This window comes from Saccharopolyspora shandongensis (genome assembly GCF_900106995.1).
Taxonomy (GTDB): Bacteria; Actinomycetota; Actinomycetes; order Mycobacteriales; family Pseudonocardiaceae; genus Saccharopolyspora; species Saccharopolyspora shandongensis.
Map to the genome: position 1 here is coordinate 112,148 of NZ_FNOK01000016.1, position 50,401 is coordinate 162,548.

The following is a 50,401-nucleotide window of genomic DNA, read 5'->3' on the forward strand; positions in this document are numbered from 1 at the left end:
CGGATTGCCGAAGGCGTCGTTGCGGCTGTCGTTGCCGATCAGCAGGATGTCGGTGGCGCCGTCCGGGGCGCTCAAGCCCTTGCGGATGACATCGGCGGTGGAGGTACCGCCGGCCCCGGGCCGGAACATGGCCCAGCCGAATCCGGTGGTGCTCAGCACCAGCACGGACAGCAGCGCGAACAGCACCCGGCCGAAGTTCCGCGCGCCCCGGCGGTCTCGCCGCCGCTGCCAGACGTCGCCTTCCGGGGGGACCTCCGCGTTACCCGAACGGGCGGATGAACGGCGTCGGTCATCACTCTGCGCTGCTCTGCGGCCGGGGCCGCCGGGCGGCGGGGCAGCGCCACCGCGCCGCCCGCCCGACGGGGCGCCGCCGGATCCCGGCCGGCCCTGTCCGCCGGGGCCGCGGGGCGGCACGGATCTGCCGGGCTGGCCCTGCGGGCCACCTGGCCACCTCGGCCGGTCCTCCACGCCGAATCCTCCTTGGCCTATCGGCGAGCGTTACACGTTGGCGAAGTGATTTTGCTCGTGTTCCGGTTGCAGGCTAGCGGTGAACCTGGGGCGGATGGGCAGGTCCCAGTAACAGGGGTGATATCCCTCATAGGGGTTAGGCGAGTTTGTGACGCTGAGTAGCGCGGGAACCTGCCTCGTAGCGCGCCGTGTCATGCCAGACTGCGGACGCGGGCCCGCTGCGGGCCGCGGAAAACCCGGCGAGGAAGGGCGCAATGCGGATTCTGGTCACCGGTGGGGCCGGCTTCATCGGCTCGCACTACGTTCGGCAGCTCCTCAGCGGCGCGTATCCCGCGTTCTCCGATGCCGACGTGATCGTGCTCGACAAGCTCACCTACGCGGGCAACGAGGCGAACCTGGCACCGGTCGCGGACAACCCGCGGCTGAAGTTCGTCCGCGGCGACATCTGCGATCGCGAGCTGGTCGGCGGCCTGCTGACCGACGTGGACGTGGTCGTGCACTTCGCCGCCGAAACCCACGTGGACCGGTCGATCACCGGCTCGGACGCCTTCGTGCTCACCAATGTCGTCGGCACGAACGTGCTGCTGCAGGCCGCGCTCGACGCCGGCGTCGGCAAGTTCGTGCACGTGTCCACCGACGAGGTCTACGGCTCCATCGACGAAGGCTCCTGGCCCGAGGACCACGCGCTGGAGCCGAATTCGCCGTACTCGGCGGCGAAGGCGGGCTCGGACCTGCTGGCCCGCGCCTACCACCGCACGCACGGCCTGCCGGTGTGCATCACCCGCTGCTCTAACAACTACGGGCCGTACCAGTTCCCGGAGAAGGTGCTGCCGCTGTTCATCACGAACCTGATGGACGGCACCCAGGTGCCGCTCTACGGCGACGGGCTCAACGTGCGCGACTGGCTGCACGTCGGCGACCACTGCCGGGGAATCCAGCTGGTGGCCGAATCCGGGCGGCCGGGCGAGATCTACAACATCGGCGGCGGCACCGAGCTGACCAACAAGGAGCTGACCGAGCGGCTGCTGGCCGAACTCGACGTGGACTGGTCGATGGTGCGGCCGGTGGCGGACCGCAAGGGCCACGACCGCCGCTACTCGGTGGACCACGGCAAGATCGTCCGCGAACTGGGGTACGAGCCGCAGGTCGACTTCGCGACCGGGCTGCGCGAGACGGTCCGCTGGTACCAGGAGAACCGCGACTGGTGGGAGCCGCTGAAGGCCCGCTCGGAGGCGGCGAAGTGAGCCGCCTCGCAGTGCTGGTCCCGGGCGGCCACGGCCAGCTCGGTTCGGAGCTGGCCCGCATCCTCGGCACGCGGTCCGGCGCGCTGGTGCATGCGCCCGGCTCCAAGGAACTGGACATCACCGACGCCGAGGAGGTCGCCGACGCGGTGGGTTCGTTCGCGGAGGCGGCGAAGGACGCGGAGCTGGAACCGGTGGTGATCAACGCCGCGGCCTACACGGGAGTGGACGCGGCCGAGTCCGACCCGGATCGCGCGGCCCGGATCAACGCCGAAGGCGCCGCCGACCTGGCGAAGGCCTGCCGGACCAGCGGCCTGCCACTGCTGCACGTGTCGACGGATTACGTGTTCCCGGGCGACGGGACCCGGCCGTACGAGCCGGCGGATCCGACCGGGCCGCGCTCGGTGTACGGGCGCACGAAGCTCGAAGGCGAGCAGGCGGTGCTGGAATCCGGCGCGCGGGCCTGGGTGGTGCGCACGGCGTGGGTGTACGGCGCGCGCGGCGGGAACTTCGTGAAGACGATGATCCGCCTGTCCGGCGAGCGGGACTCGCTGTCCGTTGTGGACGATCAGATCGGCTCGCCGACCTGGGCGGCGGACCTGGCTAACGGCCTGCTGGAACTGGCCGAGCAGGTCGCCGAGCGCCGGGACCCGAAGCAGAAGGTGTTGCACTGCACCAATTCGGGCCAGGCGAGCTGGTTCGAGTTCGCCCGGGCGATCTTCGCGGAACTGGGCGCGGACGAGAACCGGGTGAACCCGTGCACGACGGCGGACTTCCCGCTCCCGGCGCCCCGGCCGGCCTACTCGGTCCTGTCCGACGCGGCCTGGCGAGAGGCGGGCCTGACCCCGATGCGCCCCTGGCGAGAAGCCCTGGCGGCGGCCTTCGAAGCGGACGGCGAAGCCCTCAGGGGAAGGTGACGTCACCTGAGCCGGTGAAGCCGACCCCGAAAGGCCGTTCCAGCCCCATAACGGCTGGTGCGAGGCCGGGACGACGTGCATAATAGGCACTGCCGAGCCCCGTGGGGGCGAGGAAGGAAGGCCAGGTGACCCGGGGTATTACTGGGAGCCTGGCCTGACGTCTTTCTAGCTTCAGCAGCCTGTGTCGATTTCTACGTCGTACACGTGATCGGCCAGCATGTCGCGGTACTCGGAGCGACCGAGACGTGCGGCGCGGCAAATGCCTGCGATGGCGTCAGCGGCCCAAAGAAGGGGCTCGACAGCGCCCGAACAATGATCGACGTGAAATCGTGCCCTTGTCGGGAGAAGGCTTTGCCTGGCTGCGGTCACGGTTCGCACGTCGCGTCGGTTGAGGTTCGCAGACCGGGCCTCGAGCAGCAGAGTGTCAACCCCGAATCCGTGTAGCTCGACGACGAGGCTCGTCAGGCACTTGGCGCGAGCCCTTTCCTGCTTCTGGATAGGTACGGGCGAGCCGATGACGACGACATGCATTCCGTCGAGATCGGCCAGCTTCTTGACTATGCGCAATTGCTCGACGGGGCCCATGTCGTACCAATGGAGCTTTCGGTGCTTGCCGCGGAGTGCTAACAACGCTTCACAAGCATCGGCAAGGGTTGAGGGTTCAAAGACGACGCCTGTGAGCACGTAGAAGCCGTGCTCCGGATGTTCCCGGAAGGACTCGTCGCCGTATGCAACAGGCACGAGGGATCACGGTAACGGGCCGGTCGAATTCTCTTTCGAGCGATACGGGATCTTCTGATGATCGCCTGATGCGGTGGTTTTCCCAATTTTAGGCAAAATTGGGAGTTCGGCAGCCTTCGCGGCGGGCATGATGGCGGCGCCTGATCCCGTGGGGTGACGGAAGGAAGGCCAGGTGGCCCGGGGCATTACCGGGAGCCTGGCCTGACGCTTTTCCGGGGCGTGTTCAGGCCATTGCGCGTTGGTAGGCCGTGATCGTGGTTTCCGCGCAGGCTCGCCAGGTGAAGGTTTTGGCTCGGGCGCGGGCGTTTTCCGCGTTCGGCGGGTTGGTCAGGGCTCGGTGCAGGGCTTCGCCGAGGGCCGTCGGGTCGCCGTGGGGCGCGAGGATCGCTTGGCCCGCCGTGACTTCGCGGAGGGCCGGGATGTCCGAGCACACCACCGGGGTTCCGCAGGCCATGGCTTCCAGCGCCGGTAGGCCGAATCCCTCGTCGCGCGAAGGCAATACGAGCGCGGCGGCACCGGCCACCAGGCGGCGCAGGTGCTCGTCGGGGAGGTAGCCGGTGCGGATCACGCCGTCCCGGTCGCCCGGCTCGCCGGGGCCCGCGATGACCAGCGGGGGCAGGTCGGGGCCGTGCGCTTCGAGCAGTGTCGGCAGCCCCTTGCGGGGACCTTCGGCGCCGACGAACAGCAGGTACTCCGACGGCAGTCCATAGTGGACCTTCAGTTCGGGGTCCGCGGGTGCCGCGGAGAACCACTCGGGATCGACGCCGAGCGGAGTCACCACGACCTTCTCCCGCGGCACGTCGAGCCGCGCGCTGACGGCGTCGGCCATCGCCGCCGTCGGTGTGCACACCACCCGCGCCCGCCGCGCGGAACTCCGCACGAGATCGGGCAAGTCGGGTTCGGCCAGCGACGGATCATCCAGGAACGCCAGGTCGTGCACCGTCACCACGCCGCCCGCCCGGATCGACGGCGGCAGCACGAAGTTCGTGCCGTGCACCACCTGCGCCGGCCCGGCGAGCAGCTCGACGGGCGGGAAAGCTCCGCGCTGCCAGAGCTTCCGCAGCACCCGCGCCGGAATCGGCGGCCCGACCGCACGTGTTCCGTCCGGCGCCAGCGAACGCAGCTCCCGCCAGCCCCGGGTGGTGAACCCGATCAGCCGGACGTCCACCAGAGCCGCGAGCTCGCCGACCAGGGACGCGGTGTAGCGCCCGATTCCGGTGCGCCGGCCGAGCAGTGGCGTGCCGTCCAGCAGGACGCGCAGTTCAGCGCCCACGGAACCGCTCGCCGGCGATCCGCCGGAGCCGCCCGGTCGCCCGCTTCGCGACCTCCAGCGGGCCGCCCGCGTCGAGGTACTCGCGCAGCAGCGCGATGTCGCGGCGCGCCGTCTCGACGCGGTTCAGCTGCGGGCTGCGCACGAGCGGCGCGCTCGCCTTGAGCCGGTCGGCGGCCGGGCGCGGGTCGCGGCAGAACTCGGTCAGCGGCGCCAGCACGGATTCCCAGGTGAACCGCTCGCGGACCGGGGCGATGCGGCGGCGGCACTCGGCGGCGAACTCCTCGTCGTAGAGCACCTTCTCCAGCGCCGCGGCCAGCGCGTCCGGATCCTCGGCCGGGACCACGACGCCGATGTCCTCCTCGCGCACCAGGTCGGCGAACGAGTCGCCGTCGGTGGTCACCACCGGCAGCCCGGACCACAGGTAGTCCAGCACGCGGGTGCGGAACGCGAACGTCGTCTCCACGTGCTCGAAGTGCGTGGTGACGCCGCAGTCCGCGTCGAGCAGGTAGTTCTGCCGCTCGCCGTAGGGCACCCACGTCTCGTTGAAGAACACGAACTTGTCGGTCAGCCCGAGCCGGCCGGCCAGGCCGCGGGTCTGCCCGGCCATGCCCATCTCCGGCACGTCCGGGTTCGGGTGCTTCATGCCGAGGAAGAACAGCCGGACGTCGTCGTGCTGGTCGGAAAGCCGGTGCACCGCGTGCAGCAGCGTCAGCGGGTCGAACCAGCTGTAGACGCCGCCGGCCCACAGCACCACCTTGTCCTCGGCGGCGATGCCGGACCGGTTGCCCTTGATCGCCGGGCCGGTGCGGCGCGGCGCCACCGACGGCAGGCCGAACGGCACGACCGACAGCAGCGAGCGGACAGTCGGGTCGTTGTCGTACAGGCCCGGGGTCAGGCGGCCCAGCGAGGCGAGGTGGCCCAGCCAGAAGTGCCGCTGCCGCTCCGAGGCGCAGAGGAAGAAGTCGCCGCGCTGCAGCTGGGCGTTGAGCACCTTGGTGACTCCGGCCAGGTCCTTCGCGCGGCGCTCGTCGTCGGTGTCGCGACCCTGCTCCAGCAGTTCCAGGTGCATCGGGTCGTAGACGTCGCAGACCACGATCTTGGTGGACTCGACCTTCTTGAGCGCCGGCACCATCTCCAGCACGTGGCCCTGCAACACCACGACGTCCGCCCAGTCGACGTGGGCGGAGAGCTCGCGCGGTTTCGCCGCGACCACGGCGAAGCGGGACTCCGGCGGGCTGACGAGTGCGTTGACGCTGACCAGCCGAACCTCGTGCTCCGCGGAGAGCACCTCGGCCATGTGCCACGCGCGGATCGCCGGGCCGGCCATCCGCTCGGTGACCGCGTCGCCGGTGATCACCACGACCTTCCGGGGGCGGCCGAAGACCTCGTCCAACCCGAACGCCTCGACCAGCGCGTCGTGCGCGGCGAGGTAGCGCGGCAGCGGGTAGGCGGGCTCCATCGCCTTGCGCATCAACGGCACCAGGTCGGCGTCGGTGCGCACCCGCGCCCGCTGCTCCTCCTCTCGGGACTCCTTCAGCGACGGCAGCAGCTCGACGAACTGGTCGATCGCCAGCATCCCGGCCAGCGCGGACCGGTCGATCGGAACCGGGCTGTCGTCCTCGCTGTCGCCGCGCCGGGTGATCTCCAGCTGGGTCGGGTCGATCTCGCCGCGCGCGGTGGCCCGCCGCACGGCCAGCGCCATCGCGGCGGGCAGCGCCTTCGCCAGCGTCTCGTCGGAGACGTTCTTGTACAGCGCGGCGAGCGCGTTGCGCTCCAACAGGTAGTGCTCACGGGCGGAGGACACCTCGGCCATCGAGGCGTGGTGGCGGTGGAACGTCAGCGAACCCGGTTCGTAGCGGACCCGCCAGCCGCGCAGGTTCAGCCGCCAGCCGAGGTCGACGTCCTCGTAGAACATGAAGAAGCGCTCGTCGAAGCCGTCGAGCGCGGCGAACAGCTCGGCCCGCACGAACAGCGCCGAACCGGTGCCGAACAGCACGTCCCGGGCCGCGTCGTGCGAGCCGTCGTCGACCTCGCCCGCGTGCCGCTTGTAGCCCATCCCGAACCAGGTCAGCCCGCCGTCGACGAAGTCGATGTGGCGGCCCTCCCAGTCCAGGACCTTGCTGGCGACCGCGCCCACCGTCGGCTCCGACCGCAGCACGGCGACGGCCGCGCGCACCCATGCGCGATCCGGTTTGGCGTCGTTGTTGAGGAAGGCCAGCACCTGGCCGGTGGCGCTGCGGGCGGCGAGGTTGCACCCGCCGGCGAAACCGAGGTTGGTGTCCGACTCGATCAGCCGCACCTCCGGAGCGGCGGCGCGGATCCGCTCGGCGCTGCCATCGCCGGAGGCGTTGTCGACGCAGATCACCTCCAGCCGGTCGGCCGGGTAGTCGAGCTCGTCGCGGAGCGCGCGCAGGCAGGTGATGGTGTCGTCCGCGCCGCGGTAGTTGACCACGATCACCGACACGACGGGCAGGTTGCTGTCGGACAATTCAGCCACGCCCTAAAGCGTGCACCATCCCCAGGCGCAGCCTGCGGGGTGTTCGCGAAAACGCGGCCATCCCGACACCTGGCCGCCCGGGGCGAAGCGAACCCGCCTCGTGAGGTGAACGGACCGTTCGCCTCGCACGGCGACTCGGTGGCGCTCGCACGATGAGTTTGATCAGAGCTGGTCCGGCGTCCGGTGAGATCAGGACATGCCGGGGCGTGTCGGCGCGTGTCGGTGTGTTGTGTGGTGTGAACGGCCTGTTTACTCCGTCTAGCGAGGTGAACGGGCCGTTCGCTCGTCGGCTGGTGACGGTGCCGGGTTCAGGCTCCTGCCCAGGTGTTCCAGACCTCGCGCCGCGGAACCCGCGCCGTACGGCCGATCTGTCGCCGGGCGCGGAACGCCGCCGGTAGACCGGCGGCGACCTCGGCCAGCACGCGGAGCCGCAAGGCGACGCGGAAGTTCGCCGCGTCAGGAACGGAACGAGCCCCGGTCGCCCGGCGCAACGGCAGGGCGAGGGTGATCACCGCGAAGCGGGCGAGCTCCCGCGCCGCGACCGGAGCGGGAGCACAGCGAAGCAGGGTGAGCAGGCGATTCCGCTCGTTCCAGCGGTGGAAAAGCGCCGAACCCGGCAGCGTCGTCGCGCCGTGCAGGTGCGAGGCGGTGGCGTCGGCAGCCGGGACGATCCGGTGCCCCGCGAGGCGCAGCCGCCACGCGGTGTCGGTGTCCTCGTAGTAGCAGAAGAAGTGAGCCGGAACACCCCCGACGGAACGGAGGTGGGCGGTGCGCAGCAGCGCCGCCCCGCCGCAGAAGCCGAACACGCCGCCGGAGGCATCAGGCGCGTCAGCGCCGTGGCCGTCGGCCGTGAGGCGCACGCCGGCGGACTGCACCCGGCCGTCCGGCGTGCGGAGCACGGAGGACGCGGCGGCGGCGGAGCCGTCCGCGTCGAGCGCGGCTTCGAGCGCCGCGAGCCAGCCGGAGGCGGGCGCAGCGTCGTCGTTGAGCCACGCGACGAAAGGAGTGTGGATTCGGTCGAGCGCAGCGGCGATCCCACCGGCGTAGCCGGTGTTGCGGCGTAGCCGCAGGACCTCCGGGGCCGACGGGTGGGCGGCGATCAGGCCGGCCGTGCCGTCGTCGGAGGCGTTGTCGACCACGAGTGTCCGATGTGGACGATCCTGGGCCGCCAGCGCGTCCAGGCACGCCTCGATGTGGTCCCGCCCTCGCCAGGTCACCACGACAACGGTGCTGCGCACCCGTTCCGATGCCGTCACGCCCGAAGACGTTACGCACCAGCGATCCGGTGTCCGCCGCTGGTCGCGCAAAATCGCGACGGTCGAGTCCTCGTGAAAACACCCGATGCTCACGGAGTGGTGGGCAAAAGATACGGAGCGTCGTCGTCCCGGGTCGGTGCGATTGCGCCCCGCCCGAGATAGGACTCCGGCCGTGAGGTGGCGTGGGAAGCTGGGCGGGTGCCCGAGCTAGTCACGATCGCCGAGCAGCTGCTCGCGCCGGTTCCCGGCGGAACCGGCCGCTACACGCGGGAACTGCTGCGCGCGATGGCCGAAACCGCGCCCAGCGGGTGGGAGCTGAGCAGCGTGATCAGCCGCGGCGGCGATCCCGAGGCCGCGCGGGTTCCCGGCGTGCTCGGGCCTCGGGTGCTGCCGCTGCCGCGTCGCGCGCTGATCGCGGCCTGGGAACGCGGCGTCCCGTTCTGGCCGGGCGGTGACTCGGTGCACGCCATGACGCCGCTCGCGCCGCCCGCGAAGCGCGGGCGCGGCCTGGTGGTGACGGTGCACGACACGGTTCCGTGGACGCATCCGGAAACCCTGACGCCGCGCGGGGTTTCCTGGCACCGACGGGCGATCGCCAGGGCCGCGCGGCACGCCGACGCGCTGGTCGTGCCGACCGCCGTCGTGGCCGCCGATCTCGCGAAGCGCGTCCCGGTCAGCGCGCGGCTCGAGGTCATCGGCGAAGGCGTCACGCCGTCGCTGCTGGCCGAACCCGACCCGGCCATCGCCGCACGGCTGGCGCTGCCCGAGAAGTACGTGCTGGCGATAGGCACGATCGAGCCGCGCAAGGGCTACGAGCACCTGGTGCGGGCGATGGCCGAGCCCGCTGCCGCGGATGTGCCGCTGCTGATCGTCGGCCGCCGCGGCTGGGGCGATGTCGACGTGCTGCGGATCGCCGCCGACTGCGGCACAGAGCACGTGCGGGTGCTGGAGTCGGTGTCCGACGCCGAACTCGCGGCGCTGCTGCGGAACGCGACGGCGCTGGCCGCGCCGAGCCTCGCGGAAGGCTTCGGCCTCCCGCTCGTCGAGGCGATGGCGCTCGGCGTGCCGATCGTGCACTCCGACGCACCGGCTCTCGTGGAGGTCGCGGGCGGGGCAGGAGTGACGGTGCCGCGGGCCGACCCGGCCGCGCTCGCCGCCGCCCTGCGCGAGGTCGTCGACGAGCCCGAGCGCCGGGCCGCGCTGATCGCCGCGGGTTCTCGACGGGTCGCGGATTTCACCTGGTCGCAAGCGGCGCGGCAGGTCTGGCGGCAGCACCTCGACATCGCCACCCGATCCGGGGATCCCGGCGGCGCGGATTAGGACCCGCACCGGGCATAGCAGGGCAGAACACATTTTCGCCGACTCGACGCAGGTTCACCCATCCGCACCGTAATCTGCTCTGGTGCACAGAGGCGATCCGCACATCCTCATCGACGCCACCGCAGTACCAGCGGATCGAGGCGGTGTCGGCCGATACGTCGACTCCCTGCTGGCTGCCCTGGACGCGGACGGCGCCCGGCTCACGGTCGCCTGCCAGCTCCGCGACGCGGAGATGTACGCGGCCATCGCCCTGCACACCGACGTGGTGCCCGCCACCGAGGCCGTCGCCACCCGCACGGCCCGGCTGACCTGGGAGCAGACGACCCTGCCGCTGCTGGTGCGCCGGCTCGGGATCGACGTGCTGCACTCGCCGCACTACACGACGCCGCTGGCCAACCCGGCCGCATCGGTGGTCACGCTGCACGACGCGACGTTCTTCACCAACCCCGCGGTGCACTCGCCGGTCAAGGCCAGGTTCTTCCGCGCGTGGACGCGCACCGCGCTGCGCCGCGCGACGCTGTGCATCGTGCCGAGCAAGGCGACCGCGGCCGAGCTGGCCCGCTCCGTCGGCGCCGACCGCGCCCGGATGCCGGTCATGTACCACGGCGTCGACCCGGACCGGTTCCACCCGCCGACCCCGGAGGAGATCCAGGCGGTGCGCGAGCGGCTGAGCCTGCACGACCAGCCTTACGTCGCCTTCCTCGGCGCGCTGGAGCCGCGCAAGAACGTGCCCGCGCTGATCCGCGGCTTCACGATCGCCTGCCAGGGTCGCGCCGACTCGCCCGCGCTGGTGCTGGCCGGTCAGCCGGGCTGGGACACCCGCGTGGAACGGGCGCTGGAGGCCGTGCCGCACCGGATCCGGGTGATCCGGGCCGGCTACCTGCCGTTCGAGCAGCTGGCCGGGTTCCTCGGCGGCGCGCACCTGGTCGCCTACCCGAGCATCGGCGAGGGCTTCGGCTTACCCGTGCTGGAGGCGATGGCCTGCGGCGCCGCGGTGCTCACCACGCGGCGGCTGAGCCTCCCGGAGGTCGGCGGCGACGCCGTCGCCTACTGCGGGGTGGGAGCGGGCGAGATCGCCAACGGCCTGACCGAACTGCTGGACGACCCGGCCCGCCGCGCCGCGCTCGCCGCGGCGGCCCAGCGCCGGGCGAAGGAGTTCACCTGGGCGGCCTGCGCGACCCAGCACCGCGAGGCCTTCGCCAGGGCCCACCACATCCACCTCCGAACCCGCTGACCAGGAACCTGTCTCCGGACTCGTTCTGCGGGGCGGTGCGGATCCGCGGCACGCACATGTCCAATACGTCGTGGAGGGCTTTCCTGGGAGACCTCCGGAGGAGCGGGCACCGTGAATCGGCGACGGTGCCGGTTGCGCAGGTGGGCTGAGCGGCTACGCCGCTTCAAGATCGAAGTCCGCGGCGGCTGAGCCGGCGTCATCCGTACCCGCGGGCGCTGAGCAGCGGAAACGGGCCGTCCGCCGGCTCGGTGGCGGTGTTCTCCGCCGGAAATCCGATCGGGTGCCTGTCCGGTCGGCGCCGTTCGGCAGAATTGTCGGCGTGACCGACGCGCGCACCTACGGCGATGAAGTCGCCGTTGTCACCGTGACCTACTCCCCGGGCGAGACCCTGGAGCAGTTCCTCGACACCTTGACCAAGGCGACGGAGCGCCCGGTCCGGGTGATCCTCGCCGACAACACCTCCACCGACGGCGTGCCCGAACGGGCAGCCGCGGAGCGCGCGAATGTCGACTTCGTGCCCACCGGTGGCAACCTCGGCTACGGTGGCGCGGCCAACCGCGGCGTCGCCGAGCTCGGCGACGAATTCGGCTGGGTCGTCGTCGCCAACCCGGACCTGGAGTGGCAGCCGGGCTCGCTCGACGAACTGCTGGATGCGGCCAAGCGCTGGCCGCGCGGCGGATCGTTCGGCCCGCTGATCAAGGAGCCCACCGGCGAGGTCTACCCGTCGGCGCGGCTGCTGCCGTCGATCGGCCGCGGCGCCGGGCACGCGGTGTTCGCCAAGATCTGGCCGAAGAACCCGTGGTCCCGCGCGTACCACCAGTCCGAGACGACGATCACCGAGCGGCCCGCCGGTTGGCTGTCCGGCTCCTGCCTGCTGCTGCGCCGCGAGGCCTTCGACTCCATCGACGGCTTCGACCCGCGCTACTTCATGTACTTCGAAGACGTCGACCTCGGCGACCGGCTCGGGAAGAAGGGCTGGCTGAACGTCTACGTGCCGAGCGCGGAGATCATGCACATCGGCGGGCACTCCACGGCGGGCGCCTCCAAGCGGATGCTCGTCGAGCACCACCGCAGCGCCTACCGCTACCTCGCGGACCGCTACCCGGGGCCGGCCTGGGCACCGCTGCGCCTCGCCCTGCGCGCAGCGCTGACCGCCCGCGCCCGCATCGCTACCCGCTGACGACTGCCTCCGGAGTGGCTGGCGTGGCGGTGCGGGCTTGCAAACCGGTCCTAGTGCTGGGGGTAGTGCTGGCCGGCCTGCGAACCGAGCGGCCCGAACTCGTGCGGGGCGCGGTGCGCCTGGTACGGGTTCGGCGGCAGATTCTGCTGGCCCTGCTCGTAATCCTCGGTCGGCCAGCCACCGTGCTGCGGCTCCTGCCGCTGCGGCTGCTGCCGGGGGTGACCGCCGGGCAGCACCTGCGTGGTGTCCGCCGGGTCGGCCTGGCTGACGACATCGCGCGGGATGCGCACGGTGCTCGCGGCATCCATCGGCGAGGTGGCATTGTCGGGGGTGACGACGAACGCGCCGCGTGCCCGCGCGCGAGCAAGTGCTTCGTCGGCTCGGAGGCGCGGGTCCATGGGGATGCCCTCTCAGTCGTTCGCAGTCGGTGGTCCGCGTTGGCGGGCGTCGGACTGGGCACGGCCGCTGCGGGCGGGCCCAGTGCTCATTATGCCGTTGGCCCTGCCAGAGTATTCCCCCCAATGGGTTTTCGTCACTGAAGTGCATCAGGTAGAGGAGGATCAACGCCGATGTCCGCGGATGCGCAGGACCCGGCCGCGTCGCCGACGGCGGAAGCGGTCGTGCTGGTAGGTGGTCGGGGCGTGCGGCTGCGGCCGTTGACCTTGTCGGCGCCCAAGCCGATGCTGCCGACCGCCGGGGTCCCGTTCCTGAGCCACCTGCTGTCCCGGATCCGGGCTGCCGGCATCGAGCACGTGGTGCTCGGCACGTCCTACAAGGCGGAGGTGTTCGCCGAGCACTTCGGCGACGGATCCGAACTCGGCCTGCGGCTGGAGTACGTCGTCGAGCCGGAACCGCTGGACACCGCCGGCGCGATCCGCAACGTCGCGGACCGGCTCAGCGCCGACGACGTGCTGGTGTTCAACGGCGACATCCTCTCCGGGGTGGATCTCACGGATCTGCTCGAAACGCACCGCAGCGCCGCGGCGGACGTGACGCTGCACCTGGTGAAGGTCGCCGATCCGCGCCGCTTCGGCTGCGTGCCCACCGACGCGGACGGGCGGGTCACGGCGTTCCTGGAGAAGACCGAGAACCCACCGGTCGACCAGATCAACGCGGGCTGCTACGTGTTCCGGCGCGAGGTGATCGACACGATCCCGGCGGGCCGTCCGGTGTCGGTGGAGCGCGAGACGTTCCCGGAACTGCTCGCCTCCGGCGCGCGGGTGCAGGGCCACGTCGACACCTCGTACTGGCTGGACATGGGAACCCCGGAGGCGTTCATCCGGGCGTCCGCGGACCTGGTCCTCGGCGTGGCGCCGTCGAACGCGCTGCCCGGCGAGCGCGGCGAAGCGCTGGTGCTGGACGGCGCGGAGGTCGCCGCGGACGCGGAGGTCTGCGGGGGCAGTGCGATCGGCGCGGGCAGCACGGTGGAATCCGGTGCGCGCGTAGCGGAATCGGTGCTCTTCGAAGGCGTGCGCATCGAGCGGAACGCGGTGGTCGAGCGGTGCGTGATCGGCAACGACGCGACGATCGGCGCGGGCGCCGTGCTGCGTGACGCGATCATCGGTGACGGCGCGCGGATCGGCGCCGACTGCGAGCTGCTGGGCGGGGTGCGGGTGTGGCCCGGCGTCGAGCTGCCGGCCGGCGGCGTCCGCTTCTCCGCGGACTGAGCGGGCGTACCGTCGGGGGGACATGAGCGATGCCCTGACCCGAACCTGGCGCCCGTCGCATCCGCTGGACCTGCCGCGAGTGCTGGCCCCGCTGCGCCGGGGGAGCGGTGATCCGGCCACGCGCGTGGACGCGTCGGGTGAGGTGTGGTGGGCCACCACGACACCGGTCGGCCCGACGACGCTGCGGTTGCAGAAGGACCATGCCGGAACGGTGACCGCAACGGCGTGGGGGCAGGGCGCGAGCTTCGTGCTGGACAACGTGCCGGACCTGCTCGGCGCTTCCGACGACGACAGCGGTTTCGTCGCGGTGCACGACGTCGTGGAGCGCGGTCGGCGCGCATCGCGGGGCGTGCGGTTGTGCGCATCGGGCCGGGTCTGGGACGTCCTGGTCGCCGCGGTGCTGGAGCAGAAGGTCACCAACCGGGAGGCGTGGCGGTCCTGGCGGGAGCTCTGCCGGCGCTTCGGCAGCCGCGCCCCGGGACCGGTCGAGGGGCTCTGGGCGGCACCGGATCCGTTGCAGCTGCGTCAGATCCGGGACTGGGAGTGGCATCGGGCGGGCATCGACGGAGCCCGGCGCCGCACGCTGCTCGCCGCCGCATCCGTGGCCGGGCGGCTGGAACGGGCCGTCGAGCTGCGCGGTGTCGCGGGGCGGGAGCTGCTGCAGAAGGTGCCCGGCATCGGCCCGTGGACGGCGGCCGAGGTCGCGCAGCGAGCCTGGGGCGACCCGGACGCGGTCAGCGTCGGCGACTTCCACCTGCCGACGATCGTCGGCACGGCGCTGGTCGGCCGCCCCCTGGACGACGAGGGAATGCTCGAAGCCCTGGCCCCGTACGAGGGCCACCGCCACCGCGCGGTCCGCTACCTCGGCGCGGCGGGCGTCCAACGCCCCCGGTTCGCCCCGAGAATGCCGGTCCGCAACTACCGCACCATGTGACGGCTTCCGTTCACGCCTCGCCGGGTTCGATCCGGTTGGTGGGTCGCCGATAGCGAGGAAATCGTCGAGGAGTGCGGATCAGCCGATTGCTCTCGACCTCTTCGAGTGAAAGTCGATCAAGTCGTGCCACAAGAACGCATTGCGATGCAATGCGTCGTGTTCTACTCTGGCGGTGCGTGAAATTGTCTGGACGGAGCAATCCGAGGAGCACATAGCCCGGCACTGCGTAGGGCCGAGCGAAGTGGAGGAGGTCGTGTACAGCCGGCCGCAGTGGGTGGTTCCCCGGCCCGACGAGGTGGAGCTGCTGTTCGGCCGCACCCACGCTGGTCGCTATCTGCTAGTCGTACTGTCCGACGGGATGGACGGACGTTGGTATGTGGTGACGGCACGCGAAATGACCCACAGAGAGCGCCGCACCTTCCGGCGTAAGGGAAGGTAAGAGACATGGCGAAGTTGGACGAGCTCGCTCAGTACTACGACACCCACGACATGAGTGCCGAAATGGATTCCGGCCATTGGGAAACCGAGCCGGCCCCGCCGGATCCGATGATCACTACCTCGCTGCGGTTGCCGAAGTCCCTGCTGGATCGAGTGCGGGCGCGGGCCGCCGAGGAGGACATGAAGACTACGGCGTGGATCCGCGTGCTGATCGAGTCGGCGTTGTCCGAAGCTGGCCGGAACAACATCGAAGAGCGCGTGCGGCGGCTGGAAGCCGCAGTTTTCAGGGAATCCGCTTAATCACCTGCGGGCGCGGGCGGCGGCCATCAGGGGTCCGATGTCGGAGCCTTCGGGGAGGGCGTCCAGCGGCCACCAGCGCAGGTCCAGGGACTCGTCGCTGCGGGCCGGCTCGGCCCCTTCCGGGGCCCGCACGATGAACCGCACGTCGAAGTGGCGGGTCGGCTTGCCCAGCGAGCAGGTGATCGGGTGCACGTCCAGGTGCACCGGCTCCGGCTCCACGACCAGACCGTCCACACCGGACTCCTCGGTCGCCTCGCGCAGCGCGGCCCCCGCCAGCGACGTGTCGGCCGGCTCGCAGTGGCCGCCGAGCTGCAACCACATCCCCACCCGGGGGTGCAGCGTGAGCAGCACGTTCTCGCCCGCCGCGTCGAGCAGCACGGCCGACGCGGTCACGTGGCCCGGTTCGCACGCCCGCAGGCAGGCGTCCGCGCGGGCGTCCAGCAAGGTCAGGAAGGCGTGGCGCAAGGCGTCCTGCTGCGGATCGGCCGGTCGCCAATCGCCGAGGACGCGCAGCGCGTCCGCGTGCGGCCCGCTCACAGCTCCACCAATCCGCCGTCGAGCTCCCGCGGTTCCCGCGGCCCGCCGACCGCCTCCGCGGGATGGCCGACCGCCACCGCGCCCAGCGGCTCCCACGAGTCGGGCAGGTCCAGCGCCGCCCGGACGACCTCCGGGCAGAACAGCGTCGAGGACACCCAGCACGAGCCGAGCTCCTCGGCCGCCAACGCCACCAGCAGGCCCTGCACCGCCGCGCCGCCCGCGACGGTGAACATCTGCCGCTCCGCGTCGGCGCGAAGCTCGTCGGGGTAGGCGTGCGCGCCCTCGCGGGCCAGGAACGGCAGCACCAGCTCCGGCGCGGCGTAGAGCAGGTCACCGCGGCCGACCCGGCGCTGCGCGGCCTCCTCGGAGAGCCCGTCGGCGCGCAGGTCGGTCAGCCAGGCGGAGCGCATCGCGTCCAGCAGCTTCGTCCGAAGTGGACGATCGCGCAGCCAGACGAACCGGACCGGCCGGGTGTGGTGCGGCGCGGGAGCGGTCAGCGCGGCGCCGACCGCGCGGCGCACCGCGTCGGCGTCGACCGGGCCGTCCGCGAACGCCCGCACCGAGCGGCGCATCAGCACCGCCTCGCGGCGGCCCTGCGCCAGCGCCTCGGCGGTGCCCAGCCGGAACAGGTCTTCCTCGACGGGCCGCGTCAGGTCGCGGGCGGTCGACCCGTCGTCGGCGGTCGTCAGCCCGCGCACCACGGCGACCGGGACCGAGCCCAGCTTGCCCTTGACCAGGTCGGCCGCCCCGGCGATCTCGTCGGCCACCGCGACCTCGGTCACCGCCAGCTCGTTGCCCTGCGAATCGGTGGTGCCCGCGTAGCGGTGCAGCACCCGCAGGCCCGCGGAGCCGATCGCCACGTCGGTCTGGCCGACCCGCCAGGCGCGGCCCATCGTGTCGGTCACCACCACGGCGACCTGCACGCCGAGCCGCTCGGCGAGCCCGGCCCGCAGCTTGCGCGCGGACGCGTCCGGGTCGTCCGGCAGCAGCGCGATCTGGTCCAGCGCCACGTTCGAGGCGTCGACGCCCGAGGCCGCCTGCACGATGCCCAGCTTGTTCTGGGTGATCATGAACCGCTCGCGGCGCGCCAGCACGTGGGTGGCCTCGGCCAGCACCAGTTCGCGGCGAAGCTTCTCGCGCAGCTCCGGGTCGCGCGGCGTGGTCACCATGCGGCCCTCGACCTTCGACACCACCTTGCTGGTGACGACCACGACGTCGCCGTCGCTGAGCCAGGGCGCGGCGGCCGCGATCGACGCGGCCAGGTCGTCGCCCGGGCCGAACTCGGGCAGCCCACCCACCGCGAACAGCTGCAACCCGCCCGCGGCCGCGTGATCCTTCATCGCCCCTCCCGGGCCAGGTCGAAGGCCGCCTGCGCCATCGCGGCGGTGGCGTCCACATCGGACATCAGCAGCGGCACGGCGCGAACCCGCACCCCGGGCACGTCGGCGCTGTCGCCGGTGTGCACCAGCCAGCCGTCCAGGATGCCCTCGGCGTCCTGCCGGGAGCCGTAGTGCCGGCCGACCGCCTCGGCGGTGCTGTCCACCCCGATCGCGGTCAGGCAGGCGTCCGCCATGCCGCGCAGCGGCCGGCCGCCGATGATCGGCGACAGCCCCACCACGGGCGCGGACGTCTTCCGCAGCGCGGCGCGGAAGCCCGGCACCGCGAGCAGGGTCCCGATGCTGACCACCGGGTTCGACGGCGCCAGCAGCACCACGTCGGCCTGCTCGATCGCGTCCAGCACGGCCGGCGTCGGCTTCGCCTCGTCCGCGCCCACCGGCACGATCGCGTGCGCCTTCGGCTCCGCGCGGTACCGCACCCACCACTCCTGGAAGTGCACCGCCCGCTGGTCGCCCTGCTCCGGATCGTCGATCGCGACGTGCGTCTCGACCCGGTCGTCGGTGACCGGCAGCAGCCGCACGCCCGGGCGCCACCGGTCGCACAGCGCCTCGGTCACCGCCGACAGCGAGTAGCCCGCGCGCAGCATCCGGGACCGCACCAGGTGGGTGGCGATGTCGCGGTCGCCGAGCCCGAACCAGGTCGGTTCGGCGCCGTAGGCCGCCAGCTCCTCCTTGACCGACCAGGTCTCGTCGACCCGGCCCCACCCCTTCTCGGTGTCGATGCCGTCGCCGAGCGTGTACATGCAGGTGTCGAGGTCCGGGCAGACCCGCAACCCGTGCATCCACACGTCGTCGCCCACGTTGACCACCGCGGTGATCTCGTGCTCGGACTGCTGCTGCGGTTCGCCGATCGCGGGCAGTCCCAACGCCGCTTTGACCCCGAGCAGGAAACGCGCGCCGCCGACCCCGCCGACCAGAACTACGACCTTCACGGCCCCGATCCTCGCACGCCCGCCCACGAGCCCGGGCGTGAACCTGATGACGGTCCAGCAGGCGGACGCATCACAGGAAACCGAAGATGCTGCGGAACATGCCCTGCCCCAGGTAGCTGTGCAGCGTGTCGCCGCCGACGAGGTCGAAGACGAAGTAGGCGAGCCCGAAGAACGCCTGGCCGACGTACGGCACCCCGATCAGCAGCAGGAACAGCACCAGCGGCGCCCACGGCCGCGCCTTCTCGCCGAACCGCCGGGCCGGGGCGGACAGCCACGGCTCGATCGCACCGTACCCGTCCAGGCCGGGGATCGGCAGGATGTTCAGCACGAACGCGATCACCTGCAGGAAGGCCAGGTAGGACAGCCCGGCCGCCAGCCCAGTCGGCATCGGCACGATCGCGACGGCGGTGCTGATCAGCAGGCCCAGCACCAGGTTCATCAGCGGCCCGGCCAGCGACACCATCGACTCGGTGCGCCGGGACCGCAGCGCGTGGTGGTTGATCCACACCGCGCCGCCCGGCAGCGGGATGCCGCCGAGTGCCACGAAGATCAGCGGCAGCACGATACTCAGGACGGGATCGGTGTAGCGCCGGGGATCCAGCGTCAGGTAGCCCTTGGCGCGCACCGACCAGTCGCCGCCGCGGAACGCGGTGATCGCGTGTCCGAACTCGTGCAGGCACAACGAAGTCGCCCAGCCGCCGAGCACGATCAGCACCACGCCCCCGACCCGGGCGGCGTTGTTCTCGAGCGTGGCGAGCACGCCGCCCAGCACGGTCAGCCCGACCAGGCCGAGGAACAGGGGACTCACTCGAACCGCGGAGTTGCTCACGCTCCCAGTGTCCACGAAAGACTCACGGGCCGTCCCCGGCACGGCCGGTCGCGCGGTGGTATCCATGATCATGGGGGCCTGCCGGTGCTGCATGCGGAGTACCCGGCGATGCGCCGAACGCGCTCATCAGGCGGCTTGCGCGGGTTGTCCCCCTACGGAAGGTCTCCGCTTGACCGCAAGGAGCTACACGGGTGTAATCACAGCAGTGTCATTCGTCGCTGAAATGATCGTTCCTCGGGTGGAAGCCGGTTGGATGGTCGCAGGCGGCGGCCGATCAGGTACGGGAGACCTGGTCGGGCACGGGTCGATCGAAGCGCCGCCGGCGGTGAGAGGCGGGTGGTGCGGTCGATCGGCGACGGCGCCGCCGCCGTCGAAGCGCGGGGCTCCCGGCCAACGGGGGCCGGGCGACCTGCGATCCGGAGTGCGTCCTGTTCCGGCCCTGGGGAGGGCCGGCGGGAACGGGAGAAATCGGGGGAAACCAAACGATGTGGGAATCAGGAGATAGCCGCCTCGCGGAGCGTGGGGACGCCACCGCGGCGGAACTCGACGTCCTGGCCGAGCTGTTCGAGATGGGCGACGACGAACAGGAATGGCAGGAGCGCGCGCTGTGCGCCCAGACCGACCCGGAGGCGTTCTTCCCGGAGAAGGGCGGCTCGACACGGGAGGCGAAGCGCATCTGCGCGGGCTGCGAGGTGCGCTCCGAATGCCTGGAGTACGCGTTGCAGCACGACGAGCGCTTCGGCATCTGGGGCGGTCTGTCCGAACGGGAGCGCCGCAAGCTCAAGCGCCGCGTGGTCTGATCGGCCGGAGTTCGTTTCGAGGGGTTTTCTTCCGCTCCTGGTGCATTACCGTTCAGCGGTAGTGGATCAGGTTAGCGGGAGGGCACTTTGGTCGCGCCGGTGCTGGCGGTGTTGGTCTGTCACGACGGCGAATCGTGGCTGCCGGAGGTTCTCGCAGCGCTGGGCGACCTGACGGAGAAGCCGCGGCACGTGGTGGCCGTCGACACCGGCTCGACCGATCGCACCGCGGAACTCCTGGCGCGGGCGCGCGGGAATCGAGTCGTCGACGACGTGCTCACGATGCCGCGTGACACCCGGTTCGGCGCCGCCGTCGCGGAAGCCCTGGCGCACGCGACCAAGCAGCGAGCCGATCCGGGCCGCTGGTTGTGGCTGCTGCACGACGATTCCGCACCTGAGCCGGAATGCCTGGAACGCTTGCTGCGCGCCGCCGAGGAGGATTCGGCTGCGGCGCTGCTCGGCCCGCTCGGGTTGGACTGGGCGGATCCCCGGCTGGTGGTGGACGCGGGCCTGAGCACCGATGCCGCCGGGAACCGGCAGACCGGCATCGGACCGTCCGAACTGGACCCGGAACTCGTCGGCGAAACGCCCCCGGCGTCCGGTGTGCTGGCGGTGACCACGGCCGGTGCGTTGGTGCGGCGCGATGTCTTCGAGCAGCTCGGCGGTTTCGACGCGGATCTCGGCGGCAGCGCGGACGTCGACCTGGGCTGGCGGATCAACCTGGACGGGCACGGCGTCCGGTGGGTTCCCGGGGCGCGGATGCGGCATGCGGCCGCGAAGCGCGGCCCCCAGGCGGGGGAGCGGGCCGATCAGGTTCGCACGTTCTTGGTGAACGCGCCGGTGTGGGCGTTCCTGCTCGGCCTGCCGCGGCTGTTCTGCCTGGCTTTGCTGCGGATGTGCGGCTTTGCGGCGACGCGGCGGTGGAGCGAGGCGGGCGCCGAGTTCTCGGTGCTGCGCGGTTTGCTCGGCGGGCGGTTGAAACTGCTGGCCGGCCGGGCTTCGCGCGCTGCGACGATCCCGGTCCGGCACGGCGTCCGAGGACTGTTCACGAGCCGGTCGGCGCGGTTGCGGAACTGGGCGCGCACCTCGTTCGAGGGCCTGGTCCGAGAACGGGTGCGGCGCGATCTGGCCTTGGGCCGGGAGCGAACGGGCTGGCTCATCAAGGCCGATGCCGAAGCGCCGCGGCCCGATAAGCCGGGCCGGTCGGGGCTGGTCGTGGTGCCGGTGCCGGACATCGGCGCGCCGAAGCCGTCGCCGTCGAAGCGGGACGAGATCCGGCGGGACCTGCTGCTCGTGCCGGTCGACCGCTGGCGGGTGCTGCGCGAACTGGTGCTGACGCCGCCCGTGGTGCTGACGGCGTTGCTGGTGCTGTTCGCCCTCGTCACCAACGGATTGATCGCCGACCGCTTCGGGGCCGGTCTGCAAGGCGGCCGGATGCTGCCGGTGGCCGACCTGGCGACGACATGGCGCGACTACCTGGCGGCCTGGCACCCGGTCAACGGCGGCACCGGTGCACCGGCTTCCCCGTCGCTGCTGGTGCTGGCGCTGCTCGGCACTGTCCTAGGTGGACCGTCGGTGGTGGCGTCGGTGCTGCTGCTGTTCGGCGCTCCACTGGCGGGCATCAGCGGTTACCTCGCGACGCGCGCGCTCCCGGTGTCGCGTCTGCGGCGAGCCGTCGCGGCCGGGGCCTACGCCTTGTTGCCAGCGGCTTCGCTTTCGGCCGGGCAGGGCCGGTTGGACGTCGTGGTCGCGCACATCCTGGTTCCGCTGCTGCTCGCCGGGATCGTTTCGGTGCTCGGGCAGTCCGGCGGGAAGTGGTTGGGAACGGCGTGCCTGACGGCGCTGGGCCTCGCGGTGCTGGGCGCCTTCGCGCCGCTGCTGCACATCGCGTTCATCGTGCTGACGCTGATCGCCTTCGTCGTGCTGCCGAGCGCGGGTTCGCGCGATCGGCGCCGGGTGGCCGGGCTGGTGGCGGTGGCGTTGCTGTCTGTCGCGTGCCTGCTGCCGTGGCCCACGGTGCTCCTGCACCACCCGCAGATGTTGTTGCACGGGCTTGGCGCGCGGATCACCGAGGTCCCGGCGGGTGCCTGGCTGCTGGCGTTGAGCCCCGATGGGTCGCCGGCGAGCCTGGTCGGCGCGTTGTTCGCGCTCGCTGCGGTCGCCGCGCTGGTCACCGCTTGGTCGCCGCGGATGCTGCCGGGCGCGGCCGTCGCGATCTTCGGCTGGGCGCTGGCCGCGATGGTGGACGACCTCGCCGCCGAACCGATCACCGGCGGTCCGAGCACGACCGGCTGGACCGGCGGACCGCTGGTGATCGCCGCGGCCGGGTGCGGGTGGATCGTGCTGGTGGCGCGGAAACCGCGGGTGCCCGGCAAGATCCTGCTGCCGGTGCTGGTGGTCGGCCTGCTGGGGCTGACGACCGGGGCAGCCTTCGCCACGGTCGGCGGGCCGCTGCGCGCTCAGCAGATCACCGCGGCGGATCTGCCCGGTTCGCTGCTGGTCCTCGACCCCGGGCCGCAACCCGCGCGACTAATGGACGGCACCGCACCCCGCTTCGGCGACGACGACGTCGCACCGGTCGACACGGCCATCGACTGGCTCCGCCGGGTCGACGACGACCTGCAGTCCGGCGATCCTGCGCGGACGCGCGCCGCGCTCGCGGCGTCGGCGGCTCGCGGCGTCGGTTTCATCGCGGTACTGGACGATTCCCGGCTGCCGGAAGTCGCTGCGGGGCTGGTCGCCGAGCACGAGCGACTGCCCGACGGGCACCGTGTCCTGCGGCTGCTGCTGCCGAGCAGTCCGGTGGAGCTGCTCGGACCGGACCTCGCGCGGCAGGCGCGCACCGAGCCCGCGCCGACACCGGAGGCGAGACCGTTGCAGGTGACCGCCGGGCTGCCCCTGTTCACGGTCCGGATGTCCGAGGGCGGTGCCGGCCGGGCGCTGGTCCTCGGCGCCGAGAACGAGCCCGGCTGGTACGCCCGGATCGACGGCCGGACGTTCCCGCTGGCCACGGCCTGGGGCCACCAGGTGGCGATCCCGCTGCCGGAGAACGCCGCCGAGGTCCAGGTCGGCTACACGGAGGTGCCGCGCACCGCATTCCTCGGCGTGCAGCTGGCGTTCGTCCTGTTCGCCCTCGTCGCGGCCTTCCCCGAACGTCGTCGTGCGAAGCCGAGGGCCGACTGAGCAGGCGGGTTTTTCCCAATTTCGCCTGAAATTGGGAAAATCCGGTCCGGTGCGTCGCTTCGAATCGTCAGGCGGCGGTGCGCTCGTCGGTGTCCGGGACCTTCGCCGTGCTGAGCGCGATGCGGTTCCAGGTGTTGATGGTGAAGATCAGCGCGAGCAGCCGGGCCAGCTCCGGCTCCGCGAAGTGCTCCGCGGCGCGGGCGTAGACGTCGGCAGGCACGCCGCCGTGGGACACCAGCGTGACGGCCTCGGTCAGCTCCAGCGCGGCCCGCTCGGCCTCGGTGAAGAAGCCGGAGGCTTCCCGCCACACCTGCACCATGTGCAGCCGCTCTTCGCTCTCCCCGGCCTTGCGGGCGTCAGTGGTGTGCATGTGCAGGCAGTACGCGCAGCCGTTGAGCTGGGACGCGCGGATCTGGACGAGCTCGACCAGCACGGGGTCGAGGCCTTCCCGCGCCGCGGTGTCGAACCCGATCAGGGCCTTGAACGCCTTCGGCGCGGACTTCGCGAAGTTGAGTCGCTTGGTTTCGCTGTTCGTCATGCGCTTCACGCTATGGCGAGAATCGACCGGCCGTAGAGTGCATTCACGTGTCAGATTCTTGGGTCAATTCGGCCGAGCGGGCGGGCAGCGACCTGCACCTGGACCTGTCGGGCCCGGGCAGTCGCCGGTCGGTGCTCATGGGTGCCCTGCGGGACGCGATCCGATCCGGGCGGCTGGCGCCGGGCACCCGGCTGCCGCCGTACCGCTCGCTGGCCGCGGATCTGGGCCTCGCCCGCAACACGGTCGCCGCCGCCTACGCCGAGCTCATCGCGGAGGGCTGGCTGACCGCCCGCCAAGGCTCCGGCACCCGCGTCGCGCAGCGCGCCGAACCGCGCAAACCAACCCGTGCGCCGAAAGAAGCGCGAAGCGTCCCGGCGCCGGTGCACAACCTGCGGCAAGGCCAGCCGGACGCTGCATCGTTCCCGCGCACCGCCTGGCTGGCCGCGGCCCGGCGAGCCATCAACGCCGCGCCGAACGAGGCCTTCGGCCCCGGCGACCCGCAAGGCAGGCCCGAGTTGCGGCGCGCGCTCGCCGACTACCTCTCGCGGGTCCGCGGCGTGCGGGCGCGGCCGGACCAGATCGTGATCTGCTCCGGCTTCGCGCACGCGCTGCGCCTGCTGTTCCCCGGCGTCCTGCGCGGGCCGCTCGCCGTGGAGTCCTACGGCCTTGCCTTCCACCGCGAACTGCTGCACCAGGCGTCGATCAGGACGGTCCCGCTCGAACTCGACGAGCACGGGCCCCGCGTCGACGAACTGCCGTCCCGCAAAGGAGTGCGCGCGGTGCTGCTGACGCCCGCGCACCAGTTCCCGACCGGCGGCCCGCTGCACCCGGCCCGGCGAGCCGCCGTCGTCGACTGGGCCAGGGCCCGCGACGGGCTGGTCCTGGAGGACGACTACGACGGTGAGTTCCGCTACGACCGCGAACCGGTGGGCGCGGTGCAGGGCCTGGACCCGGACCGCGTGCTGTACATCGGTTCGGTCAGCAAGAGCCTGTCGCCTGCGGTTCGGCTCGGCTGGATGGTCCTGCCCGAGCACCTGGTCGACGACGTGCTGGCGGTCAAGGGTGAGCGCGAGGCCTGGGCCAGCGTCCTCGACCAGCTCACCCTCGCCGACTTCGTCGACTCCGGGCACTACGACCGCCACGTCCGCCGCATGCGGCAGCGCTACCGCCGCCGCCGCGACCAGCTCGTCGCGAGGCTCCTCGAACGTGCTCCGCAGGTCACCGCGACCGGCGTCGCCGCAGGCTTGCACGCCGTGCTCCGCCTGCCCCCGGGCTCCGAGCGCTCCGCTGTCGCGGCCGCGGCCCGGCGGGGTCTCGCCCTCGACGGGCTCGCCGGCTTCCGCCACCCGGACGCCACGATGCCCGCGATGGACGGGCTGGTCGTCGGCTACGCCACGCCGCCCGAACACGCGTACGCCTCGGCACTGGATGTGCTGGTGGATGCGTTGGCGGAGCTCACTGGCCTTCGATGACGTCGGGGTCCAGGCCGAGATAGGTCGCGACCTGCTCGACGAGCACGTCGTGCAGCAGGTCCGCCATGTCCGTGCCGTCGCGGGCCCGCGCTTCCAGCGGCCGCCGGTACAGCACGATGCGCGCCCGGGTGGGCAGGCCGCGCCGGTCCACGCCCGCCGGGACGAGCCGGGCCAGCGGCACGTTGGCGTCCACCACCACGTCGTCGTCCCAGACCAGCTTCTCCGGGGTGGTGCTGGTGATCTCGGGCACCTCGTCGACGGCCACGTCGAGCTGGGTCAGCTCCGCGTGCCAGCGCTGTTCGATCGGTTCGAGCGCCTCCAGCACCAGCGCGTCGAACCGCTGCGAGCGGCTGCGCGATACCGGAACCGAGGACGGGTACAGCGGTCCGCGCAGGCCACGGCCCCGCCGGTCCCGGCGGAAGCGGCTTCGACGCCGAGATCCACGTGCGGTCACCACGGGCCGAGGGTACGCCTTCGGCGGTCAAGGTCGGGACAAGCGTCGGGAGGATTCGCGTTGCGCCACCCGCCACGCCCCGGACCGCGCGCGACCTCGATCGTCGCCGGGCTCCGGAGACGGGACAACCCGCGCAAATCGATCACCGCGCCGCTGGCTGTTCGCGCAGAGCTGACTGCCGGAAACCGGTGCTCGGGCGGGCTGTCGCGAGCGGTTTCCGCGTGCCTGCGCCGCGCGCCGGAGTGAGGGCGCTATCGTGCGTGTCGTGCGGAGCGTGAGGCGTTGCTCGCGGACCGGGTGTACCAACCCGGCCGTCGCCACGCTCACTTATGCCTACGCGGACTCCACCGCGGTCGTCGGCCCGCTCGCCACCTACGCCGAACCGCACAGCTACGACCTGTGCGAAGCGCACGCGCTGCGGCTCACCGTGCCGAAGGGCTGGGAGGTCGTGCGGCACGAAGGCGAATTCGCGCCACCGGAACCGTCCGACGACGACCTGACCGCGTTAGCGGAGGCCGTGCGGGAGGCCGGCAGACCGGACCGGCCGGTGGAGGCCCAGGGCCTTGCCCCGGGCGGCAGCCGGCGCGGACACCTGCGGGCGCTGCCCGATCCGATCGACGAGTGAATAGATCGTGACGAACAGCTCGCGTGTGCCGAGCTGGCGCCACCGCGCCCTCGATCGCCGGTAGGCTTCGAGCCACGTCGTCGGAGGCGGAACAGGGAGGGTGCAGCGTGCGGGACCTGTCGGGGATCGTCAAGGCCTACGACATCCGCGGGGTGGTCGGTGACGGCCTGGACGCCGACGTGGTGCGGGAGATCGGCGCAGCCTTCACCCGGCTCGTGGGCGGCCCGGCGGTGGTCATCGGGCACGACATGCGGGAATCCTCGCCGGGACTCGCCGCGGCGTTCGCCGAAGGTGTCACCGGCCAGGGTGTCGATGTGATCAACATCGGCCTGGCCAGCACCGACATGCTGTACTTCGCCTCGGGGCGGCTCGACCTGCCCGGCGCGATGTTCACCGCCAGCCACAACCCGGCCCGCTACAACGGCATCAAGCTGTGCCGCGCCGGGGCCGCCCCGGTCGGCCAGGACAGCGGCCTGTCCGAGATCAAGGAGCTGGTCGCGCACGGCGTGCCGGAGTTCCTGGGCGCCAAGGGCGCTACCACCCAGCGCGACCTCGTCGACGAGTACGCCGCCTTCCTGCGCGAACTGGTCGACATCAGCGGCATCCGCCCGCTGAAGGTCGTGGTCGACGCGGGCAACGGGATGGGCGGGCACACGGTGCCGACCGTCTTCGACGGCCTGCCGATCGAGCTGGTGCCGATGTACTTCGAGCTGGACGGCACCTTCCCCAACCACGAGGCAAACCCGCTCGACCCGGCGAACCTGGTCGACCTGCAGGCGAAGGTCCGCGAGGTCGGAGCCGACGCCGGGCTGGCCTTCGACGGCGACGCCGACCGCTGCTTCGTGGTCGACGAGCGCGCCGAGCCGGTCTCGCCGAGCGCGATCACCGCGCTGGTCGCGGTGCGCGAGCTGGCCAAGGAGCCCGGCGGGACGGTCATCTACAACCTGATCACCTCCAAGGCCGTGCCCGAGATCGTCGCCGGGCACGGCGGCAAGCCGGTGCGCACCCGGGTCGGGCATTCGTTCATCAAGCAGACGATGGCCGAGACCGGGGCGATCTTCGGCGGCGAGCACTCCGCGCACTACTACTTCCGCGACTTCTGGCGCGCCGACTCCGGCATGCTCGCCGCGCTGCACGTGCTCGCCGCTCTCGGCGGCCAGGACCAGCCGCTGTCGGAACTGATGGCCGACTACTCGCGGTACGCCGCCTCCGGCGAGATCAACTCCACCGTCGACGACCAGCAGGCCCGGATGCGCGCCGTCGCCGAGGCCTTCGGTGACCGCAATGGCGCTCGTGTGGACGAGCTCGACGGGCTTACCGTGGAGCTGGCGGACGGCTCTTGGTTCAACCTGCGCCCGTCCAACACCGAACCGCTGCTCCGGCTCAACGTGGAGGCAAGGGACACTGACGCCATGGCCGCGCTGCGCGATGAGGTGCTGGCAGTCGTCCGAGGATGACGACCCGGCGTCGCCGCGATGGCCGTCGGTGCGTGCCCGCGAGGTCGGCGCGGGTGAGTTTGGGAGGAAAAGTGGCCGTTGACCTGCAACCACAGCTGTTGGAGATCCTGGCATGCCCGTGCCCGGAGCACGCGCCGTTGCGGCCGGGGCTCGGCGATGACGCGCAGGCCGACTACCTGACCTGCACCTCCTGCGGCCGTGGTTTCCCGGTCCGGGACGGAATTCCGGTGCTCTTGCTGGACGAGGCGGTCGGGGGGCCGGCCCCCGGCGCGGCCGGGGAGGGGTGACTTTCGTGCTGGACGACAGTCTCTTCGACGACCCGGCCAGGCTGGCCGATGTGGATTCCGGCGGCCTGCTGAGGCTCGCCGCGCTCTCCGGGGCGCAGGTCCGAGCCGCGGTGGAGAGCGCGGGCGAAGCGGACCTGGCCGAGCTCGCCGACGGGCGCCCGCGCGCCGTGGTGCTGCTGGTGCGGCCCGGCGTCGGCCCGGCGGTCTGCAGCCTGCTGGCGGCCCTGGCCGGGCCGCGATGCCCGGTCCCGCTGGTGATCGCCGAATCGGTCCCGGCGTGGGTCGGCGCGCTGGACGTCGTCTTCGCGCACACCGACGACGTCGGCGACGTGCTGCTGGCCGAGTCGGTCTCGGTGGCCTGCCGCCGCGGGGCGTCGGTTGTTCTCGCCGCCCCGGCCGACGGCCCGGTCGCGGCCGCCGGTGCGGGCCGCGCCAAGTTGCTCCCGCCGCGCATCCCGGTGCCGCCGGCGCTGTCGTTCGCGCACGTCTTCGCGGCCGGGCTCAGCATGCTCGGTGCTCTCGGTCTGCTCAGCTTCGACGCCGAGAACCTGGCCGACGTGCTCGACAAGGAAGCCGAACGCGCGCACCCGAGCCACGAATCACTGGTCAACCCGGCGAAGTCGCTGGCGCTTCGGCTGGCCGACCGGGCCCCGCTGCTCTGGGGCCTCGACCCGGTGTCGACGGCGGTGGCGGCGCACGGCGCGTTCGCGCTCGGCTGCCACGCCGGCGTGGCCTGCGGCGTCGCCGACTACCCGCAGGCGGCCACCGAGCGGGCGCTGCACCGCGCCGCCGCCGCAGTCGGCTCCGAGGCGGACCTGTTCGCCGACCCCGAGGACACCCCGGGGGCGCTGCTGCGCGTGTTCCTGGTCAGCGCGCGCTACGACGCGCGAGGGGAGGCCTTCGAGCGAGCCGCGACGCGGGACCTGCCCAGCGCGGACCTGGTCACGCCCGGCGAGTCGGTGGGCGACGACCCCGTGCTGCGATCCGCGGCGCTGGCCGCCCGGTTCGATCTGGCCGCCGTGTACCTGGGGCTGGCCGCCGGAACCTTGAACGGGCCCGGCTGGCCGGCGATGGCGGTGCACTGAGGGAAAGTTCAGGGGATGCCCCGATGCCGCCCGCCGGTCGGGCGCGGTGTGCTGTGCTGGGCGTCGGGCACGAGCAGACGCTAGGACGAGGAAGCGAGAATCGACTGTGGAGCTACTGCGGAACGCGGTGCGCCCCTATGCGTGGGGCTCGCGTACCGCTATTGCTGATCTGCTCGGTCGGCCCGTCCCCACGCCGCATCCCGAAGCCGAGCTGTGGATGGGCGCCCACCCGGGCGACCCGTCGCGGGTGGTCCGGCCCGGCGGGGAAGAGGTGTCGCTGCTGTCCCTGCTGGACAGCGACCCGGCGCACCACCTCGGCCCGGCGTGCGTGGACCGCTGGGGCGACCGGTTGCCGTTCCTGCTCAAGGTGCTCGCGGCCGACGAGCCGCTGAGCCTGCAGGCGCATCCGTCCGCGGCGCAGGCGGCCGAGGGCTTCCAGCGGGAGGAGGGAGCGGGCATCGCCCGCAACGCCCCCAACCGCAACTACCCGGACCCCACCGCGAAGCCCGAGCTGATCTGCGCGCTGACCGAGTTCCACGCGCTGGCCGGGTTCCGCGACGCGCAGCGGACCGTGCGCCTGCTCGACGAGCTCGCCGTCCCGAGCCTGCGCGCCCACCGCGAACTGCTGGCCGCGCAACCCGATGCCGACGGCCTGCGCGCCCTGTTCACCACCTGGATCACGCTCCCCGAGCACTACCTGCGCGAGGTGCTGCCGGACCTGCTGGAAGCCTGCGTGGCCCACGTTCGGGAGCACGGCGAGTTCGGGCTGGAGTGCCGGACGGTGCTCGAACTCGGCGAGGCGTACCCGAACGACGCCGGAGTGCTGGCCAGCCTGCTGCTGAACCGGATCGTGCTCCAGCCCGGCGAAGCGATCTTCCTCCCTGCCGGGAACCTGCACGCCTACCTGCACGGCACCGGCATCGAGATCCTGGCCAACTCCGACAACATCCTGCGCTGCGGCCTGACCCCCAAGCACGTCGACGTGCCCGAGCTGCTGCGGGTCCTCGACTTCGCCTGCGGCGACATGCGGGTGCTCAAGGGCGAGTCGCTGGACGCCAACCTGACCGCTTACCGGACGCCGGCCGACGAGTTCGAGCTGTCCAGGCTGGACTGGACGCCGGCCGAGGGCGGCGCGGTCCGGCTGGACTCGCCCGGGCCGCAGATCCTCCTGTGCACCAGGGGACGCGTCCGGCTGACCAGCGGCAACGGGTCGCTGCCGCGCGAGCTGGTGCTGGACCGCGGCCACTCGGTGTGGCTGGCGGCGTCCGACCCGGCGGTGGAGGTGCACCCGGTCGAGCTCGAGACCGACGGCAGCGCGCAGGTCTTCCGCGCCGCCGCGGGCGTGTTCTGAGGTCGCGGTTCTGCGGACCTGATCCCCGGGCGGGGGGCCACCGGGTAGATTTCTCCCGTCATCGGGCCGGGCACCGGCCTCCCCGCACACCGAATCGGGAGATACATCGTGTCAGCAGGAGGCGGAACCAAGGCCATCCTGGCAGCGCTGGCCGCGAACGCGGGCATCGCCGTGGCCAAGTTCGGCGGGTTCCTGTTCACCGGCTCCTCGTCGATGCTGGCGGAAGCGGTGCACTCGGTCGCCGACACCTCGAACCAGGGCCTGCTGCTGCTCGGGCAGAAGACCTCGCAGCGCAAGCCGACCCCGGAGCACCCCTTCGGGTACGGCCGGGACCGCTACTTCTACTCGTTCGTCGTCGCGCTGCTGCTGTTCAGCCTGGGCTCGGTGTTCGCGCTCTACGAAGGCATCCACAAGATCCAGCACCCCGAGCCGCTGCACGCGGCGTGGGTGGCGGTGGTCATCCTGCTGATCGCGATCGGCCTGGAGACCTTCAGCTTCATCACCGCGATCCGGGAATCGAAGGCGATCAAGGGCGAGCTGACCTGGTGGCAGTTCATCCGGCAGGCCAAGACCCCGGAGTTGCCGGTGGTGCTGCTGGAGGACTTCGGCGCGCTGATCGGCCTGGTGCTCGCGCTCGGCGGCGTCGGCCTCACGGTGCTGACCGGTGACCCGGTGTGGGACGGCATCGGCACCGCGTGCATCGGCGTGCTGCTGGGGGCGATCGCGATCGTGCTGATCGTCGAGACCAAAAGCCTGCTCATCGGCGAGGGCGCGACCCGCGAGGTGCTGGACGAGATCGTGGGTCAGCTGGAGTCCGAGCGGGTGGAGAAGGTGATCCACATCCGGACCCAGTACCTCGGCCCGGACGAGCTGCTGATCGCCGCCAAGATCGGTATCTCCCCGTCGCTGTCGGTGGCCGAGGTGGCGGCCGAGATCGACGGCGCCGAGGCGCGGGTCCGGGCGAAGGTGCCCGCGGCCCGGCTGATCTACCTCGAGCCGGACCTGGCGCGAGGCCGCACCGCGACCGCCTGACCGTCGCCCCGACGCGCCAACTGCTGCCCCGGTCCGGGATCCCCGACATCATGTGCCTGTGTGACGTCAGGACGTTCCCGATCGATCACCGTACGTAGGGGAAACGGGCAGACATCCCGCTTCCGGGGGTAAGAGCAGGGCGTGTTTGCATTACAAGGAGTTAACGAAACGGGTGGCGGACTCAAGTCAGCGAGCTCCGGCCTAGATACTGCCGCGTTAGGGTGCGGACCCACCATTTGGGCTCAATGAGGGAGGCGACAGTGCCAGGCACTGGGCTGTGGCGAACCAAATCGGTCGAACAATCCATCTTGGATACCGACGAACCGGACACCAAGCTGCGAAAGAACCTCGGGACCTGGGACTTGATCGTCTTCGGGGTCTCCGTGGTCATCGGTGCCGGCATCTTCACGCTCGCCGCGCGAACCGCCGGTGATGTCACCGGCCCTTCGGTGTCGCTGGCGTTCGTGCTCGCGGCGATCGCCTGCGGGTTGGCGGCGCTGTGCTACGCCGAGTTCGCCTCCACCGTTCCGGTCGCGGGCAGCGCGTACACCTACTCGTACGCGACATTCGGCGAGTTCATCGCCTGGATCATCGGCTGGGACCTGATCCTGGAGTTCGCCGTCGCGGCCGCCGCGGTGGCCAAGGGCTGGTCGATCTACCTGGAGCAGGTGCTCGGCCTGATCGGCCTGGAGGTGCCCACGGTCCTGCCGCTGGGCCCGCTGCAGTTCGACTGGGGCGCCGTGCTGCTCACGGTGGTGCTGTGCACCCTGCTGGCCCTCGGCACGAAGCTGTCGGCCCGCGTCAGCCTGGTGATCACGCTGATCAAGGTGGCCGTGGTGCTGCTGGTCATCGTGGTCGGCCTGGCCTACGTCAACGCGTCCAACTACTCCCCGTTCATCCCGCCGGCGCAGGCCGGCAGCGCGGACAGCCCGAAGCTGGAGCAGTCGCTGCTGTCGCTGATCCTCGGCGGTGAGACCAGCACGTACGGCGTCTTCGGCCTGCTGGCCGGGGCATCGCTGGTGTTCTTCGCCTTCATCGGCTTCGACATCGTGGCCACCACGGCGGAGGAGACCAAGAACCCGCAGAAGATGGCGCCGCGCGGCATCCTCGGCAGCCTCGCGATCGTCACCGTGCTCTACGTCGCGGTCGCGATGATCGTCACCGGCATGGTGCCCTACACCGACCTGGCCACCGCCGAGGACGGCACCCGCTCCACGCTGGCCACGGCGTTCGCCCAGCACGGCGTGACCTGGGCGGCGGCGATCATCTCGGTCGGCGCTCTGGCCGGTCTGACCACGGTCGTCATGGTGCTGCTGCTGGGGCAGACCCGCGTGCTGTTCGCGATGTCCCGCGACGGCCTGGTGCCGCGCGGCCTCGCCAGGACCGACCCGAAGCACGGCACCCCGGTCCGGGCCACCATCCTGGTCGGTGCGGTCGTGGTCGTCGCGTCCGGTTTCTTCCCGGCGGACAAGCTGGAAGAGATGGTCAACGTCGGCACGCTGTTCGCCTTCGTGCTCGTCTCGCTCGGCGTGATCGTGCTCCGCAGGACCCGCCCCGATCTGCCGCGTGGCTTCCGGGCTCCGCTGGTGCCGCTGGTGCCGATCCTGGCCATCCTCGCCTGCTTCTGGCTGATGCTGAACCTGACCGCCCTGACCTGGGTCCGGTTCGTGGTCTGGATGGTCGCCGGCGTGGTGATCTACTTCCTGTACGGCCGCAAGCACTCGCGGCTGGCCCAGCGCCAGGCCGGCGAGGTGGTCGCGGGGGGTGCGGTGCCCCAGGACGGGGGCGCCAAGGACTAGCCGGGTGACTGGCTGACCGATCGAAGCGGCGCCGCCCTCGGAGGGCGGCGCCGCTTTTTCGTCCGCGATTCGAACAAATGTTCACCTCGCTGAGTGATGATCTCCGGCGTCCGGCTCAGGATCATGGAGGCATGACACGGAGAACAGCTGAAACCAGGAACGGTCATCACCCCGCACGCCGCCGCGGCAGGGCTCGCGGAGGCGGGAATGTCAAGGTCAAGGGCGGGCCCTTGCCTTCGGTGTTCGTGCCCGCTGCCTTCGTCGGCCAGGCGCGATCTTCTGGAGCGCCTCCGCCGCGCCCGAGGTCGGCGCTCGGCGCACGCGTGGAGCGCGCCATGCCGCTCTGGTACGCCGCCGAGCTGGCCAGCGGGTGGTCGCGTGCCGTTGCTCAGCGCTCGGAGGCGCGCAACGCCATGCCGCGCTCCCACGGGGCGCTGCGCCCGCGGGGCTCGGTGATCTCCGGAAGCACCGAAGGCTCCGGTCGGGGCTTCGAGTCCTGCTGTCGTGGCACCGCCGCCGTGGTCCGCTCCGGCTCGTCCTCCCGGGCGGCTTCGGGCTCGTCGGCGTCGGTCTTCGGGCGGGTCAGCCCCTCGATGGTCTCGGTGAGGGATCCACCGTCGCCGCCCTGCGCCGTCAATTGAGGTGTCTTCGGCGCGCTCGCCGTGGCCGGGGCTTGAGCCGGGGTAGGGGTCTGCGGCTGCAGCGGGAGAGCGGCGCCGCGAACCGGGGACTCCAGGCCCGCGGCCATCGCAACGGCGCGGTCCCACTCCGGGTCGCCGCTGTAGTCGGTGTGCCCGAGCACGCCGGGCACCCAGCGCCGGCACGAGAACGGGCCGCGCTGCGGGTCGGGGAGCCAGTGGTCGCCGCCGAGCACCAGGGCGCCGGTGGGCCCGCGGGTGGCGGCGGGCAGCGGCCCCTCGGTGCCGTCGGCGCGCAGCCCGACGCCGATCAGCATGCCGTCGAAGACCTGCCGGTTCCAGGTGGTCACGGCGCCGCCGATCGGGTCGGTGCCGCGGCACAGCGAACGCCAGCGGCCGCCGAGCGCGCCGGCCAAGTCGCGCAGCGACGCGTGGGGCACCACGCCGGGGAACGCCCGCGGGTAGGCCCACTGGAGCTGGGAGCCCGCGGTCACCAGGCCGACCCGTTCACGGTCGGCCTCCGGCAGGGATTCCAGCAGCCGGGCGGTCGCGACGGCGGCGAGCAGGCTGCCCTGGCTGTGCCCGACGAGGACGACGCGGGTGTTCGGGTCGGCGAGGTGCTCGGTGGCGCGGGCGGCGAGCTCGGGGATCACCTTCAGCGCGTAGCACGGCGGCACCACGGGGTGTGCTTCGCGAGGCCAGAACAGCGCTAGGTCGCAGAGCACGCCGAGGTAGCGAGCGGTATCCCGCTTGGTGGCGGCCAGGTACACCATCCGAAGCAGCCCGACGGCGAGCGTCGCGAGCGCGCCGACCCCGACCCCGATCAGCCAGGTGAAGCCGGGCAGCTCGGAGACCCGGGCCACCAGCGTCAACGCGGTGCTGACGGCCAGCACCCCAGCGATCACGAGGAGGACGAGATGTGAGTAGCGGCGCTGCAGGTCCGCCCACTTCCAGGCGTTGGCCGCGGCGCGCTGGTCCGCCGGCCGCCCGGCGTGCAGCAAAGCGACCTCGTCGGGAATCGAGTCGTCGGTGCCCACGGTGCCGTCCGCGCCGTCGCCATCGCCGCGTCCAGCGCGCCACCGCTTCAGCAGCATCCACGGGGTGCCGATGATGCCGGCGGCGAGCAGCAGCACGGCGGTCGTGCCCCAGAAGATCGTCACGTCGTCGTAGGCGGCGGGCAGCGTGAGCACCGGGTCGCCCGGCTCCTGCGAGGCGCCCAGCGCCCGGGCCACGCTCAGGCCGAGTCCCGCGCCGAACCCGTTGCCGAGCATGCAGGCGAGCATCAGCACGGGGGCGGTCATCCAGCCGCCGATCCAGGGGCGGAGCCGGGGCGGGCAGGTCTTCCAGCCGGGGCGGGCGAGCAGGGCGGCGGGCGCGAGCAGGACGGCCACCGCGAGGCAGGTGATCACCAAGGCGCCGGTGATCGCGTCGATCGTGCCGCCCGAGCCGGGCAGCGGGCCGGCTAGCTGCCCGGGGAAGAGGGCGACCGAGCACAGCAGTAACGAGGCCACTGTCATCAGCGCGCGACGCGGAGTGCGGCCGAGGGTGATCCGCAGCGCCTTTTCCTTGCCGCTGGGGCGCATTCCGGCCGGGTCGTCGAGCGCGACGGTTCCGACCAGCGAGAAGATGAGCAGCGCCGCGGCGATCAGCCAGCGCGGATCAGCGCTGATCGCGAACGGTCCGCCGAGCGCGATCAGCGCCACAGTGGACAGTGCCGCGATGACGTGCAGGGTGCGCAGCGCCGGCGTGTCCGGGTCCGCGACGACGTTCGCGCCGGGCAGCATCGGCGCCCGCGACGAGTGCTGCGGCTTGTCGGTCTTCGGAGCGGAGACCTGCCAGGACACAGTGGACAGGTGATGCATGAGGAGGATTACGAGAGCAACGGGCAGCAGGGCGGCCGAGGCGCGCAGGATGTCGATGGTCCGGATGGCGTCCGGGACGAATTCCATGCACGGCACGCCGGGTCCGAGGCACTGCGCGGCGACCAGGTCCAGGGTGACCACGGACAGCTGCGCGACGAGCAGCATCGTCAGCAGCAGGGCCGAAATCCGGAGCAGCGCGCGCAGCGCGGACGAGAGCGCGGTGCTGATCGGGTTGCTGGTCCGGGCCGGCGGCAGCATCCAGTGCGCCATGTTGGCCAGCGCGAACGGGAACAGCAGGGCCCAGGTCGCCTTGGCTAGGCCGCCGGAGGTCATGCCGCCCCAGACGTAGCCTTCGACGATGCGGGGCACCGAGCGGTCCCCGGCCGACAGCATCGGCCCGGGAACCGGTCGGCGAAGTCGGTCGGCCGGGCGCATGATGCGTCCGATGCCGTCGCCGGCGACGTCCACCGAGGCGACCGCATCGGTCAGCTCGTCGCCGGTGGTACCGAGGATGCCGTGTACCCGCAGCTCGACGACGCGGGTGTCGGGCCCGGGTATTTGCACTGGATCCTCCCGTGCGGTTGTTGATCGTCGAAACGCCGGTGGCGATTCTCCACTGCTGATCGACATCTGGCGAGCTCTGCCCCTCCGATTGTGATCGTCCGGGGCACCCCATGTCCCGCATTCGTCACAGGTTTCCCGACGTGTTTCCGGCCGCGGTGCCTCTCGCGGTCGGCGGGGAGCCGCGCGGCGCGGCGACCGTGGCCGGCGTGGTCGGCGAGTGGCGAAGCCGGGAGTGCGGCGCGGACCAGCGGCTGGGCCGCGCTGGGCGGGCGCGGAGCGGCGCTTGCGCGGCACCGGCCAGATGTTATCGCCAACAGTGATCAATCGAGCACCGACGGTAGTCTCGGTGCGATGTCGGCTGTCGAATCCGTGCCCTGACCAGCACGCATCTTCCCGAGGGGGTCGAAGGATGAATGTGGAGAAGCTGAAGACCCGTGGTGGTGTCGAGTCCGCCGTCGCGGACCTGGCGCTGGCCGCCGATGGCCGGAACCAGCTCCGGTTGGCCGAGCACGAGATGCCCGGCCTGATGGCACTGCGCCGCGAGTACGCCGAGGTGCATCCGCTGAAGGGGGCACGCATCTCGGGTTCCCTGCACATGACGGTGCAGACCGCGGTGCTCATCGAGACCCTGGTGTCGCTGGGTGCCGAGGTGCGCTGGGCTTCCTGCAACATCTTCTCCACCGACGACGCGGCGGCCGCCGCTGTGGTGGTCGGCCCGCACGGAACTCCGGATGAACCCGGGGGCGTCCCAGTGTTCGCGTGGAAGGGTGAGACACCGGCGGAGTACTGGTGGTGCACCGAGCGGATGCTGACCTGGCCCGGCGACCAGGGGCCGAACATGATCCTGGACGACGGCGGCGACGCGACCCTGCTGGTCCACGAGGGCGCGCGGTGCGAAGCGGCCGGGGTGGTGCCGAATCCGGCGGACGACGATCCGGACGAGCTCAAGGTGATCTTGGACTCGTTGCGCGCGTCGCTGGCCGCCGACCCCACCAAGTGGACCCGGGCGGCGGCGGGCGTCCGGGGCGTCACCGAGGAGACCACGACCGGCGTCAACCGCCTCTACCGGCTCGCCGCGCGCGGCGAGCTGCTGTTCCCGGCGATCAACGTCAACGACTCGGTGACCAAGTCGAAGTTCGACAACAAGTACGGCATCCGGCACTCGTTGATCGACGGCATCAACCGGGGCACCGATGTGCTCGTGGGCGGCAAGGTCGCGGTGGTGTGCGGCTACGGCGACGTCGGCAAGGGCGCGGCGGAATCGCTGCGCGGCCAGCGGGCCCGCGTGATCGTCACCGAGATCGATCCGATCAACGCGCTGCAGGCGATGCTGGACGGTTACCAGGTGGCCCGGCTGGAGAGCGTCGTCGACCAGGCCGACATCGTGATCACCACAACGGGGAACAAGGACATCGTCACCGTCGACCACATGCGGCGGATGAAGCACCAGGCGATCCTCGGCAACGTCGGCCACTTCGACGACGAGATCGACATGGCTGGCCTGCGCCGCGCCGCCGACGCGCGCCGGGTGCGGATCAAGCCGCAGGTCGACGAGTGGGTGTTCGACGACGGAAGGTCGATCATCGTGCTGTCCGAGGGGCGCCTGCTGAACCTGGGCAACGCCACCGGGCACCCCAGCTTCGTGATGTCGACGTCGTTCGCCAACCAGACGATCGCCCAGATCGAGCTGTTCACCAAGCACGAGGAGTACGACAACGAGGTCTACCGGTTGCCGAAGATCCTCGACGAGAAGGTCGCCCGCATCCACGTGGCGGCCCTCGGCGGCGAGCTGACGAAGCTCTCCAAGGAACAGGCCGAGTACATCGACGTCGACGTGGAAGGCCCCTACAAGCCGGACCACTACCGGTACTGAAACGCCTGTGTTCCCGCCCGGCCCGGGCGGGTCGTCACTGCGCGATGTGGATCTCCGGTTCGTGGCGGACCGGGAAGTTGACCGAGTTGGCGATGTAGCACTTGCGGTGCGCCTGTTCGTGCAACTTCTCGGCGGTCGGCAGCATCGCCGGGTCGGTGATCGTCACCTGCGGGCGGAGCACGACCTCGGTGAAGTGCCCGCCGGTGTCGGGGTCCTCCACCATGGCGCCGCTCGCGTCGTCGCGGTAGGCGGTGACGACGATGCCGGAGGTGCTGCACAGCGCGAGGAACCAGAGCATGTGGCACTCGGACAGCGATGCGACCAGGAGGTCTTCCGGGTTGTGGAGGCCGGGATCGCCGCGGAAGGCGGGATCGGCCGACGCGGTCAGCTGCGGCTTCCCGTCGATGTCCACGACATGCTCACGGCTGTAGTCGCGGTACGAGGAGGTGCCGTTTCCGGTGTTGCCGGTCCAGGTCACGGTCGCGCTGTACGAGTGAGTCTTTGGCATACTGGTTGTATACAGCAGAGCAGGTTGTGGCGAAAGCGAATTCACGCGCCAGGACGATCGGGCGAGGGCGTCCGGATGGGGGTGTGGCGGCTGGACTACCGTCGACGGCGTGGGTCGACTAATCGTCATCGAGGGACTGGACGGCGCGGGCAAGCGCACGCTCGCCAACGGCATCGCGGCGGAACTGACCGCCCGCGGCCACTCCGTGGCCCGCTCGGCGTTCCCGCGCTACGCCGACGACGTCCACGCCGAGCTCGTCGCGGAAGCGCTCCGCGGCCGCCACGGCGACCTCGGAGACTCCGTCCACGGCATGGCCGTCCTCTACGCGCTCGACCGCCGCGCCGCGGCGGACGCGCTGCGCGCGGACCTCCGCGCGCACGACGTCGTCCTCCTCGACCGCTACGTCGCCTCGAACGCCGCCTACGGCGCCGCCCGGCTCCACCAGGACAGCCACGGCGACTTCGTCGCCTGGGTCCACGAGCTGGAGGTGACGCGCTTCGCGCTGCCGAAGCCGGATCTGCAGATCCTGCTGCAGGTGCCGACGGAGGTGGCGGCCGCCCGCGCCGAGCACCGGGAGCGGACCGAAGTGGACCGCCGGCGGGACAACTTCGAGTCCGATGCCCCTCTGCAGCAGCGTTGCGGCAAGGTCTACCAGCAGCTCGCGGCGGAGGACTGGTGGTCGCCGTGGGTCGTCGTGGACGGCGTGAACCACGTGGACTTCGGCGCGCTCGTCGGCCAGCACGTCCTCGCGCGGTAAGCGTTCGGCGGCGCGGCGAAGGCCCGCACTGTCCGAAGTGAACACTCGTCCAGACGGCCCAAGCCGTTGCTACGCAACGTGAGTCGATCGGCACGCGGCGTCGAACCGGATCGGTGTGTGAAACCACCGAGCTGGATGCTCCATTCGGCGGTATTCGCTGGGCCGATTCGGTTGTCGCGCCCCGACCTGCGGCGACGATCAGCGGGTGGATGCACAGCGGCGGGGCGACAAGTGCAACCATGTTGGCCATGAAGGCACGCGTGCTCGTGGTGGACGACGATCCGGCCCTGGCCGAAATGCTGACCATCGTGCTCCGAGGTGAGGGCTTCGAGACGGCCGTCGTCAGCGACGGCACCAAGGCGCTGCCTGCCTTGCGCGAGCTCAAGCCCGACCTGGTCCTGCTGGACCTGATGCTGCCCGGGATGAACGGCATCGATGTCTGCAAGGCCATCCGCACCGAGTCCGTCGTGCCGATCGTGATGCTGACCGCCAAGAGCGACACGGTCGACGTGGTGCTGGGCCTGGAGTCCGGCGCCGACGACTACGTGGTCAAGCCGTTCAAGCCGAAGGAGCTGGTCGCCCGGCTGCGGGCCCGGCTGCGCCGGACCGACGCGGAGCCGGCCGAGGTGCTCACCATCGGCGATGTGACGATCGACGTGCCCGGCCACGAGGTGACCCGCGACGGCCAGCCGATCGCGTTGACGCCGCTGGAGTTCGACCTGCTGGTGGCGCTGGCCCGCAAGCCCCGCCAGGTGTTCACCCGCGAGGTGCTGCTGGAGCAGGTGTGGGGCTACCGGCACGCCGCCGACACCCGTCTGGTCAATGTGCACGTCCAGCGCCTGCGGTCCAAGGTGGAGCGCGACCCGGAGCGCCCCGAAGTCGTGCTGACGGTTCGCGGTGTCGGTTACAAGGCCGGCCCCCCGTGATGTCCTGATCGAACCGGGGCGCCCGCTCGCGAGCGGGCGCCCGTTCGTCCGGGTCGGAACCTCGGCGCGGGATCGCGATTCGCGTAGCGCGAGTTGCGGGTGTGGAACAAGAGGAAATGACTGCGCCGCCGGCACCGGACTGCGGATGGGCGCGGTGATCCGGAACGCGCATCGGTCGGGGGCACCGGTGTGGGCGGTCGGCCGAGCCTTTGACACAGTTGCTAGCCGGGTCGTAGTGGCGGAGTGGCCCGGGGGACGGTTGCCGTGAGGGTGTGGACGCGTCGAGGCCGCTTGGTGCAGCGGCTGGTCAGTCGTGTCCGCGAAGAGGTCCGCAGCCGTTGGCGCCGCTTCGAAGCGCTGTGGCGGCGGTCGATGCAGCTGCGCGTCGTGGTCAGCACCCTCGCGCTGTCGATGGCCGTGGTCTTCGCGCTGGGCATGATGCTGCAGTGGCAGATCACGTCGCAGCTGCTGTCCACGAAGGAGACCGCCGCGATCTCGCAGGTCGAGGTGAGCCTGCCGATCCTGGAGCGCGAGCTGACCGCGGTCGACCCGAACGCGGACAACGTCACCGAGCAGCTGCAAGCCGCGCTGAACCGGCTGACGACGACGTCCTCCGGGCAGTCCACCACCGAGACGGTGGCCGGCGCGTTCGAGCCGGTGCTGGTCGACGGGCGCGCGCCGGGCGAACGGTCGCAGCAGCCGGCCGCCGGCCCGATCGACGACGTGCCGCCCGACCTGCGTCAGTTCGTCGAGCGCGGCCAGCTGGCCACCAAGATCACCACCGCGCACCGGGAGAAGGGCACCTCCGTCACGATGCTGGCGGTGGGGACGCCGGTGAGCACCGCGACCCGGCAGCTCCAGGTCTACCTGCTGTTCCCGCTGACCGCCGAGCAGAACACCCTCGAGGTCCTGCAGCAGACGCTCCTGCTCGGCGGACTGGTCCTGCTGGTGATGGTGGGCGCCATCACGAACCTGGTGACCCGCCAGGTGGTGCGCCCGGTGCGGCAGGCCGCGCAGATTGCCGAGCAGCTGGCCGAAGGCGACCTGGACAAGCGGATGCGGGTGATCGGCGAGGACGACGTGGCCAGGCTGGCGGAGTCGTTCAACGAGATGGCCGACAGCCTCAAGCAGCAGATCACGCAGCTGGAGGAGTTCGGCCAGCTGCAGCGCCGGTTCACCTCCGACGTCTCCCACGAGCTGCGCACTCCACTGACCACCGTGCGGATGGCTGCCGACGTGCTGCACGCCTCCCGGGAGCAGTTCCCGCCCGGCCTGTCCCGGTCGACGGAGCTGCTCGTCGACGAGCTCGACCGTTTCGAGCTGCTGCTGGGCGATCTGCTGGAGATCTCCCGGCTGGACGCCGGCGTCGCCGACCTGGCGGCCGAGCAGCTCGACCTCGCCGAGATCGTGGACCGCTCCGTGGAGGCGCTGCGTCCCATCGCCGACACCAGCGGCGTGGCGCTGCGGGTGATCGCCCCGTCCGGGGGCGAGCTCACCATCGTCGCCGACGCCCGCCGGTTGGAGCGGATCATGCGGAACCTGGTGGCCAACGCCATCGACCACGCCGAGGGCGGGCCGGTCGAGATCCGCCTCGGCGGCAACGAGCAGGCTGTCGCCGTGACCGTCCGGGACTACGGCGTCGGCCTGCGCTCGGGCGAGGCCGAGCTGGTGTTCACCCGGTTCTGGCGGGCCGACCCGTCCCGGAACCGGCGTACCGGCGGCACTGGTCTCGGGCTGTCGATCAGCCTGGAGGACGCCCGGTTGCATGGCGGCGGGCTGGACGCGTGGGGCGAACCTGGCGAGGGCTCGTGCTTCCGTCTCACCCTGCCCAGGCGGCCGGGCGAGGCGTTCGACGCCAGCCCGCTGTCGATGCCGGGTACCCGCCGGATCGCGGCGCCAGAAGCGCTGCTCGCGGCCAGCGTCGACCCGCCGAAGGACGGTGAGGCCGGCGATCCGGACTTCCGCGACCGCGGGCCGGCTCGGTTGTCCGAACACACCTGGGAGGGCGAATGATCGGCGTGCGTCGGGTGGCGGTGCTGCTGGCTGTGGTGCTGTCGGTGTCGGCGTGCGCATCGATCCCGGAGAGCTCGGACCCGAGGGCGATCCGGGCGGTCGACGAGAGCAACGCGACCGCGCCCGTGCCTCCGCCGCCGGACGGCGCCGACCCGCTCGCACTGGTGCGCAGTTTCGTCAACGCGTCCGCCGCCCCGGAGAGCAACCACGAGTCCGCGCGACAGCACCTCACCCCGGCGGCGCGCCGGAGCTGGACCCCGGCGCCGGGCCTGCTGATCGTGGACAACGTCGACACGATCCCGGCGACGCAGCCCACGCCGCTGCCCGACGGCGTGCAGATGGTCACCGTGCAGGCCGACAAGGTGGGGCGGCTGCTGCCGGACTCGTCCTTCGTCCCCGAGGTCGGCGAGTACCAGGCCCAGGTGCGGGTGGAGCTGCAGCCGGACGGGGAGTGGCGCATCGCGACGCCGCAGCCCGAGATCGTGGCGAGCAAGGGCTCGTTCAGCACCGTCTACCAGGCGGTCCCGATCTACTTCCTGGACCACGACTCGACCGGCATCGTCCCGGATGTGCGGTACGTGGTGTCGCAACCGGCGAGCACCCTGCCCAGGCAGGTCATCGACCTGCTGACCAGCGGCCCGTCCGCGGGGCTGGAATCGGCCATGCGCACCGCCATCCCGCCCGGCGTGCACCCGAAGACCAACCCGACCGACCCCGGGGACGGCGCGCTGGAGGTGAACCTCAGCGATCTCGGCGCCATCCCGCGGGAGGACCGCCAGCTGATCGCCGCGCAGGTGGTGTTCACCCTGCAGAGCGTCAACAACGCGCGGGTCCGGCTGAAGGTGGAGGGCGCGCCGCTGCTGCCGGACGGGAAGGACCTGCGGCCGACCGACCTCGACTCCTACGAGACCAACAACACCGCCCGCCCGGATCTGCCCGGGATGGTGGTGGTCGACGAGCGGCTGCTCTCCCTCGACACCGCGCAGCCGATCCAGGGCCCGGCCGGATCGGGCGAGTACGACGTGCTCCGGGCGGGTCAGTCGCTCGACGGCAGCCATCTCGCGGCGGTCACGCGCGTCCGCGGTGGCGTCGGCGTCGAACTGCGGGTCGGCCGCTACGGCGCGCAGCTGCCCGAACTCCCGGTGCGCGGCGCCGACATGAGCAGGCCGACCTGGCGCGGGAAATCCGAGGTGTGGACCGTTGTGGACGGTCGCAACGTGGTCCGCGCGCTGGACGCCGGGAACAACTGGGTGCTGCGCCAGGTCGACGCCGGGCAGCTGACCGGCGACGGCCCGATCAGCGATTTGCGGTTGTCCCGCGACGGAACCCGGGTGGCGGCGGTGGTCGGCGGGCGCCTCGTGGTCGCCGGGGTGTCCGAACAGGACGGTCAGGTCGTGCTGCAGCGGCCGATCACGCTGCCCGCGCCGGGGGTTCGGATCACCGGAGTCGATTGGCTGAAGGACGATTCGCTGGTGGCGATCAGCGACAGCAACATCACGCCGGTCTTCGAGGTGACGGTCGACGGGTTCCGGTGGGTCCCGTTCACCGCGGCGAACCTCGGCCAGCCGTTGAAGGCGGTCACGGTCGCCAACCGCGGCCGGGTGGTCGTCAGCGACCGCAGCGGGATCTGGGAATCCAAGGAGACCGACGACGTCTGGTCCCTGGTCCAGGGCTCGATCGGCGGCGGTTCGATCCCGTTCTTCCCGGGCTGAACTGCGGATCCCGACACGCGCCGGTGAGTCGGGACGGCGATCTGCGGCACCATCGGCCGGTGCGTGTTTCCTGGCTCGGTGCAGGGCTTTCCGGCTTGGTCGACCTGATGCTGCCGCTGCGTTGCGCGGGCTGCGACGTGGTGGGCGTGGCCTGGTGCCGGGATTGCGCGCGCGAGCTCGGCGGGCTCCGCCGAGTCGAGCGCCCGCTGTTCGAAGCCGCCCCGCCGGTGTACGCGCTCGGCCGGTACCGGGGTGCCGCCCGGCGCGCGGTGCTCGCCTACAAGGAGTCCGGCCGCCGCCACCTCGCCGAGCCGCTGGCCCGCCACATCGCGATCGGCCTGCGCGCGATCACCGTCGAGCACCGGCTCGAACCGGCCTGGCAGCTGGTGCCGGCGCCGTCCCGGGCGATCGCCTCCCGCCGCAGGGGCGGCGCGCACATGTCCCGCATCGCGCACCGGGCCGCGGCCGGGCTGACCGCCGCGGGTCATCCCGCGGCCGTCGCGGACTGCCTGGTGACCGCGCGCGGTGCGGCGGACTCGGCCGGGCTGGATGCGGCCGAACGAGTGCGCAACCTGTCCGGCCGAGTGCTCGGCCGGACAGGTCGTTTTCCGCCACCGGCGGCGCAAGCGGTGCTGATCGACGACGTCATCACGACCGGCGCGACGGTCGCGAGCTGCTTGGCCGTCCTCGGAACCGCAGGCATCGAGGTCGCCGCGGTGCTCGGGCTGACCGCGACGGCCGCTTGAGGCATTCGGGTGGATTGCCGTTACCCGAACAGCCGCGGGAACTTCACCTGCCGTCCACTCGTTTTCCAGTTATGAACAGGCAGGACCCGGCCCTTCGGCGGCCCGGCGCGGGGCTACGGCACGTAGCCCCCAATCGGGTGAAAAACGAGGCCGGTGGGGCGCCTGGTGCAGGGCATGCCCGCGCCCGCTGCCTGCTTCGAACGGTGGCAGCAATCACTCTCGGTGGCCGCTTGACTTCGCCCGACAAGGGGGGTGTCACAAATCGGTAAACCGAGCTAACGTGCCACTCAATCCAGCCAACCCAGGCGGAAGGGAAGGAGCGAAATCCCATGTCCCAGGCGCCGGAAGTGAGCTGATCGCCTTCTGGCCGGCGCCGCCGTGCACACCTCGCCTACGGCACGCAAGGAACGGAGGTCGTGAATGGATATCGTCGTCAAGGGTCGCAACGTCGAAGTTCCCGAGCACTACCGGGAGCACGTCAATGCGAAGTTGACCCGGCTTGAGCGGTACAACAAGAAGGCAATCCGGGCGGACGTGGAGCTGTTCCACGAGCGGAATCCCCGCCAGGCCAAGAATTGCCAGCGAGTCGAGATCACGCTGATGGGCAAGGGCTCGCCCGTGCGGGCCGAGGCCTGCGCAGGCGATTTCTACGCCGCACTCGACGCCGCCACGACCAAGCTGGAGAGCAGGCTCCGGCGCATGCACGACCGTAGAAAGGTGCACTACGGGCAGCACAACCCGACATCCGTGGCACAGGCGACCGCAGCGATGGCGGACCGGCCCGTCGTGATGGGCCAGGCCGTGGCCGAAGGCCGGACCGCGCTACTGGAAGCGCCGCCGGAGGTCGACGAGTACGCCGCCGAGGTCCCCGGCCAGCGGATGGCCGCGGAAAACGGGTACGCCGAACCAGGCCGAGTCGTCCGCGAGAAGGACCACCCGGCCGAGCCGATGACGGTTGACCAGGCCCTCTACGAGATGGAACTGGTCGGACACGACTTCTACCTCTTCTCCGATGCGGACAGCGGTAGGCCCAGCGTGGTCTACCGGAGGAAGGGATTCGACTACGGAGTGATCAGGTTGGCTGACGCGCTATAGGGCGAGTCTGCGCCAACGCCGACCCGAACGGCTGTCCCCCGCGTACCGTGGTTCGCGGGGGACAGTCGCGTGTGGGGGTCCGCCACCCGGACCTGCACCGGATGGCGGGTCCCCACTACCAGCTCTAATACGATGACCGCAAAGCGTCCGTGACGGACGCGTCACGATCAGCTAGTGAGGTCGACCGGATGGTCCTGTCCCGACTGCTCCGCGCCGGCGAGGGCAAGATGCTCAAGCGTCTGCGCAACATCGCGGCGCACATCAACGAGCTTGAAAAGGACATCGTCGCGCTGTCCGACGCCGAGCTGCGGGGCAAGACCGACGAGTTCAAACGCCGCCACGCCGACGGCGAGTCCCTCGACGAATTGCTGCCCGAAGCGTTCGCGGTGGCCCGCGAGGGTGCCAAGCGCACCCTGGGCCAGCGGCACTTCGACGTGCAGCTGATGGGTGGCGCGGCGCTGCACCTCGGCAACATCTCCGAGATGAAGACCGGTGAGGGCAAAACCCTGACCTGCGTCCTGCCCGCCTATCTCAACGCGATCACCGGCAACGGCGTGCACGTCGTCACGACCAACGACTACCTGGCCCGCCGCGACGCCGAGTGGATGGGCCGCGTGCACCGCTTCCTCGGCCTGGAGGTCGGCGCGATCCTGGCCGACATGACGCCGGAGCAGCGCCGCAAGGCCTACGCCGCGGACATCACCTACGGCACGAACAACGAGTTCGGCTTCGACTACCTGCGCGACAACATGGCCTGGAGCCTCGCCGACTGCGTGCAGCGCGGGCACTTCTTCGCCGTCGTCGACGAGGTCGACTCCATCCTGATCGACGAAGCCCGGACGCCGCTGATCATCTCCGGCCCCGCCGACCAGTCCTCCCGCTGGTACCAGGAGTTCGCCCGGCTCGCGCCGATGCTCAAGCGCGACCGGCACTACGAGGTGGACGAGCGCAAGCGCACCGTCGGCGTCACCGAGGACGGCGTCACGCTCATCGAGGACCAGCTCGGCATCGAAAACCTCTACGAGGCGGCCAACACCCCGCTGGTCGGCTACCTCAACAACGCGCTGAAGGCCAAGGAGCTCTACAAGCGCGACAAGGACTACATCGTCCGCGACGGCGAGGTGCTGATCGTCGACGAGTTCACCGGCCGCATCCTGGCCGGTCGCCGCTACAACGAGGGCATGCACCAGGCGATCGAGGCCAAGGAAGGCGTCGAGATCAAGGCCGAGAACCAGACCCTGGCCACGATCACGCTGCAGAACTACTTCCGCCTCTACGACAAGCTGGCCGGCATGACCGGTACCGCCGAGACCGAGGCGGCGGAGTTCCACACCACCTACAAGCTCGGTGTGGTGCCGATCCCGACGAACAAGCCGATGGCCCGCGCCGACCAGCCCGACCTGGTGTACAAGACCGAGCCGGCGAAGTTCGAGGCGGTCGCCGAGGACATCGAGGAGCGGTACCAGGCCGGCCAGCCGGTCCTGGTCGGCACGACCAGCGTGGAGCGCTCCGAGTACCTGTCGAAGCTGCTCACCAAAAAGGGCATCCCGCACAACGTGCTGAACGCGAAGAACCACGCGCGGGAGGCCGCGATCATCGCCGAGGCGGGTCGCAAGGGCGCGGTCACGGTCGCCACCAACATGGCCGGCCGCGGTACCGACATCGTGCTCGGCGGCAACATCGACCACCTCGCGGACGCCGAGCTGCGCGGCCGCGGTCTGGACCCGGTGGAGAACCGCGAGCAGTACGAGGCCGAGTGGCCTGCGGTCGTTGAGAAGATCAAGGCGCAGGTCAAGGCCGAGGGCGAGGAGATCCGCGAGGTCGGCGGCCTCTACGTGCTGGGCACCGAGCGCCACGAGTCCCGCCGCATCGACAACCAGCTGCGCGGTCGTTCCGGCCGCCAGGGCGACCCGGGCGAGTCCCGGTTCTACCTGTCGCTGGGCGACGAGCTGATGCGGCGCTTCAACGCCGCGATGGTCGAGACCGTGATGACCCGGCTCAAGGTGCCCGACGACGTGCCGATCGAGCACAAGATGGTCAGCCGCGCCATCCGCAGCGCGCAGACCCAGGTCGAGCAGCAGAACATGGAGATCCGCAAGAACGTCCTCAAGTACGACGAGGTCATGAACCAGCAGCGGACCGTCATCTACGACGAGCGGCACCGCGTGCTGGACGGCGAGGACCTGCACGAGCAGGTCATGCACATGCTGACCGACGTGGTGACGGCCTACGTCGACGCGGAGACCGCCGAGGGCTACGCCGAGGACTGGGACTTCGAGAAGCTCTGGACCGCGCTGAAGACGCTCTTCCCGCTGTCGATCAGCTGGGAAGCCCTCGTCGACGACGAGGAGGACCTGTCCAAGGAGCGCCTGCTGGAGCTCATCCTGGAGGACGCGCGCGCCGCGTACGCCAACCGCGAGGCCGATGTCGACGGCAAGGTCGGCCAGGGCGCGATGCGCGAGCTGGAGCGTCGCGTGGTGCTCAGCGTCCTGGACCGCAAGTGGCGCGAGCACCTCTACGAGATGGATTACCTCAAGGAGGGCATCGGGCTGCGGGCGATGGCGCAGCGCGACCCGCTGATCGAGTACCGCCGCGAGGGCTTCGACATGTTCGGGGCGATGCTGGAGGCGCTCAAGGAGGAATCCGTCGGGTTCCTGTTCAACGTCCAGGTCGAGGCGGCCGAGCCGCAGCCCGCGCCGGAAGCGCCGGCCGTGCCGGTGTCGGTGAGCCAGGTCGGCAGCGGCACGCCGGACGTGCCCCAGACCCCGCAGCCGACGGCCCAGCCCGCGCCGCAACCGCGGCCCAAGCGCGCCCGGCCCGCATCCGCCGGCCCCGCGTTGAGCCAGCTGCCCACTGCGGCGGACGGCGAGCAGGTCCCGTCCGCGTTGCGCGGCAAGGGACTCGACTCGCCGACGCAGCGGGGCCTGAGCTACTCCGGGCCGAACGAGACCGGTGACGTGGAGACCAGCCGCGACGGCGACCAGGGACCGGAGTCGCGCAGCGGCACCCGCCGCGAGCGCCGGGCCGCCGCCCGAGCCGATTCGAAGAAGCACAAGAAGCGCTGATCAGACCAGGGACAGCAGCGTGCACACCCAGTGCCCGCTGTCCTGTTCCAAGCGCAACACCAGGGCCCGGACCCGGTAGTGCGTTCCGACGATCATGCAGGCCTCCACCGCGCAGTCGGTGACCAGGCAGGCGTGGACGGATCGCAACCGGTAGTCCGGGCTTTGTGCTGCGTGCAGCCGGGTGGTGAACAGCAGCCCGGCCACTTGCGGCATGAGGTGCTCGCGCACCTCGTGCAAGGCCCGGCGCCCGGCGAGCACGTCGAAGACCAGCTCGCCGACGAACCCCGCGACGGCGGAGGCGCTGCCGTCCGCCACCGCCTCCGCCGGCCGCGTCGTTTCGATCGACAGCACTGCGGTCATGGCGCCTCCAGGCGGTCGGCGGACTGGGCTCCCGCTTAACTGAGGAACTTGCGGTCCGGATCCGGTCACCTTCGGCCCCGGAACGCCCCGATCGTGTGAGCTACCGTGCGGCTCGTGGATCTGAAGGGACTGCTGCTGGACTACGCCGGGGTGCTCGACGATCCGGGCGATGAGCCGTCCGGCGTTCCGCCGCTGCTGGACGTCGCGCAGCGCATCCGCCGCGCCGGGATCGGAACCGCCCTCGTGTCCAACGCCAACGGGCTCGCGGATCCGGGCCTGACCGAGCTGTTCGACACCGTCGTGCTGTCCGGGGCGGTCGGCGTCGCCAAGCCGGGCGTCGAGATCTACCGGTTGACCGCGCGCCGGCTCGGGCTGGAACCGAGGCAGTGCGTCTTCGTCGACGACCTCCGCCGGAACGTGGCCGGCGCGGTCGAGGCGGGCATGGTCGGAGTCCACCACCGGGACGTCGATTCGACGGTCATCGAGCTGGCTGCCCTCTTCGGCCTCGAAATCAGCCTCTGACCTGGTGTTTTGATGTTTAAGGGGGGGGTGGTTGCGGGGGGTGTTTTGGGGGTGTGTAAATTTATCCAAGTCAGAGCGACACGGGCCGGGAAAACCGGGCCGGGCCTGATGCGGGTCGCGAACCAAGCTCCCACGAGTGAGTGGTAGAGTGGGCGAACCGGATAAGCGGTGAAGAGGAAATGCTCCCCGGAGCTGCGGTCCTGATTGGGCCGGGTGATGGTGTGGGTGTGTTCTTTGAGAACTCAACAGCGGACTGTTTTGGTTAGTGTTCTTTTATGCCCCCGACCATGCAGATTGTGTGTGGTTGGTGGTTTCTTTGAGTATGACGCTCGCCCGGTTGGGTTTGAGTGTCTGCTGGGATTGTTCAACAGCATTGTTGGAGAGTTTGATCCTGGCTCAGGACGAACGCTGGCGGCGTGCTTAACACATGCAAGTCGAACGCTGAAGCACTTTCGGGTGTGGATGAGTGGCGAACGGGTGAGTAACACGTGGGTAATCTGCCCTGCACTCTGGGATAAG

At 71.1% G+C, this 50,401-nt stretch carries 42 protein-coding genes and 1 rRNA gene (1 of these 43 only partly in view); 28 read left to right on the forward strand and 15 right to left on the reverse strand.

Annotated features, from left to right (window positions below; all coding sequences use genetic code 11):
• A protein-coding gene (locus BLW84_RS18965; protein WP_093267092.1) for an LCP family protein crosses the window boundary here: on the reverse strand, positions 1-186 show its 5' end (the start). Its footprint begins 1,251 nt before the window's first position; only the first 186 of its 1,437 coding nucleotides appear in the window; it begins with the start codon at positions 184-186; its stop codon lies off the left edge, out of view.
• Between the two features lie 536 nt (positions 187-722).
• Between BLW84_RS18965 and rfbB the strand changes: the two genes are divergently transcribed.
• Both rfbB and rfbD read left to right on the forward strand, forming a co-directional pair.
• Positions 723-1,712, forward strand: a complete 990-nt coding sequence (rfbB, locus tag BLW84_RS18970) for a dTDP-glucose 4,6-dehydratase (RefSeq protein ID WP_093267094.1) — start codon at positions 723-725, stop codon at positions 1,710-1,712.
• Entirely contained in the window at positions 1,709-2,626 is a 918-nt protein-coding gene (gene rfbD, locus BLW84_RS18975; RefSeq protein WP_093267163.1) for a dTDP-4-dehydrorhamnose reductase, read from the forward strand. The genes rfbB and rfbD overlap by 4 nt, the downstream gene beginning before the upstream one ends.
• A 171-nt stretch (positions 2,627-2,797) precedes the next feature.
• On the opposite strand, the gene BLW84_RS18980 is transcribed toward rfbD, so the two are convergent.
• The 4 genes from BLW84_RS18980 to BLW84_RS18995 form a co-directional block, all read right to left on the reverse strand.
• Complete coding sequence (locus BLW84_RS18980; protein ID WP_177226550.1) at positions 2,798-3,367, reverse strand: hypothetical protein; 570 nt, start codon at positions 3,365-3,367, stop codon at positions 2,798-2,800.
• Between the two features lie 223 nt (positions 3,368-3,590).
• On the reverse strand, positions 3,591-4,640 hold the full coding sequence (locus BLW84_RS18985; RefSeq protein ID WP_093267097.1) for a glycosyltransferase family 4 protein: 1,050 nt from the start codon (positions 4,638-4,640) through the stop codon (positions 3,591-3,593).
• The gene (locus tag BLW84_RS18990) at positions 4,630-7,137 is read right to left on the reverse strand and encodes a glycosyltransferase (protein ID WP_177226551.1); all 2,508 of its coding nucleotides are present in this window, start codon (positions 7,135-7,137) and stop codon (positions 4,630-4,632) included. Before BLW84_RS18990 ends, BLW84_RS18985 begins: the two co-directional genes overlap by 11 nt.
• Positions 7,138-7,445: 308 nt before the next feature.
• Positions 7,446-8,393 carry a glycosyltransferase family 2 protein gene (locus BLW84_RS18995; RefSeq protein ID WP_093267099.1) on the reverse strand — a complete coding sequence of 316 codons (948 nt, stop codon included), beginning with the start codon at positions 8,391-8,393 and terminating at the stop codon, positions 7,446-7,448.
• A 198-nt stretch (positions 8,394-8,591) separates the two neighbouring features.
• Here BLW84_RS18995 and BLW84_RS19000 point away from each other — a divergent pair, with 198 nt between their 5' ends.
• From BLW84_RS19000 to BLW84_RS19010, 3 genes are all read left to right on the forward strand, one after another.
• A complete protein-coding gene (locus BLW84_RS19000; RefSeq protein ID WP_093267100.1) occupies positions 8,592-9,713 on the forward strand; it encodes a glycosyltransferase family 4 protein in 1,122 nt (373 codons plus the stop codon).
• 103 nt (positions 9,714-9,816) lie between these two features.
• Positions 9,817-10,947 (forward strand): glycosyltransferase family 4 protein, encoded by a 1,131-nt coding sequence (locus BLW84_RS19005; protein WP_177226557.1) that lies wholly within the window; start codon positions 9,817-9,819, stop codon positions 10,945-10,947.
• A 319-nt stretch (positions 10,948-11,266) separates the two neighbouring features.
• The gene (locus BLW84_RS19010; RefSeq protein WP_093267167.1) at positions 11,267-12,127 is read left to right on the forward strand and encodes a glycosyltransferase family 2 protein; all 861 of its coding nucleotides are present in this window, start codon (positions 11,267-11,269) and stop codon (positions 12,125-12,127) included.
• A 50-nt stretch (positions 12,128-12,177) separates the two neighbouring features.
• Here BLW84_RS19010 and BLW84_RS19015 read toward each other — a convergent pair whose 3' ends face one another.
• Positions 12,178-12,525, reverse strand: coding sequence for a hypothetical protein (locus BLW84_RS19015; RefSeq protein ID WP_093267103.1), 348 nt, complete (start codon positions 12,523-12,525; stop codon positions 12,178-12,180).
• 171 nt (positions 12,526-12,696) lie between these two features.
• Here BLW84_RS19015 and manB point away from each other — a divergent pair, with 171 nt between their 5' ends.
• From manB to BLW84_RS19035, 3 genes are all read left to right on the forward strand, one after another.
• The gene (gene manB / locus BLW84_RS19020; RefSeq protein WP_093267105.1) at positions 12,697-13,794 is read left to right on the forward strand and encodes a mannose-1-phosphate guanylyltransferase; all 1,098 of its coding nucleotides are present in this window, start codon (positions 12,697-12,699) and stop codon (positions 13,792-13,794) included.
• A gap of 22 nt (positions 13,795-13,816) precedes the next feature.
• Positions 13,817-14,728 (forward strand): DNA-3-methyladenine glycosylase family protein, encoded by a 912-nt coding sequence (locus BLW84_RS19025; protein WP_177226552.1) that lies wholly within the window; start codon positions 13,817-13,819, stop codon positions 14,726-14,728.
• 444 nt (positions 14,729-15,172) lie between these two features.
• Positions 15,173-15,466, forward strand: coding sequence for a hypothetical protein (locus BLW84_RS19035; RefSeq protein WP_093267108.1), 294 nt, complete (start codon positions 15,173-15,175; stop codon positions 15,464-15,466).
• On the opposite strand, the gene BLW84_RS19040 is transcribed toward BLW84_RS19035, so the two are convergent.
• The 4 genes from BLW84_RS19040 to BLW84_RS19055 all read right to left on the reverse strand — a co-directional run bounded on the left by BLW84_RS19040 (position 15,467) and on the right by BLW84_RS19055 (position 19,161).
• Complete coding sequence (locus BLW84_RS19040) at positions 15,467-16,003, reverse strand: NUDIX hydrolase (protein ID WP_093267110.1); 537 nt, start codon at positions 16,001-16,003, stop codon at positions 15,467-15,469.
• The gene (locus BLW84_RS19045; protein WP_093267111.1) at positions 16,000-17,343 is read right to left on the reverse strand and encodes a coenzyme F420-0:L-glutamate ligase; all 1,344 of its coding nucleotides are present in this window, start codon (positions 17,341-17,343) and stop codon (positions 16,000-16,002) included. The genes BLW84_RS19040 and BLW84_RS19045 overlap by 4 nt, the downstream gene beginning before the upstream one ends.
• Positions 17,340-18,332, reverse strand: a complete 993-nt coding sequence (cofD, locus tag BLW84_RS19050; protein WP_093267113.1) for a 2-phospho-L-lactate transferase — start codon at positions 18,330-18,332, stop codon at positions 17,340-17,342. Before cofD ends, BLW84_RS19045 begins: the two co-directional genes overlap by 4 nt.
• Positions 18,333-18,402: 70 nt before the next feature.
• Positions 18,403-19,161: a site-2 protease family protein gene (locus BLW84_RS19055; RefSeq protein ID WP_093267170.1), complete on the reverse strand. Its 759-nt coding sequence runs from the start codon at positions 19,159-19,161 to the stop codon at positions 18,403-18,405.
• A gap of 569 nt (positions 19,162-19,730) precedes the next feature.
• Here BLW84_RS19055 and BLW84_RS19060 point away from each other — a divergent pair.
• Both BLW84_RS19060 and BLW84_RS19065 read left to right on the forward strand, forming a co-directional pair.
• Positions 19,731-19,961, forward strand: a complete 231-nt coding sequence (locus BLW84_RS19060) for a WhiB family transcriptional regulator (RefSeq protein WP_177226558.1) — start codon at positions 19,731-19,733, stop codon at positions 19,959-19,961.
• Positions 19,962-20,060: 99 nt separating this feature from the next.
• Entirely contained in the window at positions 20,061-23,141 is a 3,081-nt protein-coding gene (locus BLW84_RS19065) for a glycosyltransferase (protein ID WP_245761236.1), read from the forward strand.
• 67 nt (positions 23,142-23,208) lie between these two features.
• Here BLW84_RS19065 and BLW84_RS19070 read toward each other — a convergent pair whose 3' ends face one another.
• A complete protein-coding gene (locus BLW84_RS19070; protein WP_093267172.1) occupies positions 23,209-23,679 on the reverse strand; it encodes a carboxymuconolactone decarboxylase family protein in 471 nt (156 codons plus the stop codon).
• Between the two features lie 47 nt (positions 23,680-23,726).
• On the opposite strand from BLW84_RS19070, the gene pdxR reads away from it, so the two are divergent.
• Positions 23,727-25,151: a MocR-like pyridoxine biosynthesis transcription factor PdxR gene (pdxR, locus tag BLW84_RS19075; protein ID WP_093267117.1), complete on the forward strand. Its 1,425-nt coding sequence runs from the start codon at positions 23,727-23,729 to the stop codon at positions 25,149-25,151.
• Here pdxR and BLW84_RS19080 read toward each other — a convergent pair.
• The gene (locus BLW84_RS19080) at positions 25,135-25,608 is read right to left on the reverse strand and encodes a metallopeptidase family protein (RefSeq protein ID WP_177226553.1); all 474 of its coding nucleotides are present in this window, start codon (positions 25,606-25,608) and stop codon (positions 25,135-25,137) included. The two genes, pdxR and BLW84_RS19080, sit on opposite strands and share 17 nt — an antisense overlap.
• A gap of 262 nt (positions 25,609-25,870) precedes the next feature.
• On the opposite strand from BLW84_RS19080, the gene BLW84_RS19085 reads away from it, so the two are divergent.
• The 7 genes from BLW84_RS19085 to BLW84_RS19115 all read left to right on the forward strand — a co-directional run bounded on the left by BLW84_RS19085 (position 25,871) and on the right by BLW84_RS19115 (position 33,241).
• Positions 25,871-26,230 carry a DUF3499 domain-containing protein gene (locus BLW84_RS19085; protein ID WP_093267119.1) on the forward strand — a complete coding sequence of 120 codons (360 nt, stop codon included), beginning with the start codon at positions 25,871-25,873 and terminating at the stop codon, positions 26,228-26,230.
• A gap of 107 nt (positions 26,231-26,337) precedes the next feature.
• A complete protein-coding gene (locus BLW84_RS19090; protein WP_093267120.1) occupies positions 26,338-27,687 on the forward strand; it encodes a phosphomannomutase/phosphoglucomutase in 1,350 nt (449 codons plus the stop codon).
• A 71-nt stretch (positions 27,688-27,758) separates the two neighbouring features.
• Complete coding sequence (locus tag BLW84_RS19095; protein ID WP_093267122.1) at positions 27,759-27,974, forward strand: Trm112 family protein; 216 nt, start codon at positions 27,759-27,761, stop codon at positions 27,972-27,974.
• 5 nt (positions 27,975-27,979) lie between these two features.
• On the forward strand, positions 27,980-29,059 hold the full coding sequence (locus BLW84_RS19100; protein ID WP_093267176.1) for an SIS domain-containing protein: 1,080 nt from the start codon (positions 27,980-27,982) through the stop codon (positions 29,057-29,059).
• 106 nt (positions 29,060-29,165) lie between these two features.
• Positions 29,166-30,410 (forward strand): mannose-6-phosphate isomerase, class I, encoded by a 1,245-nt coding sequence (manA, locus tag BLW84_RS19105; protein WP_093267123.1) that lies wholly within the window; start codon positions 29,166-29,168, stop codon positions 30,408-30,410.
• Positions 30,411-30,518: 108 nt separating this feature from the next.
• The gene (locus BLW84_RS19110; protein WP_093267125.1) at positions 30,519-31,442 is read left to right on the forward strand and encodes a cation diffusion facilitator family transporter; all 924 of its coding nucleotides are present in this window, start codon (positions 30,519-30,521) and stop codon (positions 31,440-31,442) included.
• 260 nt (positions 31,443-31,702) lie between these two features.
• On the forward strand, positions 31,703-33,241 hold the full coding sequence (locus BLW84_RS19115; RefSeq protein WP_177226554.1) for an amino acid permease: 1,539 nt from the start codon (positions 31,703-31,705) through the stop codon (positions 33,239-33,241).
• A gap of 388 nt (positions 33,242-33,629) precedes the next feature.
• On the opposite strand, the gene BLW84_RS19120 is transcribed toward BLW84_RS19115, so the two are convergent.
• Positions 33,630-36,305: an alpha/beta hydrolase family protein gene (locus BLW84_RS19120; RefSeq protein WP_093267128.1), complete on the reverse strand. Its 2,676-nt coding sequence runs from the start codon at positions 36,303-36,305 to the stop codon at positions 33,630-33,632.
• A gap of 409 nt (positions 36,306-36,714) precedes the next feature.
• Here BLW84_RS19120 and ahcY point away from each other — a divergent pair, with 409 nt between their 5' ends.
• Entirely contained in the window at positions 36,715-38,178 is a 1,464-nt protein-coding gene (ahcY, locus tag BLW84_RS19125) for an adenosylhomocysteinase (RefSeq protein WP_093267129.1), read from the forward strand.
• Positions 38,179-38,212: 34 nt separating this feature from the next.
• On the opposite strand, the gene BLW84_RS19130 is transcribed toward ahcY, so the two are convergent.
• The gene (locus BLW84_RS19130) at positions 38,213-38,686 is read right to left on the reverse strand and encodes an OsmC family protein (RefSeq protein WP_093267131.1); all 474 of its coding nucleotides are present in this window, start codon (positions 38,684-38,686) and stop codon (positions 38,213-38,215) included.
• Between the two features lie 109 nt (positions 38,687-38,795).
• Between BLW84_RS19130 and BLW84_RS19135 the strand changes: the two genes are divergently transcribed.
• From BLW84_RS19135 to secA, 7 genes are all read left to right on the forward strand, one after another.
• Positions 38,796-39,443 (forward strand): dTMP kinase, encoded by a 648-nt coding sequence (locus tag BLW84_RS19135; protein ID WP_093267132.1) that lies wholly within the window; start codon positions 38,796-38,798, stop codon positions 39,441-39,443.
• 248 nt (positions 39,444-39,691) lie between these two features.
• Positions 39,692-40,369, forward strand: coding sequence for an MtrAB system response regulator MtrA (mtrA, locus tag BLW84_RS19140; RefSeq protein ID WP_093160527.1), 678 nt, complete (start codon positions 39,692-39,694; stop codon positions 40,367-40,369).
• Between the two features lie 291 nt (positions 40,370-40,660).
• On the forward strand, positions 40,661-42,382 hold the full coding sequence (gene mtrB, locus BLW84_RS19145; RefSeq protein WP_093267134.1) for an MtrAB system histidine kinase MtrB: 1,722 nt from the start codon (positions 40,661-40,663) through the stop codon (positions 42,380-42,382).
• The gene (locus BLW84_RS19150) at positions 42,379-44,094 is read left to right on the forward strand and encodes an LpqB family beta-propeller domain-containing protein (protein WP_093267136.1); all 1,716 of its coding nucleotides are present in this window, start codon (positions 42,379-42,381) and stop codon (positions 44,092-44,094) included. Before mtrB ends, BLW84_RS19150 begins: the two co-directional genes overlap by 4 nt.
• A 59-nt stretch (positions 44,095-44,153) precedes the next feature.
• Entirely contained in the window at positions 44,154-44,840 is a 687-nt protein-coding gene (locus BLW84_RS19155; RefSeq protein WP_093267178.1) for a ComF family protein, read from the forward strand.
• A gap of 420 nt (positions 44,841-45,260) precedes the next feature.
• A complete protein-coding gene (gene hpf / locus BLW84_RS19160) occupies positions 45,261-45,935 on the forward strand; it encodes a ribosome hibernation-promoting factor, HPF/YfiA family (protein WP_093267137.1) in 675 nt (224 codons plus the stop codon).
• A gap of 188 nt (positions 45,936-46,123) precedes the next feature.
• On the forward strand, positions 46,124-49,000 hold the full coding sequence (gene secA / locus BLW84_RS19165) for a preprotein translocase subunit SecA (RefSeq protein WP_093267139.1): 2,877 nt from the start codon (positions 46,124-46,126) through the stop codon (positions 48,998-49,000).
• Here the strand turns inward: secA and BLW84_RS19170 are convergent, their stop codons facing one another.
• Positions 49,001-49,360, reverse strand: a complete 360-nt coding sequence (locus tag BLW84_RS19170; RefSeq protein ID WP_093267140.1) for an Rv3235 family protein — start codon at positions 49,358-49,360, stop codon at positions 49,001-49,003.
• Positions 49,361-49,474: 114 nt separating this feature from the next.
• On the opposite strand from BLW84_RS19170, the gene BLW84_RS19175 reads away from it, so the two are divergent.
• Positions 49,475-49,882, forward strand: a complete 408-nt coding sequence (locus tag BLW84_RS19175; RefSeq protein WP_093267180.1) for an HAD-IA family hydrolase — start codon at positions 49,475-49,477, stop codon at positions 49,880-49,882.
• 373 nt (positions 49,883-50,255) lie between these two features.
• Positions 50,256-50,401, forward strand: a 16S ribosomal RNA gene (locus BLW84_RS19180); the annotation flags it as partial.

Coding starts and splice junctions, on each gene's coding strand:
- rfbB (WP_093267094.1), top strand. CDS start 723: ATGCGGATTCTGGTCACCGGTGGGGCCGGCTTCATCGGCTCGCACTAC.
- BLW84_RS19015 (WP_093267103.1), bottom strand. CDS start 12,525: ATGGACCCGCGCCTCCGAGCCGACGAAGCACTTGCTCGCGCGCGGGCA.
- manB (WP_093267105.1), top strand. CDS start 12,697: ATGTCCGCGGATGCGCAGGACCCGGCCGCGTCGCCGACGGCGGAAGCG.
- BLW84_RS19025 (WP_177226552.1), top strand. CDS start 13,817: ATGAGCGATGCCCTGACCCGAACCTGGCGCCCGTCGCATCCGCTGGAC.
- BLW84_RS19035 (WP_093267108.1), top strand. CDS start 15,173: ATGGCGAAGTTGGACGAGCTCGCTCAGTACTACGACACCCACGACATG.
- BLW84_RS19045 (WP_093267111.1), bottom strand. CDS start 17,343: ATGAAGGATCACGCGGCCGCGGGCGGGTTGCAGCTGTTCGCGGTGGGT.
- BLW84_RS19060 (WP_177226558.1), top strand. CDS start 19,731: ATGGGCGACGACGAACAGGAATGGCAGGAGCGCGCGCTGTGCGCCCAG.
- BLW84_RS19070 (WP_093267172.1), bottom strand. CDS start 23,679: ATGACGAACAGCGAAACCAAGCGACTCAACTTCGCGAAGTCCGCGCCG.
- ahcY (WP_093267129.1), top strand. CDS start 36,715: ATGAATGTGGAGAAGCTGAAGACCCGTGGTGGTGTCGAGTCCGCCGTC.
- BLW84_RS19130 (WP_093267131.1), bottom strand. CDS start 38,686: ATGCCAAAGACTCACTCGTACAGCGCGACCGTGACCTGGACCGGCAAC.
- mtrA (WP_093160527.1), top strand. CDS start 39,692: ATGAAGGCACGCGTGCTCGTGGTGGACGACGATCCGGCCCTGGCCGAA.
- BLW84_RS19150 (WP_093267136.1), top strand. CDS start 42,379: ATGATCGGCGTGCGTCGGGTGGCGGTGCTGCTGGCTGTGGTGCTGTCG.
- hpf (WP_093267137.1), top strand. CDS start 45,261: ATGGATATCGTCGTCAAGGGTCGCAACGTCGAAGTTCCCGAGCACTAC.
- secA (WP_093267139.1), top strand. CDS start 46,124: ATGGTCCTGTCCCGACTGCTCCGCGCCGGCGAGGGCAAGATGCTCAAG.
- BLW84_RS19170 (WP_093267140.1), bottom strand. CDS start 49,360: ATGACCGCAGTGCTGTCGATCGAAACGACGCGGCCGGCGGAGGCGGTG.